The organism is Vibrio wakamikoensis, assembly GCF_050337275.1.
Taxonomy (GTDB): Bacteria; Pseudomonadota; Gammaproteobacteria; order Enterobacterales; family Vibrionaceae; genus Vibrio; species Vibrio chaetopteri.
This window is the reverse complement of record NZ_JAKJST010000029.1, coordinates 1-57,671: the sequence shown is the minus strand read 5'-3', so window position 1 is coordinate 57,671 and position 57,671 is coordinate 1. Positions and strand designations below refer to the sequence as shown.

Annotated in this window: 51 protein-coding genes (1 of these 51 running past the window's edge); 27 read left to right on the top strand and 24 right to left on the bottom strand. The window is 46.2% G+C overall.

Annotation, left to right across the window (positions count from 1 at the left end):
* Positions 1-542 carry the 3' end of a conjugal transfer protein TraF gene (locus L4C42_RS17525; protein WP_418642576.1) on the top strand. 622 nt of this gene lie to the left of the window's left edge, so only the last 542 of its 1,164 coding nucleotides appear in the window; its start codon lies off the left edge, out of view; it ends in the stop codon at positions 540-542.
* A gap of 79 nt (positions 543-621) precedes the next feature.
* Here L4C42_RS17525 and L4C42_RS17520 read toward each other — a convergent pair whose 3' ends face one another.
* Entirely contained in the window at positions 622-1,719 is a 1,098-nt protein-coding gene (locus tag L4C42_RS17520; protein ID WP_418642577.1) for a carbohydrate porin, read from the bottom strand.
* Positions 1,720-2,340: 621 nt separating this feature from the next.
* Between L4C42_RS17520 and L4C42_RS17515 the strand changes: the two genes are divergently transcribed.
* On the top strand, positions 2,341-2,520 hold the full coding sequence (locus tag L4C42_RS17515) for a hypothetical protein (protein WP_353498836.1): 180 nt from the start codon (positions 2,341-2,343) through the stop codon (positions 2,518-2,520).
* A gap of 81 nt (positions 2,521-2,601) precedes the next feature.
* Here the strand turns inward: L4C42_RS17515 and L4C42_RS17510 are convergent, their stop codons facing one another.
* The 4 genes from L4C42_RS17510 to L4C42_RS17495 all read right to left on the bottom strand — a co-directional run bounded on the left by L4C42_RS17510 (position 2,602) and on the right by L4C42_RS17495 (position 7,397).
* Positions 2,602-4,029, bottom strand: coding sequence for a sucrose-6-phosphate hydrolase (locus L4C42_RS17510; RefSeq protein WP_418642578.1), 1,428 nt, complete (start codon positions 4,027-4,029; stop codon positions 2,602-2,604).
* A gap of 79 nt (positions 4,030-4,108) precedes the next feature.
* Positions 4,109-5,470 carry a PTS transporter subunit EIIC gene (locus L4C42_RS17505; RefSeq protein ID WP_418642579.1) on the bottom strand — a complete coding sequence of 454 codons (1,362 nt, stop codon included), beginning with the start codon at positions 5,468-5,470 and terminating at the stop codon, positions 4,109-4,111.
* Between the two features lie 196 nt (positions 5,471-5,666).
* A complete protein-coding gene (locus L4C42_RS17500; protein WP_418642580.1) occupies positions 5,667-6,383 on the bottom strand; it encodes a GntR family transcriptional regulator in 717 nt (238 codons plus the stop codon).
* A gap of 6 nt (positions 6,384-6,389) precedes the next feature.
* Complete coding sequence (locus L4C42_RS17495) at positions 6,390-7,397, bottom strand: substrate-binding domain-containing protein (protein ID WP_429761468.1); 1,008 nt, start codon at positions 7,395-7,397, stop codon at positions 6,390-6,392.
* Between the two features lie 182 nt (positions 7,398-7,579).
* On the opposite strand from L4C42_RS17495, the gene cscK reads away from it, so the two are divergent.
* The 6 genes from cscK (at position 7,580) to L4C42_RS17465 (ending at position 13,324) form a co-directional block, all read left to right on the top strand.
* Positions 7,580-8,500, top strand: a complete 921-nt coding sequence (gene cscK / locus L4C42_RS17490; RefSeq protein ID WP_418642582.1) for a fructokinase — start codon at positions 7,580-7,582, stop codon at positions 8,498-8,500.
* Between the two features lie 156 nt (positions 8,501-8,656).
* Positions 8,657-9,259: a 2OG-Fe(II) oxygenase gene (locus tag L4C42_RS17485; RefSeq protein ID WP_353498830.1), complete on the top strand. Its 603-nt coding sequence runs from the start codon at positions 8,657-8,659 to the stop codon at positions 9,257-9,259.
* Positions 9,260-9,496: 237 nt separating this feature from the next.
* Positions 9,497-10,141, top strand: a complete 645-nt coding sequence (locus L4C42_RS17480; protein WP_429761465.1) for a Crp/Fnr family transcriptional regulator — start codon at positions 9,497-9,499, stop codon at positions 10,139-10,141.
* Positions 10,142-10,224: 83 nt separating this feature from the next.
* Positions 10,225-10,593, top strand: a complete 369-nt coding sequence (locus L4C42_RS17475) for a hypothetical protein (RefSeq protein WP_353498828.1) — start codon at positions 10,225-10,227, stop codon at positions 10,591-10,593.
* 13 nt (positions 10,594-10,606) lie between these two features.
* Positions 10,607-11,368: a hypothetical protein gene (locus tag L4C42_RS17470; protein ID WP_429761463.1), complete on the top strand. Its 762-nt coding sequence runs from the start codon at positions 10,607-10,609 to the stop codon at positions 11,366-11,368.
* Positions 11,369-11,743: 375 nt separating this feature from the next.
* A complete protein-coding gene (locus L4C42_RS17465; RefSeq protein ID WP_353498826.1) occupies positions 11,744-13,324 on the top strand; it encodes a S8 family peptidase in 1,581 nt (526 codons plus the stop codon).
* A gap of 65 nt (positions 13,325-13,389) precedes the next feature.
* Here L4C42_RS17465 and napH read toward each other — a convergent pair whose 3' ends face one another.
* The 4 genes from napH to L4C42_RS17445 form a co-directional block, all read right to left on the bottom strand.
* Complete coding sequence (napH, locus tag L4C42_RS17460) at positions 13,390-14,235, bottom strand: quinol dehydrogenase ferredoxin subunit NapH (protein WP_418642587.1); 846 nt, start codon at positions 14,233-14,235, stop codon at positions 13,390-13,392.
* Positions 14,235-15,002, bottom strand: coding sequence for a ferredoxin-type protein NapG (napG, locus tag L4C42_RS17455; protein WP_418642588.1), 768 nt, complete (start codon positions 15,000-15,002; stop codon positions 14,235-14,237). Before napG ends, napH begins: the two co-directional genes overlap by 1 nt.
* Positions 15,003-15,325: 323 nt before the next feature.
* Positions 15,326-15,832, bottom strand: a complete 507-nt coding sequence (locus L4C42_RS17450; protein ID WP_418642589.1) for a bactofilin family protein — start codon at positions 15,830-15,832, stop codon at positions 15,326-15,328.
* Complete coding sequence (locus L4C42_RS17445; protein WP_353498822.1) at positions 15,736-16,689, bottom strand: M23 family metallopeptidase; 954 nt, start codon at positions 16,687-16,689, stop codon at positions 15,736-15,738. Before L4C42_RS17445 ends, L4C42_RS17450 begins: the two co-directional genes overlap by 97 nt.
* Before the next feature lie 472 nt (positions 16,690-17,161).
* Between L4C42_RS17445 and L4C42_RS17440 the strand changes: the two genes are divergently transcribed.
* Genes L4C42_RS17440 through L4C42_RS17425 form a run of 4 tightly spaced genes read left to right on the top strand, consistent with a single transcriptional unit; the run spans position 17,162 to position 21,127 of the window.
* Positions 17,162-18,118, top strand: a complete 957-nt coding sequence (locus L4C42_RS17440; protein WP_418642590.1) for an HlyD family secretion protein — start codon at positions 17,162-17,164, stop codon at positions 18,116-18,118.
* On the top strand, positions 18,119-19,045 hold the full coding sequence (locus L4C42_RS17435; protein ID WP_353498820.1) for an ABC transporter ATP-binding protein: 927 nt from the start codon (positions 18,119-18,121) through the stop codon (positions 19,043-19,045).
* Positions 19,042-20,142 (top strand): ABC transporter permease, encoded by a 1,101-nt coding sequence (locus L4C42_RS17430; RefSeq protein WP_353498819.1) that lies wholly within the window; start codon positions 19,042-19,044, stop codon positions 20,140-20,142. The genes L4C42_RS17435 and L4C42_RS17430 overlap by 4 nt, the downstream gene beginning before the upstream one ends.
* A 55-nt stretch (positions 20,143-20,197) precedes the next feature.
* Entirely contained in the window at positions 20,198-21,127 is a 930-nt protein-coding gene (locus L4C42_RS17425) for a LysR family transcriptional regulator (protein WP_429761458.1), read from the top strand.
* Positions 21,128-21,224: 97 nt separating this feature from the next.
* Here L4C42_RS17425 and L4C42_RS17420 read toward each other — a convergent pair whose 3' ends face one another.
* The 6 genes from L4C42_RS17420 to L4C42_RS17395 all read right to left on the bottom strand — a co-directional run bounded on the left by L4C42_RS17420 (position 21,225) and on the right by L4C42_RS17395 (position 28,508).
* Positions 21,225-21,914 carry an oligogalacturonate-specific porin KdgM family protein gene (locus L4C42_RS17420; protein WP_162631331.1) on the bottom strand — a complete coding sequence of 230 codons (690 nt, stop codon included), beginning with the start codon at positions 21,912-21,914 and terminating at the stop codon, positions 21,225-21,227.
* A 311-nt stretch (positions 21,915-22,225) separates the two neighbouring features.
* Positions 22,226-23,401: a tetratricopeptide repeat protein gene (locus L4C42_RS17415; RefSeq protein ID WP_418642612.1), complete on the bottom strand. Its 1,176-nt coding sequence runs from the start codon at positions 23,399-23,401 to the stop codon at positions 22,226-22,228.
* Positions 23,402-23,522: 121 nt separating this feature from the next.
* Complete coding sequence (locus L4C42_RS17410; protein ID WP_418642613.1) at positions 23,523-24,359, bottom strand: MalM family protein; 837 nt, start codon at positions 24,357-24,359, stop codon at positions 23,523-23,525.
* Between the two features lie 64 nt (positions 24,360-24,423).
* Positions 24,424-25,725 (bottom strand): maltoporin LamB, encoded by a 1,302-nt coding sequence (gene lamB, locus L4C42_RS17405; protein ID WP_353498815.1) that lies wholly within the window; start codon positions 25,723-25,725, stop codon positions 24,424-24,426.
* A gap of 468 nt (positions 25,726-26,193) precedes the next feature.
* Positions 26,194-27,090, bottom strand: coding sequence for a MalM family protein (locus tag L4C42_RS17400; RefSeq protein ID WP_429761454.1), 897 nt, complete (start codon positions 27,088-27,090; stop codon positions 26,194-26,196).
* 80 nt (positions 27,091-27,170) lie between these two features.
* Positions 27,171-28,508: a maltoporin gene (locus L4C42_RS17395; protein WP_429761452.1), complete on the bottom strand. Its 1,338-nt coding sequence runs from the start codon at positions 28,506-28,508 to the stop codon at positions 27,171-27,173.
* A 438-nt stretch (positions 28,509-28,946) separates the two neighbouring features.
* Between L4C42_RS17395 and glgX the strand changes: the two genes are divergently transcribed.
* Positions 28,947-30,908 carry a glycogen debranching protein GlgX gene (glgX, locus tag L4C42_RS17390; RefSeq protein WP_353498812.1) on the top strand — a complete coding sequence of 654 codons (1,962 nt, stop codon included), beginning with the start codon at positions 28,947-28,949 and terminating at the stop codon, positions 30,906-30,908.
* Positions 30,909-31,075: 167 nt separating this feature from the next.
* Positions 31,076-32,866, top strand: coding sequence for a sensor domain-containing diguanylate cyclase (locus L4C42_RS17385; protein WP_429761450.1), 1,791 nt, complete (start codon positions 31,076-31,078; stop codon positions 32,864-32,866).
* Between the two features lie 91 nt (positions 32,867-32,957).
* Here L4C42_RS17385 and L4C42_RS17380 read toward each other — a convergent pair whose 3' ends face one another.
* Together L4C42_RS17380 and L4C42_RS17375 are read right to left on the bottom strand one after the other, a co-directional pair.
* Positions 32,958-33,833, bottom strand: coding sequence for a LysR family transcriptional regulator (locus L4C42_RS17380; RefSeq protein WP_042500572.1), 876 nt, complete (start codon positions 33,831-33,833; stop codon positions 32,958-32,960).
* Positions 33,834-33,981: 148 nt separating this feature from the next.
* Positions 33,982-35,139 carry a BamA/TamA family outer membrane protein gene (locus tag L4C42_RS17375; RefSeq protein ID WP_353498810.1) on the bottom strand — a complete coding sequence of 386 codons (1,158 nt, stop codon included), beginning with the start codon at positions 35,137-35,139 and terminating at the stop codon, positions 33,982-33,984.
* 544 nt (positions 35,140-35,683) lie between these two features.
* Between L4C42_RS17375 and L4C42_RS17370 the strand changes: the two genes are divergently transcribed.
* Complete coding sequence (locus L4C42_RS17370) at positions 35,684-36,379, top strand: DUF2057 family protein (protein WP_429761447.1); 696 nt, start codon at positions 35,684-35,686, stop codon at positions 36,377-36,379.
* A gap of 61 nt (positions 36,380-36,440) precedes the next feature.
* Positions 36,441-37,049 (top strand): GDSL-type esterase/lipase family protein, encoded by a 609-nt coding sequence (locus L4C42_RS17365; RefSeq protein WP_353498808.1) that lies wholly within the window; start codon positions 36,441-36,443, stop codon positions 37,047-37,049.
* Positions 37,050-37,125: 76 nt separating this feature from the next.
* On the opposite strand, the gene L4C42_RS17360 is transcribed toward L4C42_RS17365, so the two are convergent.
* The 3 genes from L4C42_RS17360 to L4C42_RS17350 form a co-directional block, all read right to left on the bottom strand.
* The gene (locus L4C42_RS17360) at positions 37,126-38,514 is read right to left on the bottom strand and encodes an SLC13 family permease (protein WP_353498807.1); all 1,389 of its coding nucleotides are present in this window, start codon (positions 38,512-38,514) and stop codon (positions 37,126-37,128) included.
* Between the two features lie 324 nt (positions 38,515-38,838).
* Positions 38,839-39,687: an alpha/beta hydrolase gene (locus tag L4C42_RS17355; RefSeq protein WP_429761444.1), complete on the bottom strand. Its 849-nt coding sequence runs from the start codon at positions 39,685-39,687 to the stop codon at positions 38,839-38,841.
* 150 nt (positions 39,688-39,837) lie between these two features.
* On the bottom strand, positions 39,838-40,428 hold the full coding sequence (locus tag L4C42_RS17350) for a TetR/AcrR family transcriptional regulator (RefSeq protein WP_353498805.1): 591 nt from the start codon (positions 40,426-40,428) through the stop codon (positions 39,838-39,840).
* Positions 40,429-40,561: 133 nt separating this feature from the next.
* Here L4C42_RS17350 and L4C42_RS17345 point away from each other — a divergent pair, with 133 nt between their 5' ends.
* From L4C42_RS17345 to L4C42_RS17330, 4 genes are all read left to right on the top strand, one after another.
* Positions 40,562-41,518: an AEC family transporter gene (locus L4C42_RS17345; RefSeq protein WP_353498804.1), complete on the top strand. Its 957-nt coding sequence runs from the start codon at positions 40,562-40,564 to the stop codon at positions 41,516-41,518.
* 387 nt (positions 41,519-41,905) lie between these two features.
* Positions 41,906-42,697, top strand: a complete 792-nt coding sequence (gene thiM / locus L4C42_RS17340; protein ID WP_418642623.1) for a hydroxyethylthiazole kinase — start codon at positions 41,906-41,908, stop codon at positions 42,695-42,697.
* Positions 42,698-42,704: 7 nt separating this feature from the next.
* The gene (thiE, locus tag L4C42_RS17335; protein WP_429761441.1) at positions 42,705-43,337 is read left to right on the top strand and encodes a thiamine phosphate synthase; all 633 of its coding nucleotides are present in this window, start codon (positions 42,705-42,707) and stop codon (positions 43,335-43,337) included.
* A gap of 14 nt (positions 43,338-43,351) precedes the next feature.
* Positions 43,352-44,224, top strand: a complete 873-nt coding sequence (locus L4C42_RS17330; RefSeq protein WP_418642625.1) for a glycerol kinase — start codon at positions 43,352-43,354, stop codon at positions 44,222-44,224.
* 14 nt (positions 44,225-44,238) lie between these two features.
* On the opposite strand, the gene L4C42_RS17325 is transcribed toward L4C42_RS17330, so the two are convergent.
* Positions 44,239-44,817: an SPOR domain-containing protein gene (locus L4C42_RS17325; protein ID WP_353498800.1), complete on the bottom strand. Its 579-nt coding sequence runs from the start codon at positions 44,815-44,817 to the stop codon at positions 44,239-44,241.
* Positions 44,818-45,062: 245 nt separating this feature from the next.
* Here L4C42_RS17325 and nhaD point away from each other — a divergent pair, with 245 nt between their 5' ends.
* Positions 45,063-46,505: a sodium:proton antiporter NhaD gene (nhaD, locus tag L4C42_RS17320; RefSeq protein ID WP_353498799.1), complete on the top strand. Its 1,443-nt coding sequence runs from the start codon at positions 45,063-45,065 to the stop codon at positions 46,503-46,505.
* A gap of 57 nt (positions 46,506-46,562) precedes the next feature.
* On the opposite strand, the gene L4C42_RS17315 is transcribed toward nhaD, so the two are convergent.
* Positions 46,563-46,997, bottom strand: a complete 435-nt coding sequence (locus tag L4C42_RS17315) for an Mpo1 family 2-hydroxy fatty acid dioxygenase (protein WP_418642626.1) — start codon at positions 46,995-46,997, stop codon at positions 46,563-46,565.
* 263 nt (positions 46,998-47,260) lie between these two features.
* Between L4C42_RS17315 and L4C42_RS17310 the strand changes: the two genes are divergently transcribed.
* Both L4C42_RS17310 and L4C42_RS17305 read left to right on the top strand, forming a co-directional pair.
* A complete protein-coding gene (locus tag L4C42_RS17310) occupies positions 47,261-48,376 on the top strand; it encodes a DUF1254 domain-containing protein (RefSeq protein WP_429761438.1) in 1,116 nt (371 codons plus the stop codon).
* Between the two features lie 308 nt (positions 48,377-48,684).
* On the top strand, positions 48,685-49,224 hold the full coding sequence (locus tag L4C42_RS17305) for a hydrolase (protein WP_353498795.1): 540 nt from the start codon (positions 48,685-48,687) through the stop codon (positions 49,222-49,224).
* A gap of 43 nt (positions 49,225-49,267) precedes the next feature.
* Here the strand turns inward: L4C42_RS17305 and pdxR are convergent, their stop codons facing one another.
* Entirely contained in the window at positions 49,268-50,716 is a 1,449-nt protein-coding gene (pdxR, locus tag L4C42_RS17300) for a MocR-like pyridoxine biosynthesis transcription factor PdxR (protein ID WP_418642628.1), read from the bottom strand.
* 91 nt (positions 50,717-50,807) lie between these two features.
* On the opposite strand from pdxR, the gene L4C42_RS17295 reads away from it, so the two are divergent.
* From L4C42_RS17295 to L4C42_RS17280, 4 genes are all read left to right on the top strand, one after another.
* Positions 50,808-51,467 carry a pyridoxamine 5'-phosphate oxidase family protein gene (locus L4C42_RS17295; RefSeq protein WP_353498793.1) on the top strand — a complete coding sequence of 220 codons (660 nt, stop codon included), beginning with the start codon at positions 50,808-50,810 and terminating at the stop codon, positions 51,465-51,467.
* Between the two features lie 224 nt (positions 51,468-51,691).
* Entirely contained in the window at positions 51,692-52,771 is a 1,080-nt protein-coding gene (locus L4C42_RS17290) for an acyltransferase (RefSeq protein WP_418642629.1), read from the top strand.
* A 53-nt stretch (positions 52,772-52,824) separates the two neighbouring features.
* Complete coding sequence (locus L4C42_RS17285) at positions 52,825-53,550, top strand: nitroreductase family protein (protein WP_418642630.1); 726 nt, start codon at positions 52,825-52,827, stop codon at positions 53,548-53,550.
* A 184-nt stretch (positions 53,551-53,734) separates the two neighbouring features.
* Positions 53,735-54,208, top strand: a complete 474-nt coding sequence (locus tag L4C42_RS17280) for a Dps family protein (RefSeq protein ID WP_353498790.1) — start codon at positions 53,735-53,737, stop codon at positions 54,206-54,208.
* An 82-nt stretch (positions 54,209-54,290) separates the two neighbouring features.
* Here the strand turns inward: L4C42_RS17280 and L4C42_RS17275 are convergent.
* A partial coding sequence (locus L4C42_RS17275; RefSeq protein WP_429761433.1) for an Ig-like domain-containing protein occupies positions 54,291-57,671 on the bottom strand: 3,381 nt, incomplete at its 5' end.

The window sequence follows — 57,671 nt, the reverse complement described above, 5'->3', positions numbered from 1 at the left end:
CTAAGTTTCAAAAGCTGCGTACGTACGCATTAATCGCAAGCGTGCAAGACTTCGATGCTGACAATGCAGAAGATAGCATGGTTGAAAAGAGCGCTTTTAACTTCGATTTGGGCGCAGCATGGCACTATAACAACTGGCGCCTTGGTCTATCGGTTCGTGACCTCATTCAACAAGAGATTGATGTACAGACCTACGAAGGGACCAAGATTGATACATACAAGCTAAACCCGATGGCAACCATTGGTTCTGCATACAATGGCGAGTTCGTAACCGTTGCGGTCGACATTGAACTTACTAAGCAAGAGCGCTTTGCTAGCCTAAACGATGAAACTCAGTTCCTACGTTTTGGTATCGAGGGTAATGCTTGGGACTGGGCACAGCTTCGCGCAGGTTATGAGATCGACATGCAAGACAACGTCGACAGTGCCATCACTGCAGGTATTGGTTTGAGTCCGTTTGATGTGGTAAGTCTAGATATTGCGGGCAACTACGCTGGTAGCAATCAATTGGGCGCATCTGCGAACTTAGCATTTACGTTTTAATTGCTAAGCAAATAGAAAAAACGGAGCGATGATCGCTCCGTTTATGTATTTGGCAGTTCTGTTCTATACGACTAAGCGCTTAGAAGAAGTACTTGAAGCGTACACGAACACCTTTATCTGTATCTTCCTCAAACACTTTCGCAGTTGTTTGGTCATCAACTTTCGTGTAGTAAGCACCTAGGTAGATTGAGAAATCATCTACTTCTAGCACATCTGCAAACTCGTAAGATGCGTAAACCGTGTCTACTTTCGCTTTACCTTCAGTGTACGTTAGCTTTTTGTTTTCGTACTCGTTGTTCGCATGGATATAACCAAGACCGAAGCCTTTGTATAGCGCGTTCAAACCAACAGTCATGTTGTCTTCGTCAACTGCGTCCATGTATGCAAAGTTTGCAATCAAGTTCCAGTCAGCTGTCGTGTAGTTAGCAGTCACACCGTAACCCATACGGTCAGAGACATCTACACCACTATCAGTAACAACCGCGTCTTTAACTAGGTTCGTTTCTAGAGACGCTGCGATGCCGAAGTTACCCGCTTGGTAGCCAACTACAGGACGAATTAGTACAGAGTCTTTTGTTTTGCTTTGGTCAATGGTTGCACCGTGGTATTTACCGCCAGTAAATAGGTCTGAACGGTCACCAATCATAGAACCTAGCTCAACGTATAGGTTGTTAAAAGACTGGCTGTACATGATTTGGCCGTCAGAACCACGACCACGTGCTTCTTTCATTTGGTATACATATGGTGCTCCATCAGAAACTAGTTCGTTTGAAGTATCACCAGAGTACTCTAGGAACGTATCTTGACCTACAGGGAACATGTCGAATGCTTCAAAACGACCCATACGTAGGTTCCAGCCATCTTGTGCACCAAACGCAAACCATGCATCGTCCAGTGCGACGTCACCGTTGCTTTGCATCAAAGGTTGAACATTTACTTGAAAAACATGGCCGTTGTTTGTGATGCGCTCGCCAGCAAACTCAAGAAGAATACGACCAGATTGGTTGAATTCGTTGTTCTCTTGACCTTCGCGGTCTTGGAAGTTGAAGTCAAATTCAACGTCACCACCGATAGAGAAGTTACCAGTCTCGTTATCTACGATGCTGATACCCGCGTTTGCACCCATAGCAGCAGAAACCAAAACTGCAGCTAGCGATAGCTTAAATGTATTTTTCATTATTAACCCCAGGGATTGTAATTAACTATTTTTTTTATATTTAAAAGCGTTCTGTTTGTAGTGAATGAGAAGGGATAAACCTAGCGCCTCATTCACACGTCACATCAAACAAAAAACTTGAAATCATTTATCGAATGAACGAGGGCAATTTTGGGCAATTTCATTCACACCATCAATCCTAATAAGTTAAAAATGCCTATCTAAATCACGCTTTTAGATAAATACAAAAGACGATAAAAATCAAAAACTTATATATAAATAAATATCCATTTAGCTTTAAAAACATTTATTGACTCAATTTATATGAACTTTAATTGAATTAACGGTCTTACAGTGATGCTTGTCACAATTACAGATTGATAAAAATATTAATTATTTGTTTAAATTGCAGGCTGGGCATGTAACACAAATGTAATTGTTATTTGCGTGTCGACATAACAGCAGTTAACTAACAAGTTGTACAGATGCACCGCGATCAAGGAGAACTCGCTACAACACCTCTTGATGCCAACTTCTCGGTCGTGCCGTGGTCAGACAAGGCACATCGGCCTGCAAATAAACTTGCTATTAGGCGCATATGGTCTAAGTTAACAATATGAAAGTAATTGAGGAGTGAGTCGCATGAATCAAACGTTGGAGCAGGACATTGTTGACGCCATTCATCATTTAGATACTAACCAGCTTAGAGACGTAAAATCGTTTGTTGAACGCATATCGAGCGAGAAGCAGATTAAAGACTTGGTCACTGAAGAAGAGCTGGCCATGATACTCAAAGTCAGTGCAAGTAAGCAGCGCTGTTAAAGCTCGCTCCCCAGAATATAGACAAAACAAAGGCCAGCATTTGCTGGCCTTTGTTATTGATAACGAGAGCGTCAAATATCACTACTGATACTGAAGTCCCTTTAGATAATGAATCTTCCCTTCTGCACCCGTTAGCAGGAGCTGACTAAGCTGCGCTACGAACAGACGTGACGTAAACACCGTTTCCCCGTCATCACAGAAGATTTCAATACTCGAGTTATCGACAAACACTCTGACTCGACTCTGAGTACTCAGGCGCTTAGCAAAACGTACCGTACCAAACTCAGCAGCGTGTACTTCTGTCACACCGGTTCGATCCAGAATCCACTCTTCTTTATTGCCCGAGAACACCATTTTGTCGCCATTGTCATTGGCAAGTTCAAGGCAGAAACTGCTTTCAACGGATAGCTCTAGCTCAAATGCAGCACTACTCAATGTGTTGCTCGTCGTTAACGGTTGAGTGGTGTGTCTTAGTGCTTTAAGCTCTTCTAGCGGTTGCTGAATCAGTTTATTACCGCGAATCGTCACTTCTCTTGGCAGCGTGAGCATGTGAGCCCAATAGTTTTTATCGGTTGGGTATTCACTTTTAGAATTGCCAAGCCAGCCAATAAGAATTCGCCTGCCTTTCGGGTCTAAGTAGGTTTGAGGGGCATAGAAATCAAACCCCTTATCCAGTTCAAAGTAGCCTTGGTTTTCAAACACACGCTTCTCGGTATCGATAGGTTTGCCCACGATATAGACCACAGAAAAGACGTTCTTTAAGTCGTACTTACTCTCAGACGTCACGCCTTGAGGCGAGAAGATAAACACTCCCTTATCATCTTGCTCATAATAATTTGGACATTCCCACATGAAACCAAAGTTATCGAGGCCAATATCGACATTACCAAGGTATTGATAGCTATCGAGAGCTGAGCCTCCATAGATTGCCAGCTTTCCCTCATGCTGATGGCTTTCAGCGCCAATCAACATGTAATAATCATCACCACGCCGAATCGTGACAGGGTCACGCATATTATGCGTGTAGTGCTCTGAGTTGAAATCGACCACTACCCCTTTTTTCTCGACGTTGCCTTCTTTATCCATGACCGCCAATACCTGTGTCGGATGACCTGTGTCTGGCTCAGGTACAAAGTGCCCGGTATAAAGAAGGTTCATTCGATCATTTTCAACGACCGCTATTCCAGTGTGACAACCATGTTGGTCATAATCTTGATCTGGATAGAGCGCGACACCTCGGTCAGTAAAGTGCACAAAATCTTTCGTCGACACGTGGTACCAATGCTTTAAACCATGCACCGGACCAAGCGGGAACCACTGATAAAAGATATGGTGCTCGCCGTTAAAGTAGCAAAGACCATTCGGGTCATTGACCAACCCATGCTTTGGCGCAATGTGATAGCTTGGATAATAAGGATCCTGTTTGGTGAGCTTCGCAATATGCTGCAAATACTCATCCGAAACTTCGTCTAGCCTAACCATACGGTTTTGACGGTTCGAAAAATCCATAACGACTCTCTTTAAAACTCAAAATAAAAAAATCCCCTCATGTGACTCGCTCATCCATGAGGGAATAAAAATCAATGTGTTAGTTTGTTTCTTTGTAGAACAGTTTGGTCATTGCGAAGGCAACCAACGCAGCAACCAGCATAACAACAACATACATGCCTAGACCGCCGCCCAAGTAAAGCAACATGCCCGGAAGCATTGTAGCGCCCGTACCTGCTGAGCCAATACCCGCAATCGCACCGATACAGCCACCAATCGCACCACCCACACAGCCGTACAAGAATGGCTTAACACGAGGTAAGGTCACGGCAAACATCGCAGGTTCAGTGATACCAAATAGTGCTGGCAGCGCCGCGCCAAACATGCCTGACTTTTTCACCTTGCTGGTTTGCATGGTCATCACTGCCATCGCCGCGCCAAATTGGCCAGCAATCGCCGCCGTACCGAGCGGGTTGATGTAATCGAAACCTGTCTCAGTCACCATCGCGATCGTAATTGGAACAATCGTATGGTGCATGCCTGTCACAGCCATAAACTGAATGGCGCCGCCGTAGATGAGACCACCTATGCCGTATGGGATTTGCAGGAAGTAAACCACAATATCAGTAATGAACTTCTCAATACCTAATAGCAACGGGCCGACAAAAACCAACCCTGCAATCAGTGATACAAGAAGCGTGATGAACGGGGTAAGGATCAGATCCAATACCTCTGGCACATATTTACGAGACGTCTTTTCAACCATAGCGGCGAACCAGCCCATAAATACAGCAGGTAGAATGGAGCTTTGCAGACCTGTCACCGCAATTTCGAAGCCCATAAATGGAATCATTAGCGCTTCAGCGTTACCAAAGGCGACATCCCATTTGTTCGCCAGCTGCGGTGCCACCAGCATCAATCCGAGCACAATACCCAATACCGGGTTGCCACCAAAGACGCGCATCGCTGACCAAGTGACCAAAACAGGGATAAAGATAAAGGCGGTGTCGGTCAATACCTGAGAAAGAGTCGTCAGTTGCGGCGAAAGTTCAACGCCAAACCCGCTGACGATCAGTCCACGCAGTCCCATGAGCAATCCCGTTGCAACGAGTGCAGGGATAATCGCAACGAAGATGTCTGAGAAAGTTCGAGTAACGCGCTGAAACGTGCTACCCGATGCTTCCTTCTTAGGTGCTGCACTTGTGTCTACTTCACCATTGCCAGTGAGCTCAGCAAACACTTTACCCACAAAGCCGGTACCTAGAATGACCTGATGTTGGCCATTCTTAAAGAAGTAACCGTGAACTCCCTCTGTTTCGCCTAGCTTTTCAGCGTTAACTTTTAAGTCGTCCTTGGTGACGACGCGAAGACGCGTTGCGCAGTGCGTCAACTGTTCGATGTTGCCTTCACCACCGAGCAAGTCCATAACTTGCGATGCGACAACTTTTGCATTTCTTGCCATGGTTCCGTTCTCTCCTAAGAGCACAAAATAGTAACCTGTATTCAACGTGTATTAATGTAATACAGGTAAAATACAGGATAAACCTTTTTGTTGTATTGAACGTGAGAAACGTGCTTGTCATCACAATCAATAATAGATAGAGGGCATATAAAAAAACCACCTTATCAAAAGGTGGTTTTATTGATCTTGGTAGAAACTAGAGCCTCGCTACTATCTCAAAGTCATAGACACTCGACTTATAATAGACAATGGAGTACTCATACGGCTCAGTCTCACTGCGATAGTTAATCGATTCGTTGATCAAGATCGGCTCAAGCGCTTCAACTGATAACTTATCTTGTACGAACTCACTCGGCAATGACGGCTTGATCTTTTGATGCGTTTTTACCATCTCGATGCCTTGCTCTTTTAAATAAGCAAACTTAGATCCAGACAACACCTCTTTATTGAGGTCAGGCAGCAGTGCAACCGGAATGTAGAAATCTTCATAAGACACGACATCGCCATTGACCACACGCAAACGCCCGCAGCGATACAGTTCAGAATCCCGCTCAACCAACAGTTTTTCGGCCAAGGCTTCATCGGCCACGGTCTTTTCGAAATGAACAACTTGGTTGCTCGCTTCTAAGCCTGCACCTTGCAATTCCTGCGCAAAGCCCGCCATACCCAAAAAGTCATGTTTGAGTTTTTGAACCGCAACATAAGTCCCCTTCCCTTTTTCAGAAACGGTATAGCCGATATACGCCAACTGACCAAGTGCTTTGCGCACTGTAACGCGGCTAACACCCAAGCTGTCTACTAACTGACTCTCAGAGGGCAACTTGGAACCTTGTGGGTATAGCCCATCATCAATACGTTGTTTGAGCGTATCGGCGATCTGTATATAGAGAGGTTGTAGTAATTTCGAGTCCATGTGGTGCTAGCGTCTCCGATTATGAATGTGAGCAGGGATGCTCATCTTGCTTTTATAGTCCTTATTAGACAGCGTCTTTTGCAAACAATCAAACGTCTTCACCGCCAACTGTTGGCAATCTTGCTCGATAGAGTCGATTTGCAGTGGCAAACAATCGAGCACGGAATAGTTATCAAAGGTAGCTATGCGCATCGGTTGCTGGGCGGCATCTGCCATTAGGTTGTGCTCATTTAGATACCTGAGCACCCCCTCTAATAGTGAGTAGGATCCAGTAAATAGTGCAGCAGGGAGCCGACCGAGATTCTCAACACAGCTTTGCATCATCTCATAACCACTTTGAGGCTGATAATCTTGGTTAAAGACAAGTTCAGGTTGCAGCGACCGTGCCCCCTCTTGAACAGCATCGACGAAGCCTTGATAACGCTCTCGGCTAGGAGATAAAGAGAGTTGTCCGCCGATAAACGCACATTCAGACACATCTTTTACCAGTGCAGATACAATAGTTTTCGTGGAATCATACGCATCCGTCGTTATCTCACTATAGCGCTCGGACTCCACCTCTCGGTCAAAAAACACTACTGGAATATCTTTGATATGACTTTGATAATAGTCATCGCTATCTAAGCATGAGGCCACCATCATGCCATCAACTTGGCGTTCAATAAGGTTCGCCACCGCTTTTTGCTCTTGCGAGGGATCGTCATCGGTAGAAGCAATTAAAAGCTGATAACCCGCGTTTAAGCACAACTGTTCCAGTACTTTCGCAATCGTAGCGAAACCCATATTGGTAAGGTCTGGGATCACCAAGCCAAAAGTTTGAGTCTTTTTCGACTTGAGCGCTCTGGCATAAACACTGGGCGAATAGTTATGCTCCTCAACGACACGCAGCACGCGTGCCACCGTCTCTTTATTAATGCGGTGTTTTTCTGCATGTCCATTCAGCACAAAACTGACGGTCGATTTAGAGACCGCAGCTAATTGTGCGATATCGGCCAATTTTAGCTTTTTGCTCATCGCGTTCTACTTATGCTTCCTGCTTGTTGCGTCTTATATAGAGAAGATCTTCACTGCGGATCGTGATCGTGCTTCAGATCACAATTTTTAGCGCCGCTATCATAGTGTCTATTAAAACACATTTTCTTTGCTAAATCGATTTAGTAAACTCAAAACAAATCGATTAGTACAGGAAATTTGTTATGAGTAAGGTTTGGGTAACTGGCGATGCCGTTGTAGATTTGATTCCTGATACGGACACGACGTATCTAAAATGTCCCGGCGGCGCTCCTGCAAACGTCGCTGTTGCGATCGCTCGACTCGGTGGTGAGACCGGCTTTTTTGGTCGTGTTGGCCAAGATCCACTTGGTCGCTTCATGAAGCAAACACTTGGTGCAGAAAAAGTGAATACTGACTTTATGCTATTGGATGATGCCCAGCGCACGTCAACGGTTATCGTTGATCTTGATGAATCAGGCGAGCGCAGCTTCACCTTTATGGTTAAGCCAAGTGCCGATCAATTTATGCAAGTAAGCGACATTCCTGAGTTTAGCGCAGGCGAGTGGCTGCACGTTTGCTCTATCGCTCTTGCTAATGAGCCAAGCCGCAGCGCGACGCTGGAAGCGATGAAACGCATTAAACAAGCTGGCGGCTTTGTCAGTTTCGACCCAAATCTTCGCGACGAAGTGTGGGGTGACCAAAGCCTCATCAAGCCTGTGTGCCAGCAAGCCATTTCTCTGGCCGATGTGGTTAAGTTCTCAGACGATGAACTGATGCTCCTAACTGAAACCGACAACCTTGACGCCGGTATCGCAGCGCTCGGTGAATACAACAATACACTTGTGCTCATTACTCAAGGCGCAAAAGGCGCATTGGTTATTCGCGACAATGAGCAACAACTCATTGCGGGCACACCAGTCAAACCCGTTGATACCACAGGCGCAGGCGATGCGTTCGTTGGCGGCCTACTGACTCGCTTATCTAAAACAGCAGATTGGATCAATGATGAAACAATCGTAGATGCGGTTCGCTGGGCAAACGGCTGCGGCGCTTTGGCGACAACACAAAAAGGCGCAATGACCGCGCTACCAAGTGAGCAAGCCCTTATCGATTACATCAAGTAGTCTTGTGCCCCTTGCTGCGGTAAGGGGCGACTTCTTCCCTGTTATACCTCGCCTTTTTTTCTCAAGCGTTATCGTCACGATAAACAACCTAAATTGAAGCACACTGTCTATTTCTTTATAAAGCGCCCTCCCAGTTTCTAACAACGATGGTGCATCATGCAAACACTGATCGACAACCTGACCCAACATGGCTATTTCGTTTGGGATGACTTTCTCTCAACCGAGCAGGTTTCAGCTCTCAAAGAGTGCTTACCTGAAGAGTGGAACAAAGCGCGTATTGGTCGTAATGATGATGTGGCGCGTGAAAGTACCATTCGCAGTGACAAGATCTGTTGGCTTTCACCCGATCTTGGCGATCCGGTAGGGCAATTTCTTAGCAAGATGGAAATCATTCGCCAAACTGCAAACCAACACTTTTTCTTGGGGCTATTTGAATATGAAGCGCACTTCGCCAAATATGAGAAAGGCGATTTCTATCAAAAGCATCTTGATTGCTTCCGTGGCAACGAGAACCGCCGCCTGACGACCGTGTTTTACATGAATGATGAGTGGACAGACGAAGACGGCGGCGACTTAGTGGTTTACGATCTTGATGACAATGAAATCACTCGCATCAAGCCTAAGTCCGGCCGTTTGTTTGTGTTCTTCTCAGAAATGTTCCCTCACGAAGTTCTGCCTACACAACGCGAGCGCTTTAGTATCGCTGGTTGGTTTCGAATTAATGGCGTGAAAGACAACGTTCTTGATATCGCTCGTTAAGCCTCCTCCTACTCTATCCATCTAACACACTAGCAAGTTCTTTATCAAGAATTTGCTAGAAGTGTCCGCTAGCGGATACTCTTCTCCCTCCCCATCTCTTACACTCTCTCACATCAACAAGAAACACCCGCTATTAGCCTCTATAATTTTTTTAGACGACATCAAAAAGGGGCAGCGATGACAAAGACAGTCTGCAGTAAACAAATTCGATGGACGACCTCCTTATCAAGTGAGCTATTGAGTGACCTTGAGTTCATCGCTGAGCGCACAATGCTGTCTAATCAGAGCATTGCTGGCGCAAGCTTGATTAATAAAGGCGTTAACTTTGTTGAAAAAGGGACACTGGCGATTTGCATTCAAACGCCAAACTTGAAAACAGCAAACTGTTTACTGGTGGGTGAAGGAGGTTGGTTTGGCAACTATATTGATGATGCTCATTCCTTGTCCTCATTTATCATGATTGAGATCGAACCTTGCAGCATCGTTCATTTTAGCAATCAAAAACTGACGCCAATTACTCGCAAGAACAATGAGATTTTCAAATGGTTCTACTCACTCACATTCGAATCTCGAGAAAAATGGCTACAAAGCCAAATAGTCAACAATGCCAATATTACTGAACGGATCGTCTATCAGTTGATTGAAATCTTAGCTCATATTAGTAGTAAAAGCATGCCTATGGAAATAGCAATTTCCCAACAACAATTAAGTGATATGACAGGTATTGCAAGACAAAGAGTTAATGAAGTGATGAAAGAGCTAGAAAGAAACCAAATGGTTTCACTGCACCGCGCTAAAATTATTATTAACTCAATTGAAAAACTAGCTCGTTATTTAGACGATATGGATCTCAGCATTCGAGATCCACGAAATATTATTTAATACCTAGTACCATCGGCCTTTTGGCCGCGTTTACCACCAAACAATCAGGGTCTCCTGAGGACTCACTTTATCTGAAGGTTACTATGCCATTTATCTACGCTATAGCAGTTAATACCGATACAAAAGACGATGTAAACAAAAAGCTCCGGGTCAATGGCCTTGAGGGTGAAGTCGTCGTAGATAACGGTGGCAATGTTTATATTTGCCCACAAATAAGCACAACTAAGTGGATGTATTATCCAAAATCAGAACAGCGAAATCATCGTAAAGATACACGCTGGGACTCGATTTTAGAAACAACATTACTGTTCATGGAAAAGCACTACATTATCTCAGTGGATGATAGGCACCCTACATGGTTAGATATCGACAGTCTATTCCGCTGTCCGAAGATGGAATTATATATTGAAAGCTTAGATTTAATATCTAGCCGTCATAGCTACCACAATTAATCGAGATTTTACTATGAAATTATTCAACTACATTCCACACTCATTATTTATCTTTGCCCTTGGTTCACTTTATGGCTGCGGCAATTCGACACCTCAAATTAATGAGCCTGAGATCATGACAACCTCATCCATGAAAATTCGTACATTCGATCTCATTCAGAATCACTCCGGCTTCGCAATTCATGATGTTGTTGCTCAAACTCACTCTCAGCATAAGTACCACTTGCTGAAAGATCATGTCCTAAGTCATTCAAGTCTTCTGACCACCGTTCACTTTAGCGAACCGATTGACTCGCTCCACCCGTTTACCATCAGTTTATTGGATAGAAACCTACAAATTAAACGCGCAAGCACCCAAATAGACATCGTTGATGACGCTTTTTACTGGGTATTTGCTATTGGTGATGTCAGTGCAAGTCAGTATTCACTCTACGCAATGACCAGGCCTGATATCACACCTGTTGACGATAGTGTTCCACTGTTTATTGTTGATACAACCTTACCTCAACACAGCATGGCACAACTTAAGGTGACTGATAGTGATTTGTCACTGCAAACGTTGTTACTCGACTCGCCAACACAAATTAACTTACCAAAGGATATTGGCGACTTTTCCATCGAAATAAAACACAGCGAATCCAATACGATTCTCTGTGAGAATCTACTCTCTAAATATACCCACCTATATAGAGAGGAGGTGATTCACTGGCAAGATGGACAATGGTTAGTGGTTGTATCCGGTAATGAGCAGTGCTCTCTTCATCTTATCTATTAGACTATAGTGTCGCGTATGGGTCTTGTAGTGAGCACTGACCCATATACTGCCTATTCATTCAATAAAACTGCAAGAATAGTAGTTTAAAATATTAATAAACATCCTTTATAAACAATAACTTAATCAATAAACACCCAGTAGCACATAAATTTCATCACTGCAGAATAAAGCTGTTTTTTATGATACCTATCGCAGCCATTGGTACAAACCCCATGAAATGCACTTGAGTGCATATATTCTTCACACGTTTCTCATCGGTTTTGACTAGCTTGAATTTCGTACGCGAGCTGCACAGCTGTTTCAAGCACTCGCACTGTCAGTTATCTCAACGCTGACTTTATTCAATAATTCGATAACTTTTGAATGGAACACAATATGTTAAAGACATTTTTGACCTTTTCTATCGCATCGGTTTTTGCGATCAACTCTAGCTACACCCTAGCTGAACAAAACCTTGCAACTCCAGAGTTACAACAAAATGAGGTATTAGCACCGCTAGTCACAGCATCAGCAGACACTGCGCTTAGCGATCAATACATCGTGGTACTCAAGCAACCTATGACGCTAAGTAACGATCCTATTGCGTTACAACAGTTCACAGAGCAGACCGTTTCCGGTCTGGCTACCCAGCATTCATTTGAGATAGAAAAAGTCTTCAATCGCTCGCTAAGTGGCTTCGTTGCCACACTTACCGCCGAGCAATTGTTAGAATTGCGTGGCGATCAGCAAGTCGAGTTCATCGAGCAGAACCAGGTCATTACACTGGATCCGATATTCTCAACCAACGCCAATCAAAGCAACGCTATTTGGGGACTGGATCGTATTGATCAGCGCGATCGCCCACTAAACAGTAACTACAGCTACAACTATGATGGCAGCGGTGTGACCGCATACGTTATCGATACGGGTGTCACCAACACTCACCCTGAGTTTGGTGGCCGCTCGCGCTCTGGTTACGATTTTGTCGACAATGACAGTGATGCCACCGACTGTAACGGCCATGGTACTCACGTCGCTGGCACCATTGGCGGGGCGCAATATGGTGTCGCAAAAAACGTTAATATCGTCGGTGTCCGCGTGCTTAGCTGTACCGGTTCTGGTACCACTGCTGGCGTTATCAGTGGTGTAGACTGGGTGGCGGCAAACGCATCTGGGCCTTCGGTTGCCAACATGAGTTTAGGAGGTGGCGTATCTACGGCACTTGATCGCGCTGTTGCTAGTGCCGTGCAATCAGGGGTGAGCTTTATGCTCGCTGCCGGCAATGATAATGCCAATGCTTGTAACTCCTCCCCTGCTCGAGAATCCAGTGGCGTCACCGTGGGCTCCACCACCAGTAATGATGCACGTTCAAGCTTCTCTAACTGGGGCAGTTGTGTCGATGTCTTTGCGCCGGGCTCAAGCATTAAGTCTGCTTGGTATGACGACAGCTACAAGACCATTAGTGGCACTTCGATGGCAACGCCGCATGTCGCTGGTGTCGCAGCACTGTATTTGCAAGAAAACGGGTCACTCTCACCCGCTCAAGTGGCCGCTAAAATCAGTGAGCGTGCGAGCATCAACAAGATAAGCGATACCAATGGCACCGTGAACAAACTGGTTTACAGCCTCACCGATAGCGGTTGCGGCAACGATTGTGGCGGCCAGACACCAGATGGTGAACTCAAGAACGCGACACCCGTGAGCAACATTTCTGGCGGTCGCGGCGAGCAAAAGCAGTATTACATTGATGTCACTGCTGGACAGCGTTTGAGCGTCACGATTTCAGGTGGCTCTGGCGATGCCGATTTGTACTTGCGCTATGGCTCGGCCCCAACGCTCAGCAGTTGGGAATGTCGACCTTATCGCTACGGTAACCAAGAAACCTGTACCGTAACGAGTACAAAAAACGGCCGCTACCACATCATGCTTAACGGCTACACCAGCTTTAGTGGCGTAACGCTAGAAGCGCGTTATTAACTCAGCTTTTTCATCTAACCAATGAGTTATGAAAAACGCCAGCCTTCAAGGCTGGCGCTATTGTATTAGTCCGCGTTAGGCCGAACTTTAAACTCAAGGACTTTCGGCACACAAACATCAATGCAGCGTCCGCAACTGATGCAGTCCTGACTCATTACCCGCTTGTCACCCGCTTTTAGTGGCTGTCTAAGTACATCCGGCTCTGGGCAAACATTATAGCAGTCCATACACTTAGTACACGCTTCGCGGTGAGTGGCTTTTATACGTATTGGACTCTTACGACCAATCACACCATAAGTTGCTCCAAGCGGGCACAGATGCCCACACCAACCGTGTTCGACCAGCACCAAATCCAACAAGAACACCAACGCAATAAGGATCCAACCTGCGCCCATCCCAAATACCAACCCACGATGCAGTGTCGCGACAGGATCCACCCACGCCCAGAGCAGCGATCCCGATACCGCACTGCCAAGTAAGATCACGGGGATCAACCAGTAACGTATTGTTGGAGACCACTTGAAACTGGTTTTGAGATTCAGCTTACGGCGCAGCCATGCCGCCATATCCGTAACGATATTTAGGGGACACACCCAAGCGCAAAACGCGCGAGGAGCTAGCAACGCATAAAAAACCACAACGACAGTGACACCAATTAGTGCATTCACCTCTGGCCAATGTCCGGTAACTAATGTTTGCAGAACCAATAAAGGATCACTCAGCGGAACTGTACCTAGCAGCATGCTAGACGACAAATTGCCCTGTAAAATACCCCACGTAGGCCCCATCATAAATAAGCCAATTATCGAGAACTGACACAACCTACGTAGAATCAGAAATCGATGAGCGCGCCACCAGCCAAGTTCACGGATAGCATCATTACCAGCATCTTTAGCGAGATTCTTAGCCATTATTTTCTCCCGTCATTGATGCGAATATGCTCAGTTGGTGCAATTTCCGGCGTTTCAGGGAAGGTACCATCTCGCAGCTCAACCTGTTCTTCCCAGCCAAGCTGATAATGATCCCCCATGTAACCCTTAGCGAGTTCAATCGGAACCACTTTGATAACAGGTACCTCAGTCACGCAGGCTTGCTCACATTTACCACAGCCCGTGCAAGCATCGGAATGAACGGTAGGGATGAACATCGCATGATAACCAGTTCGCTGGTTACGAATCGGCTCAAGCGTGATTGCTTTATCTATAAGAGGACAGACGCGATAACACACATCGCATCGAAGCCCTTGCCAGTTGAGGCACTCCTCATGATCAATCAGCACCGCGAGCCCCATCCGCGAGTCATCAATGTTAGTCAGCGCATGGTCTAGAGCACCGCTTGGGCAGGCTACGACACAGGGAATGTCTTCACACATCTCGCAAGGAATATCGCGCGCGGTAAAATATGGCGTTCCAGAAGCAACGGGAGAGAGCAATGTGGCGAGTTTCAGTGTGTCATAAGGACAGGCTTGAACACAAAGACCGCATCGTAAACACGCTTGGTCAAAGTGATTGCCTTCCAATGCGCCGGGCGGACGAATAGGCACGCCACCACTGGTTCTGGCTTGTCCTTGCTTGGATTGAAGTCCTAATACGGTCGCGGCTGCGCCGACACCGACCGCGGTTCGAGCGGCGTCGCGAAGAAATCGACGTCGACTCTGTGAAGTTTTCTCTGGTGACATATACTCCGCCTTATCAGTGATGAATAAATGGCATAAGGCTATCCCATAAAATTAATGGGAAATCTGTCATTTGGAATAGTGCTTTATGGTTATACCTAACCTCGCTTGATTTCGGTCAAGAAAGGCTGGTTACTTAGATCACATTACGACATTTTGGGTATGCCAAACGTTCCAGCCCACAATAGGTGACAACGTCACTAGGATAGGTTAGCACTGACATCCCAATACAAAGTATAGCGTATTGAACGTCGCGAAAAGGACATGTCAATCGAAGAGGAAAGGCGCCTCAATAGAGGCTTGAGGCGCGATAAAATTGTTTTGAGCTATGCCGTTTTCACCGCTTTAGCCGCTGGCTTAGCTGCCGGTTTCACTTGATTTGCACCTGATGCCGATGCAGATTGCGGTGAACTTTTGGACGCTGGAGATGGTGTACTGGCCTCTTTCTTAGCTTGGCTAGTTATAGTCACCACTTCTTTCTCAGGCAGTTCAGCGGTTTCACCAAAGAACTTGCCACCCGGTTCAATGCTTAAATTGTTGCTCCACACTTTGCCTTTGACACGGCCATTTGCCAGAATCTGGATCTGCTCCGCGTGGCAATCGCCTTCCAGTATGCCATTGACAATCAATTGCTTAGCATAAACTTCGCCTTTTACTCGACCAGATTCAGCCACCACCATCACACCTTCAATGTGCAACTGACCCTCAACGATACCATCGACTTGTATGTCGTTTTCTAGTTTGAGTTTTCCGCTAATAACACAGCCTTTGGCGATGAGAGTTGAAGCTGCTGAGCGACTCTTTGTTCCACTGTTTTTACTAAAGATTCCCATCGTATTGCTCGCTCCTTTTTAAAGATATCTTCGAAATCGTTTACGCCCCACTCCACGAACGGCTTAGGGTCAAGTGCTCGCCCAACAAAGCGAACTTCATAATGCAAATGTGGACCCGATGACAGGCCACTGTTACCAGAAATGGCAATGAGCTCTCCCTTACGGACGAACTGTCCCGGGCGAACTTTAAAGCCCTTTAAGTGAGAGTATGAACTGGAGAAACCGAACGAATGCTGCAACCTAAGAAAGTTACCCGACCCTTTCTTACTGCGTCTTGTCACTTCAACCACGCCATCCGCTGGCGCGTAAATTTTTGTGCCAGTATTGACCGCAAAGTCCATACCTCGGTGCATTTTTAGTTTGCCCGTCACCGGGTGCTTTCGCTTACCAAACTGTGACGAGATGCGCTCTTTACCCACCGGTGAACCACTTGGGATCTGGTTGAGCATCGTCATACGCACGTTAGAGTGAATCGCCGCTACATCAAGTCTTGAATCTAAGTCGATATTCTCTGGTGAGTCGGCTACGCCCAATACCTTTTCCAAATCTGCTAGGCGCTCTGACACTAGGCTAATTCGCTCTTCACGCTCAGAGAGATCTTGTTGCAATGTCTGCTTAAGATCTTGCAGGTTGGCCAACTCGTCCCCAAGCGTTTGTGATTCACTGGCAAGCTCCGCCTGCTTTAACTCCGCGTAATCCACCACCTGATACAAGTGCTGAATAAGTAGCACGGCCCCTAGCACTAACACCAGCCCGATCCCCGCCAAGCTCTTTAAGCTGCGACGCATCGATTTACTTAGCTGCCAGTGGGAGGAGCCATTAATCGTTGAAATTGAGATTGTGAGTTGATCTTTCATGATAGTGCAGTGTTCCATAACGCGGTGGCAGCCTTTGCCGTGTTCCTAATTGATAATCTACGAAATCCCTATATCAGGTACTAGTCAGAAGCGGCAAAAGAGTGTCAATACGTGATGTGGTTTCAGACAATTTAGAAAAAACTATATTACGTTTAACAACCAGTTAAAAACATCCGCAACAAATTCTTCTGCCTATGTCGTAGTAAAATTCACAATCGCTGGCGTTGTGATCATAATGGCAGTGTAGATTATCGAAAATACAATCAATATTCTGGACTCACGATATAGACACTGTTAACACGCTCGCTCTGCAGTATCGCATAGCAAGATAAGTACAAAATTAATCGAAAGAAATCTATCCAGTCACCGAATCGCTAAAAAGCGACTTGACTTCATAACTTGATGAAATTCAGCTAGAAAATAGCCAACACCCTTCTAATATTGATAGTAGATCTCCATAGAAGGGTTGGGTATGAAACGTTCACTGCTAATCATTATTCCACTAGTCTTAGCTCTCCTTGGCTGCCAAAACGATGACAACGGCAAGGCATTAGGCACACTGGAAAGAGATCGTATTTCTTTTTCTTCCACAGCTAATGAGATCATTCGTGAGCTCCCCGTAAGAGAGGGAACCCGTGTCAAAACTGGTGATGTACTTGTCCGCCTTGATACTAAACGCCAAGAAGCCGTGCTAGCGCATGCCATCGCCGAAGAGGCTAAAGCTAGCGCTTACTTACTGCGTCTAACCAATGGTGAAAGACCGGAAGACATTGCTGCCGCCAAAGCGCAAGTCGATATGGCAGAAGCAAAACTCACCGAAGCTCAGAAAAACTATTCCCGCGCCTCTGAGCTAGTGCGAAAAAAACTCGCCAGCCAATCGCAAAAAGACCAAGCGGTCGCCAGCCGTGATACCGCCAGAGCCGAGTTAAACTCTGCCAATGAGGAATTTTCCAAACTCACCGCAGGCTCTAGACCCGAAGATATTACTCAAGCAGAAGCCGCGCTTGCCGCCGCTAAAGCCGATGTTGCTTTACAAACTCAACAGCTTGATGAGTTAACTATTACTGCCACTCGAGATGGCATCTTAGATAGCCTGCCGTATAACCTAGGCGAACGTGTTTCCGTTGGGGCGTTTGTTGCAGTGGTGCTCGCAGATCGTATCCCTTATGCCCGAGTCTATGTTCCTTCTTCTGTGCGCGTAAAGTTCGTTCCTGGACTGCAAGTTGATGTACACGTTGACGGTCTCGATGAGGTGTTAACTGGCAGCGTGCGCTGGGTGGCTGCCGACCCTTCGTTCACGCCTTACTATGCCCTCACAGAAGACGAACGCTCTCGACTTATGTATTTGGCCGAAATTGACCTTCCTGCAAGTGCAGAAAGCCTGCCGACTGGCGTCCCTGCTCAAGTCGACTTGCAAGGACTCAAATAGATGACAGACATTGCAGTAACAGCGACCAACTTGGTCAAAAAGTTTGGTGACTTTACCGCCATCAACGGAATTAACCTCTCTGTGCCTAAAGGCAGTATCTACGGGTTTTTAGGGCCAAACGGATGCGGTAAATCCACGACAATTCGCATGCTCACAGGTTTGCTAAAACCCACCGAAGGTGAGGTCAATGTGCTCGGCTTACAGATCCCCGAACAATCTGAAGCACTCAGGCTTAAAATTGGCTACATGACGCAAAAATTCTCTCTCTATGATGATTTGACCGTTCTTGAAAACCTTCAGTTCATAGGCCAGATATTTGGCTTAGATAGGGCTTTGCTGAAACAGCGAATCGCCGAGCAGATGACCATCTATGGGCTCACTAACCTCCAAAAGCAGCGAGTCGGCGGCATGAGCGGAGGACAAAAGCAGCGACTTTCTCTCGCTTGTGCCACCATGCATCGCCCCGAGTTGTTGTTTTTAGATGAGCCCACATCCGCCGTTGATCCTGAGAATCGTCGCGACTTTTGGGAACAGCTGTTTGATCTAAGTGATCAAGGCACCACGATACTGGTCACCACTCACTACATGGATGAAGCCGAGCGCTGTCATCGCTTAGCCATTATGGAATCCGGTGAGATGCGCGCCGATGGCGAACCAGAAACCCTAATGAACAACATGGGTGTCAACATCATTGAAGTAAAAGCCTCGAATCTTAGAGCGTTAAAAGAACGCCTCATTGCATGCCCAGAAGTACGCTCTGCCGCTCAGCTTGGTATTCGACTGCGTGTACTCATCTACCAGCAAGTTACCGATCCCATTAAGTGGCTCATTAACACATTTCCCGAGCTAGAAAATTGCGAACTCACACCAGCAAGACCTAGCCTCGAAGATGTCTTTGTCTCTGTCACAGGAGAAGGCCGACAATGAAAAGTTTCACTCGTATGAGCGCCATTATGGTGAAAGAGATCCGCCAGCTTTCACGCGATCGCATCACCTTTGGCATGGTGATTATGATCCCACTCATTCAGCTTATTCTGTTTGGCTTTGCCATGAACACGGACGTCCGCAATATACCGGTTGCTATCGTGGATAAAAGTGAGTCAGCGCCTGGTCGGGTGATTGTAGAAGCCGTCAAAGTCACTCAAGTGGTGAATGTCAAAGCTCAATACGCCACCGTAAAGGAAGCAGAAACGGCGATTAGAGAAGGCGTCGTGCGCGCCGCATTAATATTACCAACCAACCTAACCCAGCGTATCACGCACCAAGAAACACTTGGGCAGTGGCTTGTGGATGGTTCTGATACCATGGTAAGTGCAGCCTTACTCTCACTGCAAACTATGCCGATAGCGGAGTTTGCTATCGCAGGGTATCAGCCCAACCAAACCAAAACTTTTGAAGCAACCTTGCTATATAATCCCAGCCAGCGCTCTGCGGTCAACATCGTGCCTGGTCTGCTTGGGGTGATATTGACCATGACCATGATCCTGTTTACCAGCGCGGCCATCGTGCGCGAACGAGAGCGGGGCAACTTAGAGCTACTTATCACCACGCCGATCCATTCGCTTGAATTGATGATTGGCAAAATCGTGCCCTATATCTTCATCGGTCTTATCCAAATTTTCATTATTTTAGGCTTGGGCTACCTCATTTTCAGCGTTCCCATTAATGGGCAAATCAGCCAGATACTACTCGGTAGCTTACTGTTTATTGCCGCTAGCCTCACCTTAGGGCTGGTGATTTCAACCATCGCTCAGACCCAGCTACAAGCGATGCAAATGACCGTGTTTATTCTGCTTCCCTCCATTCTACTCTCTGGCTTTATGTTCCCCTACGAAGCCATGCCCACTGCCGCTCAGTGGATTGCAGAAGCTTTACCGGCCACTCACTTTATGCGCATGATTCGAGGAATTATTTTACGCGGTGCTGATTTAGCAGACGTATGGCGAGATACACTTTGGCTGGCTGGATTTACCTTCATCGGTATTGTTGTAGCTGCGCTAAGATTTAAGAAGAACTTGGACTAACCGAGCCATTCATATCGGCTATCCAACCATTACAACAAATTGACAAGGAAGCACTATGGTTTCGAATAAACAAAATAGCAAGAAGTTCGATCTCAACTTGTTGCGAGTGTTTGTCTCGACCTATGAAACACAGTCTGTCACTAAATCAGCTGAAGAATTGGATTTAACACAATCGTCAGTCAGTAACGCACTGTCAAGACTAAAAGGCGCACTTGGCAGTGAACTGTTTACCCGAACAGGACGAGGCATTAAACCGACAAGGTTTGCGGTCGACTTGTACGAGCACATACATGAACACTTGTTGGGTATCGATAAGGTAATGGAAGGGTTGGACAGCTTCGACCCACTCACTAGCCGGCGAAGCTTTGTAATCTATTGCCATGAAGCGGCTCTACTGCGGCTTCAAAAACAGCTCCATGTTCTTGACAAGTACCCAGGCATCTCTTTAATCCTAAAAGAGCTACCTCCCAATGATGCACGTATTTATGAGGACTTAAGGCTCGAAAAAGTCGATCTTGTCATTGACGTAGCCCCACCTGACGGTCGCGTTTTTCAGTCACAGCTTTTGCACAGCGACGGTCTAGTCTGCATTGCAAGTCAGCATCATCCTCGACTCAAGAATGGCCAAATGACCAAACAAGTCTACATGGAGGAAAGCCATGCGCTGCTAAACATTCGTCGCGATAATCTCACTTTTGTTGAATGGTTAGTCAGCGATGTTTTGCCTCCTAGGCGTACCCACAGCCAACATTCATCACTACTAGGCATGTTGCCTTCTATTTCTCAATCCCAGGCAATTGCAACCGTCCCTGAGACGTTATTTGAGGAGTATGGTGAGATGTTCCACTTACAGTCACTACCGTTCCCTTTTGAGACTAAAACCTTTGACACTTATATGGTTTGGCCGAGCAAAATGGCACGTAATTCAGCATTAACTTGGATACAGCGTCTAGTGAAGTCGCTATTGGAAAAGCGTCATGTATAGCAAACTGATTAGTTTTACTGAACCAAAAATACAGAAACGCCGCTCAATGCATGTGCGGCGTTTCGATATTCAATTCGTTATCTCTGACTAAATCAGATTAGAAGTTGAACGTTACACCCACACGAACGCGGTTTTCAGTTTTCACTTCAGCGTTTTGACTTACGTAAGTCTTGTCTAGGATTTGGTAATCTAGGTAAGGTGCCCACGTGTCGAAACCAGTGTATTTAACTTGGAACGTGTGTTCCCATTTGCTGTCTGCACGAGAAAGATCGCTGTTGATCTTACCGCCGTTGTTTTGTGCGATGTAAGCTGGGTTATATTCTAGGTTGAAGTCTGAAACGTTGTAACCTACCCATGCGTCAACTTGGTTTGTGTTCTCAACACCGTCAGTTGCCGCTTGGAAACGGTAACGTGCAGCCGTGTAGAAGTTACCTGTTGCGTAAGTCGCTTTTAGGTAAGGACGGTATTCTGAGTGGCTAGTACCGTTCCAGTAAACGAAACCCGGAGTTAGAGTTACGTTGTCGTTGATTGCGTAGTTGTAGTTTAGCTCGGTCTCGAACGCTGCTACTTTGTGGTCGTCTTGGCTAAACGCGCTATCGCCGTGGCCTTGAGTACCTTCTAGGTGAATTTCCCAATCTTCAGCAAAGCCCATGCCTGTGCGAACACGGCTTTCATAAGTTTTTGCTTCTGTGTTGTAAGCGCCACGAACGTCAACGTAGTTTGCGCTTGCTGGAAGTGCTACTGCAGCAACGAGTGCCGCTGCTAATGTCATTTTAAAAGTTTTCATTAAAGAGCTCCGTATAGAACAGGAATGCCAAAAATGGCACGGATTTAATGTGCGAACGACAAGGCCACTGCCAAGCATCCTTGAAGGTCACACCGAAACTGAGCTCAGAATATTTTTTTGAACATTGTTTTTGTCATGGAAGTGTCAAAGACAAACATTGAGTGATATCGATCACACCAAAGTAGTCCATAAAACAACTCAAATGAACATTAAGGAAAGGTAAAAATAACAATAGTGAAACAGAAATTCACATGTGATTCATTAAGGTCATATGTGATAAGTCGAAAGACCAAATTTGAGTAAAGACTACTTTATTGTGAATAGTGAGTATCATAACTGGAGTAGCTGTATGAGCTTGCCGTGTCCTCGGTAGCGTCCTCAATATTTGAAGAGATAGTGCTCTCAGCCTCGCTAGGCTTGGCCTCTGGCGACACTTCGTTTTGAGTTGTAGAGGCCGGTTCCTGCTCTCCATCCTGTACTAACCCAAATAAAGGTAACTCCCGTTTGTAGAGTTTGTTTAGGGCACGAATCAACGAGTGTTTGACGACGGGACCAAACTGCAGTTTTTTCAAAACAGGCTTAGCCAATGACTGCAGTCCAACCACTGAATCAACGCCCAACGTGCTGCCCACTGCATCACGAGCCGATTTAGCGGGCTCATAGCCCATGTACGCAGACATAAATAGCCAAATATAAGCGATAGCTGCGCCATTCGGTTTTACATCACGCCACGCTTCACCGGCAAAATACATCGCTTCGACGTTGCCCTTTTCGGCCGCACGTTCAAGCCAGTAACATGCGCGCTGACCGTCTTGCTCCACGCCAACGCCATTTAAGAAGTTGAGGCCAAGCTTGGTCATTCCTTCTTCGCTTTGTTTGTCCGCGGCTTTTTCAAACCACTGGGTGGACTGCTTTGGTGACGGTACAGGGTTCTCGGGAGAAATGCTCCAATCTCCCATAAACAGAATCGCTTCAAGGTTGCCTTCTTCAGCGACCTCTTGAATTTTAGCGACGCCTCTTGGGATATTGCGCTCAACACCTTGACCAAATATTTGCGCTTTCGCAGCTTCAAACTTAGCGTGAACGTCACCTTCTGCACCCGCTATACATAATCGCCAATAATTGGCTTGTTCGCGAAGAACGAGGTCTTCGCGCTTTTTGTCGCTAAGGCGAACAATGCCGTACATTGAGGTAATATTGTCGAGCTCTGCGCCTTTGTGATACCAATATAGCGCTTCGTTAGGTTTGCTTCTCTCTGCTTCTTTGGCGAGATAGAGAATGGTTGGTACATGACCGGTCTCGGCTTTGAAGACGCGATCTTGCCTCTCTTGCTGACGCGCTTTTTCCATCGCTCGACGATAGGCGGCCTCTCGCGCAAGACGCTCTTCCTCCATACGCTTCTTGCGCAGTGAGAGCGAGAACATCCAGACGAACACCAGCAACAGTGACAAGCTGGTAGCGCCAATAGCAATGGTAAGTGTCGACATAATTGAGTGGCTTTTGTGGTAACGGTTACTCTCTATAGTAACGGCTGATTGCGCCAACAATTAAGTGCGATTGTCGATCAACACCACGCTTTTACACTAATCGGTCAATTATTCTTCCGTTTTACTGCGAAGCAGCAGCATTCACCGCTTTGTTGAACGCCTCGCGCGCACCCTCCACGCCAAGTGACTCAGCCTCTTCGAGTAAACTCACTGCTTTTTTTAACTGGTTGTTATCAACTGCATGGGTGATCGCTTGACGATAAAACTCACTCGATTCTTGAGTCGCTTTTGCCGCAATGACCTTGCTCTGAGTGACTTGTTCATCACTTGGGGTTGGATTGGCCTGTGACTTGCGGCCATCAATGGCAATAATAACCTCACCTTGATCACTAAAAGGTACCTGAATATCTTTCACCTCAGGCAAATAGTTCCCGCGAGCTTTAGCATCAAGTTTTGCTGGATGAGTTACCGTCACGCTGCGAGTCGCGGCTTCCGGTTTGGTGTACACCACCAGCATGAGCTTTGAGTTTGCACTTGGCGCAACAAACGTGAAGTTAAGAGCTAATCGATTTCCCAAGTGAAAACGTGCAGGCAGATACTCAAACTCATTCAAATCATATTGCTCAACCACGCTACCATCATCACGGATAACTGCCACATAAGGAGCAAAGGCAGAAGAAGATATCAGGCTAGTGATTGTAATATCGAGCGCACCTGAAGTTAGGGGTAGTGAGACGACTGCAACTGGACTCTCAACACCGTCTATGACATAGCGCTGGCTATTCTCATCAATTCGAAATGTCTGTTCACTCGGTGCTTTCATAGCCAGCATGTTAAGGCTAGCGGGATCGAAAATCGTTGCCTGAGAGCGAAGCGGCGCTTGCTCGACAACTTCAGTGCTTTGACATCCAGCGAGTAACAAGCAGCTACTAATCAGGGTCGTCGATAGTTTGATCATGTTCGTCTCCAAAAAAGGGCGAAGTCACCTTCGCCCTTCGTCTATTAAATTAATGAGTAAAACGTTAGAACCACGCTTCTACTTGTACGCCTACAAGGAACTCGTTTTTCTTTGATTTGTCTGCAAGCTGTGCGCTGTCCGAACGATCATTTAGATAAGTGCCATATACGCGAATTTCAGGACGAGCAAAGAAGCCTTCACCCATAGAAAAAGCCTGCGCAACCGTCAACTTGCTGCCTTTTTTATTACCGTAATTGCTGTAGTTTTCAACGTAAGTACCCGCTTCAAATACCGTACGCACTGTGTCAGTCCATTGGTACATTGGGCGAATTACCGCAGAGAACAAATCATGGTCAGTCTTAGCACGGTTCGTCGCTGAAATTGCCGCGTCTGTCGATCGTGCAGCAAGGAATTGGTGACCCATTTCCCACTTCTCACCTAGGCTAATCACACCCCAGTTCAATAGTCGAACACCTTGTGCATCGTTGTTCGCACCGTCGCGGCGATCGAAATTACCACCGTTACCAAGGTCGGCCATTTGTGCGCCGTACGCGCTGTTACCGTATTGCACAACCGTTTGGTTAAAGCCGGCTTCCATATTTTGGTGAAGAATAGCGGTAACCAATGCGCCATCATCGGCTTGTACGTTGGTATTACCTGAGGCAGTACCCGTTGAGAAGTTGTACGCACCTGCAACCTCTAGTGTTGCATCTTCCCAAAGGTTAATGTTCGCTAGACGTACGTCAGCGATGTAACCTTTGACTTCATCTTCTTTGTATTTATCTTGCTGCTCCCAGCTACCTTCAACACCAGGGTTAGTACCAGGCTTTTGTACCCACTGTTTGCCATCAAGCGTTTTTTGCTTTGAGCTACTGTCTTCAACAAGCGCAAGCGACAGTTTTTGATTACCTACAGAGATGTTCTCGATACCACCACCAGTACCAGATGTGTTTAAGAAGTAGAAGTCCGTGATGTGTACGTCACGACGTTGGTAGTAACGCTTACCAGCCCATACGGTCGCTTCTTTGTCTGAACTGAACAGACCCGTCGCTTGAACGTTATACTGTGCGACGTTGAAGTCACCATCTTGCCAGCCATTTGTGCCGCTGTTGCCAGAAGCAATCATCGATTCCACGCGCCACGTTTGCTCACCCGTTTTTAGATCTTTACCAAAACCGAACTCTGAGTAGTTGTCGTTCTCGTTACCTAGACGACCCACTTTTTGCTTCTCGTAGTTGGCATCGCCAGTTCCGTTTGAACTAAGCGCAGTGCCCGCACGAAAATAACCAAAATAATCCACAGCGAAAGACGGCGCAGCAACAAGTGCAGTAGAAACAGCTGCAGCGACTAAACATAATTTTTTCATTATTAACTCCGATTTTTATCGTTATATTTCTCAATCGACATTCAAAAAGGCAGCAGAATGTAAGATGTGGTGAGAAAGTTGTCGGAGAGGAGAATAATGATGTGTATTTTGATGGAATAGGGGCTGTTATTGATAATAGTGGCAGTACTTCTAAGCACCTCCCCTTATTCATCAATAGTACTTGGCTACGGTTTTGGAACTTTCATTTTCATTACGGAATGAAATTTGACGTTGAGCACGGAAAAACCAGAATGATGCCAGTAAAAAACGGCTTGAGTCACACTTTCTAGGTGAAACAGCTCTTGAGTAACAAATGTCAGCTATTTGAACAATGTCACTTTTTGAGGTTAATTGGATGTGAACCTGAGAGCGGTATGGTTGCGGAGAAAAATATAAACCCCGAAAACATTGAGAGATAAATTATCTCAAATCATTTTCAGGGCTAATAATAACTATTTTATGAATGTGCTATTTTGCATTTATCGCTTTAACGAAGATCTCTTGAGCACCTTCAATATTCAGTGCTTTGGCTTCTTCAAGTAATGCAAGTGCTTTTGGAATATCATCTGCTTTCACTGCCGCTTCTATTGAAGTGAAGTAATAATTCGACGTTTCCGGCTGAGCAGTCACACTGCTTACTGCGGCTGCTGTACCAGCTGCAGCTGCTGTTGCAGTAGTTGCATTTAACTTCGGATCAATTGCTTCGGCTGGTGTTGCTGGTGCTTTGTTTGAACTTGGCAGCAGCGAGAATGAACTTGGAGTCGATAGTTTAACATTCACTAAGCCGCTCTGACTGTGGCTGACTACTGGGTCGGCAATCATCGGCGGCTCATTGCGCTTCGCAATCGCCATCGCTTTAGCAGGATGGATAACAGTCGTTGTCTTGGCAGTATCCGCGTCTGTTGTGAAAATAATAGCGTTTACACGCGTAGTAGAAAGTGGCAACGTGACAGAGACTTCTCCGGCTAAAGCTTCGCCGGTAATAAAGTCATTTCTATCATAATCAAACGCTTTAGAGTTAAACACTTTCAGTAAGTTGTAATCTTGATCGTACAATGCAAGGCTTGGCGCGAATACTTCAAGATTCTTCATTGGCGCAGTAAGCGCTATGCTAACGGTTTGTCCAACTGGCTCGAACGAAAAGCCTGCTATACGACTACTAATTTCACCGTTGCTAAGTCTTTGCGTTTGTTCATTGAACTCAAAGGTAAATGCAGATGGAACAGATACATTATTCCACTGTACTGAGCTCGTTGCAGAAATAGCCGACAACTCGACTGAGCTCGCTTGGTTTGATACATCGACAGCACTTGAACACCCTAACAGTGCCATCAGCCCAAGAGAAGAAATTAACATCCGTTTCATAGAATCACCTTAAAGAGAAATAGCCAGCTTTTACACTGGCTATGTTTTTACACAGTATGTAAAGATACTAGGTTGCTAGATTACCACCAGGCTTCAACCTGAGCACCAAACATTAGATCATTTTTCTCAACGGCTAAGTCACCGCTGTATTTACTTGCGAATACGCGAATTGCAGGACGAGCCCAGAAGTTGTCACCCGCTTGCCATTGTTGTGCGATAGTGATTTTGTTCAGGTCTTGCTTCTCTGCACCCCAGTCAGCACCGAAGTCTTGCTGGAAGTAACCAACTTCTAAGATAGTGCTCATAGTCTCAGACCACTTGTAGCCTGGACGAGCTACGATGCTCATAGCCGTTGCATCGTCACCATCTGTGCCTTTATCAAGTTGAGCATATACGAACGAGTAGCCTAGGTTCCACTTCTCACCTTCTACCACACCCCAATCGATGAAGCGGTAAGATTTGCGACCTTCTTGACCCGTTTCCATGTTGTAAGAATCACCTAGGTGGTTACCTACGAAACCAGCCCATGCGTAGCCTTCAGTAGAGATTTGAACAGCTGCTTTGTTGAAACCAAGGCTGTGACCTTGCGTATGTTCAGCAGTGAATGAGACACCAAACTTGTCTAGACCGTAGTCACCAAAATTGCCGTCTGGGTTGTTCTCTTGGTCTTTTTGTGCATCTGTGTGAGATGGCTGAGCACCAAGAAGAATGAACTCCATGCTACCGCCTTCGTTGGTCTCAATACCAGTTAAACGAAGGTCAAATGTGTTGGCCGTTGAATAAACCTGTGTACCTTCTACTGGAACTAGTTCGCCACCAACATCTTTCATCACAGGCGCTTTCCACTTGTGCTGCACTGCAGCCGCGTGGAACTTAGCAAAACCAAGATCGATGTTCTCGATACCAACACCGTTACCTGAGTTGTTTACGTAGTACATATCTAGGATATGAATGTCTTTACGACCGTAGTAACGGTTACCCGCCCAAAGCTTCATGCCGTTAGCCATGCTGTAGTCAGCCCAAGCTTCACGGAAAGACGCACGTTGACCGCTCCACGGGTCAGCTGGATCGCGACCGATAGATTGGAATGAGTTGCCACGGTAGTCAAGGCCACCATCTTCGTATGTGCCGAATGCAAGCAAAGTATGTAGGTTGAAAGTGCCACCATCTTGCGCAGTCCACGCTTCATTTACGTTAAGAGCTAACTCACCGTACACATCACACTCATCACCTAGACGACCAACAGCGTGACCAAAAGTTGTTGGGCCGCCATTACCGTAACAGTATTGAGATCCACCATCAGCGTTTGCGCCGAAACCTGCACGGAAATAACCGTGATAATCCACTTGTGCAGCTGATACAGTACCAGCAGCCAATACACCTACCACCGCAGCAGCAATTACACTTACTTTTTTCATTTAGAAAACTCCGTTTAACTTATTGTTATATTCAATTTCTTTGTTTCTAAAACGCTTCAGAGGCAGTACCGAAGTGTCTCAGACTTGAAATATCGGTTAGGGTCCCGAGTTGATTGAACAATTGCAGATTAACGAAGTCGTGTAATGGAAGCGTCCTCCACCCTATAGATAGTTAAGGGGGATGAGAAAGGAGTAGAAAAATAACCGTATGGCGTTTTTTTAGGGCAGATCACAATTCAAGGGGGGAGTAGCATAGATGGGAGTAATGTTTTGACGCGCACAATATGCTTTACATCACTATTTTTAACTTTTAGGTAAGAAAACTGAAATTAAATTACATTTAAATTTCTGTGATCTTCGCTTGACCTAAAGTTTACAAAGCTATTAACTAGTGAAAGTAAGATTAATGTCATTCACGAACAAATAGAAAAAATCTCTATGACGCAACATCAATCTAGCCCTTATCCGCTGGGTGCAACACTGGATGAAGCCGGTTGTAACTTTGCTATTCATGCACCCGATTGTGAGGCTATTTATCTCGCTCTCTATGATGACAACGACAAACAAGAGTTGTTCCCACTTTTTAACAATTATGCCGGAATCAAGCATATTCACCTTAGCGGCATAAAAGCCGGGCAACGTTATGGTTTTGTCATAGAATCGTGCGAAGAACGTCAGTACATAGCCGATCCCTACGCAAAAGCATTAGACAAAGCACTGCATTATGTTCCACCATTTTCAGCTGAAAAAAGCTTTAAACTGCCGACTTGCGTGGTCGTTGATGATGCCTTTGACTGGCAACAAGTAAGATCACCCAACATTCCTCGTGAAGAGATGGTGTTATTTGAAACTCATGTAAAAGGGGTTTCTAAACTCAACCCGCAAGTGCCTACTTCAGAGCGTGGCACCTATCTTGGATTGGTCAGTGATGCCATGCTCACATTCTACAAAGAGCAGAACATCAATACCCTTCAGCTACTTCCAATTGCTGCTTGTATGCACGAGCCTCATCTTCTACAAATGGATAAGGTGAACTACTGGGGCTACAACCCTTATGTGTTTATGGCTCCCGATCCACGCTATGCCCACCAAGATGCGGTGGAAGAGCTCAAAACCACCATTCGTGAACTGCATAGAGCAGGTATCGAAGTGATTCTTGATGTGGTCTACAACCACACTGCTGAAGGTGGCGATCAAGGTCCGGTCTTTAACTTAAAAGCTTTAGATTCTAAATTCTACCTTCGCCATGGCGAGTACTTCGCGAACTACACCGGTTGTGGCAACACCGTCGATCTCAATTATCAGCCAGCGCTCAACTTAGTCATGGACACGCTGCGTTACTGGGTACAAGAGTTTAAAGTCGATGGATTCCGCTTCGATTTGGCGGCAACACTGGGTCGTAACGGTGATCACTTTAATCGTGAAGCGGCCTTTTTCCGCGCGGTCGCTCAGGATCCTATTCTCAAGATGACCAAATTGATTGCCGAGCCTTGGGATATCGGGCCAAACGGGTATCAAGTCGGAAACTTCCCATTTGGCTGGAATGAATGTAATGACCGTTTGCGTGATATCACACGTAGCTTCTGGCGTGGCGATCAAGGTTACTTGAAAGAGTTTGCGACGCGTATAATGGGCTCCCGCGATTTGTATAGCGCTGCCAATTGGCCGTATAAGTCGACCGTCAACTACATCACTTATCACGATGGCTTCACCATGCAAGATCTTGTCTCGTACAAGCATAAGCACAACGAAGCCAATGGTGAAAACAACCGAGACGGCCACGGAGACAATCGCTCAAACAACTATGGCGTAGAAGGCGCAACGGACAACCCTGTTGTCCTCGCTACCCGTGAGAAGCAAAAACGCAATTTCATGGCTACTTTGCTGTTCTCGTTTGGTATCCCACACATCCTTACTGCAGATGTGCTATCGCATACCCAGCAAGGCAACAACAACGCCTACTGCCAAGACAACGAAATAAGTTGGCTCAATTGGGAAACCAGTGAAGCTAAACAGCATTTCAAACAGTGGCTTTCGGAAATGCTGGCTGCACGCCAAGAGTATATGGTACCGTTCATCCGCGCCTTTAGCGGTGAAAAACGCAACGACAACCGCATTTTTTGGAGTCGCGTCGACGGCAAATTAATGAGCATGGAAGATTGGAACCGACTAAGCAGTGTCGCTCTGCACATCGGCATTGGTGAAGAGGGTGACGAACTGGTCTATCTCATCAACCAAACCAAAGCTCCGGCTCGTTTCTCTTTGCCGAATGACCGCAATCAAGTTTGGAAAACCATCTGCGATACCCATATCTCAGATGCTGAAGTCGGTCATGCTGAAGGGGAAATCTTGCAAGCGCCTATGTCGATGGCCATTTTGCATTATTCCGCTCAGTCTTAACTGACAACATTGCCACTAGATTGGTCGTTAATCACCCACAAAGAGCTCACTTGTTGAGCTCTTTTTTATTTGAATTGATCTGAGTTATTAATAAACCAATTAAGTCTTTAAAAGCACTCCATAATCAGTGATAGTAATGACGTAGTGTTCAATTTGTTTTATATGTTATGTCGTTACCTAAGCTGTTGCTCCGCCTGTTTAAACCGCTCACTTTTGTGTTGATTGCGGTGCTCATTTATCTCTCCTATCAGCACTATCTGCACTCTCAGTCACTGGCGAAATCTCAATCTCAAGATAATGTAAAGGTGGCGACAGCCTTAATCTGGTCGCAAATCGAAGCGACTTTTGCAAAGGTAGATCTGTTACAAGAGCAAGTCGGTACAACTAACTTTGCGCCTCTTGCCAACCAAATACTTGCCAACAGTTATTTGTACAAAAGCGTTGCGGTTTATGATCGACGAGCAGATCAATACGCAAACTTTAACGATGACCGGCTCACTACAAACAGCAAACGCAATATTGAGTGGCATACCTTTGATGGGTTTACCAGACAATACGCCGTCTCAACTTTATATCAAAAATCCGATGGGATTTGGGTGTTTGCCATCAAGCAGGTTCAGTATCACAGCCCAATCGAAGTGTGGTTTGAAGTGGATGTTCAGCACACCACGCAATATCTATCGAACCTAAAAACACTGAATAACGGTTATGTCTTTGTCATTGACAGTATGACGGGGAAATTGGTATTTCATCCCAATCCAAACCGCATTGGTACCTCTTCGATTAGCTATCAAGGTGGGCTGAAGGAGCAGGTTGACGCAGGGAGAACACGTGGCAGCTATGACTACTTTTACAATGGCGAACTAAAGAAAAGCATTTTCGATGCTCGAAACCCAATTGGCTGGGTCGTCGTGTCCGGTACCAGTCAAACTGATATCCTGTTTACGTCTTACCAGATTTCTTTAACGGCCATCGTCGTATTCGCGCTGCTGTTTTTAATTATATCGGTCAACTACATCACCTTTCAGTTGAACCTAGGGCTGTCTCAACTGACTTTAGCGACAAACATGGCAGCCTTTAAGCAAGACTTGAAACATATCTTTGATCGCTTTACCTACCACGGTGGGGTTCAGTTTTGCCTATATGATGAAAAGGCAAACCAGTTCAATACTATCGATTATCACGGCAATACCAAAGCCAGCTACCAACTCGACAAGTTGCCAGCGTATTTTAAATCCCGTGGCATTAACTACCTTTACAGCAACGAGTACGATCCCCTTGCAAAGCAACTGCAGATAAACGGACGACACTACGCCCTTCCCCTCTATCACCACGATAGCTTGATAGGGGTTATTTATGTCAACAGTGTTTTCTACGCCTTCGAAGGACTCATGCGCGCAATACGTGACTTTTCTGAAGTGGCGTTGGCGAACCTATTGTTAAGCAAACAAGTGGCAATGAACGATCCTCTCACTGGTCTAGAAAACGAGCATCATTTGCGCCAAGAACTGACGAAAGCGAGTGATAGTGAATCACTATTTTATGCAGTGGTCGATGTGTGTGGCTTAACTACGATCAATGACCGTTATGGTAGCGATATTGGTGATAAAGCGATCAAGCAAGTTGCTAACGTTATAAAAAGAAGTTTTCCGAAACCTCAATCGCGCTGCCTGGCACGCACCAACAATGGTCATTTTGGTTTGCTGTTTAGCGCCAATAACTCTATCGATGCGCAAAAGCAACTCGAATGGTTAAGACAGCTTGTCGAAAAAAGCCCATTAGCCATTGATCAGGATGTTATTGGCCAAGCTGACATTGTCAGTACCGTCTCCATAGGGGCGACACCAATAGAGGGATCGGCTGACGGCACACTCAGCCTTGGTCTGAAAAACCTTCAGCAAGCAAAACTTCAAGGGCGAAACTTAGTGTATCTGTCTCCAAGCGAACTTAGAGCCTAAGTCGACCAAACACAAAAAAACCTCGCTGTTGAACGCGAGGTTTCTAATGCTGATGTGTCACTGGCTTAAACTGATTATTTGCGCTTTCTGCTTAAAAGACGCCCAGCATTTCACAAAGATATTTAGCCGCAGGACCTAGGCGTGTATTGGACTTCCAAAGGACATCTGCAGAGTTGAGCATTTCATAACGCTGGAACTCAGGTCTAAAGTCAATCAAGGTGCCCATGGCTTGCTTTTCGACGATGTAGTCTCTCGGTACGATTGCCCAACCAATTCCCTGCTCCACCAGCTTAATCACATCTTCTTGATCATCGGCTTGCCAGATATCTTGTGAGAATGCGCCTTGAGCCTTGAGTACTTTGTTCAGCATCATGCTGCGACAAACGATCTGTCTTTCACCAATCAAGGTTTCATTGCTGACTTGCTGCATATCAGCAAAGATGGAATCTGGGCTGCAAATACACACCCACTCAATGTTGGCAATAGAGATAAAGTCAACGCCTTCAGGTACCGCATCCGCCGCCAAGTTGAAGCCAAGTTCCACATCATCATTAATAATGGCACTCGTCAGATGGTGGGCACTCAAACGTGATACATCCACTTGAGTAAATGGAAAACGCTGCGACATTTTCTCAATCGCCGAATCCAGCAACGAGAATGGCAACAGAGGGTCAATGGCAATTTTCAGCGTATCTTCGACGCTGTCCACACTGGCTTTGGAGTAATTACGGATCCGCTCAGCTTGGCGCAACAACACTTTCGCTTGTGCCAGCATGCGCTCACCTTGCGGGGTAAGCTTAGGATATTTTGTGCTTCTATCGAAAAGCGTAATGCCTAAATCGAGCTCAAGGTTATTCACTCCGATACTTACAGAGCTTTGACTCTTACCAAGATGCCTCGCGGCCGCAGAAAATGAACCTTGCTCTGCCGCAGCGACGAATGCCACTAGCTGTTCAATATTCAGCATACTCAACCCTTTGATTAATTAATTAACAGGCGTACCATCGTAAAACAATAGCACATAAATTGCACCTAAATATAAGCACCACAAATGCTCACAACCCACTCATTCACAATGATTATTTGCAAGTATCAGGATGGCGATTAGTACGCAGTTAGAACGCTTCTCCAAATCGAATATAGAAGCTAGTGTTACCCATTTTCGATACCGCAGCATCGACACCTACAGTAAATCGCTCTTTGGCATTAAGTAAATACCTGACACCAATACCTGCTGACGGGATCACTTCTGACTTGACTGAGTTTGCAAATTGGCGGTCTTCATTGCGTACCACAGCGGCTCCAGCAAAGGCGACGCCGCTCCACAAAGTAGAAAACTTGTGGCGATATTCCACTTCAGCTTGATATACTGAGCTGCCTCGATACTTGTTCCAGTCCGCACCGCGTAAATCAGGCGTCACAAACTCATACTCCGGTGCGTCACCCAGCATTTCCTTACCAATCACTCGATATGCTAAGACATCATCACCAATTGGAAAATACTGACTAACCTCAGCATCTAAACGATGAAATGGCTTTCCTGTTCGTTTATCTTTGGAGTAATGAAGTGTGCTCAGATCAACATTGAGACCTTTTGTCGCCCCCATCATGTTATCTCTTGAGTCATAGGTCATAAGAAAGCCAATAGCGTGGTTACTGCCACTCATTTCTTGTTCAAACGCTTTCTTTATCGCTGGATCGGTTTTTTCATTGAGCTCAGCATTGCCGCCGCTCCACAGCCCTTGAACACCAAAATACAGATCATCGACAATTTGCTTACGAACTTCACCGTAGACAAAGTTGGAATAAGACGCGTATTGGGCGGCTTTCGGAAGCTGAGCACCGATACGACCTGTGTACTTAAGGTTTAGACTGAAGTGTCCAGCATAGAATCCTGCACGCCAAGCATCATGGGCGAACACGTGCTCGTGGCCAATGATGGCCATACCGCTGTCTGAATCTGTATATTGACCATAGAACATACTGGTCGATGGATTGGTTGCACCTTCTTCACGATCGTGAATGTACATCGCGTTTACACCTAGGCCTACGCCCAGCGCATCATCGGTAATTGGAACAGGGAAAGCCGCAAACTTTCTATCTGGGAGCGCTTCTGATTCCTCTTCAGCCTTGGTAGATTCTTCAGGCTTGACTAGGGTTGTTTCCGCCTGAGGCTTCTGCTTTTCAGTGGCTGTTGAGTCTTGTGCCATGGCAGGAGACGCCGAACACAGCGCGGCCAAGATCAAGGACAAAGGACGTTTTGACATCTTCAAATGAAATCTCTTTAAGTACAATAGGATTGACTACAATCGCACTGAGATTCCATTCATTTAACCCATCTGCTGTCTTGGGCCATTCAGTGCTCGTTAAACGATTCTCGCTTGGGGGGCGATGCTACTAGATTCAATTTTCATCGCCAAGCCAACCTATTCGATTTGCATATAGAAACCATTAGCAGCCAAGCGATTTAAATTTACGTGGTATTGTCCGGTTTCGTTAGCAATTTTCATCGCCTCACAACTAAGTCACCTGTTGCATTTGAGAGGATATTGGTTGCCTTAACTTAGTTAAATTGCTTTATATTCACAACATAAACAGCGAATTAGCAATTTTTATAAACTAAAAGCACAATAAAGCACCGAGTAATCCACGCCAATGTCAGTTTTTAAAGAAATTCAACCAACCCGTGCATCACAAGATTGCAAAGTGTCGCTAACCTAGGCAAGCTAGAAACCGAAAACTGAGCTAACCTCAACGTAAACATCTTTAGTTCACTTGAACACACCATGATTCACATATTCTGCTAGGGAAATAATAATGAAAGCATCCAATCTGATTGCTGCTGCGCTACTCGTCGGTTGTAGTAGCCTTGCGATGGCTGACGTGACCATCAAAATACCTGACAATGTTGATCTTCTTTCTGTCAATGCAGGCGACCCAACCACAGACTCAAGCGGTTTTTTCTCATCCGGTGAAACAGCCACGCTACCAGATGGCGTCAATCAAATCGTGTTTAAATATGAACCTTTCTTCGATGTGAATCGCGATGAAAGAAAAGTGATTTCTAGCAAAGCCATCATCGCCCGCTTTGAAGCAACAGATGCTGAATTGACCCTGAATGTCCCAACGTATCGAGACGCTCGCCAAGCGCAGAAAAACATTGATAACTTAGAGTGGTCGCTGACTGATAAGAACGAACAAGTTGTCCCTGTGGTTGAAGACAAACTTATCAAAGATGGTATGCAAATCGGTCGCGACTATAACCGTGAAGCTGATGACTACAACCGCAAAGGCGGTGTAGCAGCACTTACTGTTGCTACAACAGCAGCTGTCGTGACAACAACCGCAGCAGCCACAACAGCGGCGGCTACTACCGCGGCACAGCCAACTACGCTGCCGGCAACCGCTCCAGCCGCTGGTGACAACACAGCGGAAGAAATGCTGATGTTCTGGTACAACAAAGCGGACGCAGAAACCAAAGCGCGCTTTAAAGAATACGTTAGCAAGAACTGATCGCTCAAAAATTACCAAGCCGCTCCTATAGAGCGGCTTTTTCGATCTTAAGAGAACAACTATGAAAAACATCGTATTGCTCGGTGATAGCCTCACGGCTGGCTGGGGTCTTGCTAAAGGTGAAAACTGGTCATGTCAATTGATTAGCGAGTACCCCAACGTTTCATTTACCAACTGTGGTGTACCTGGCGACACGACAACGGGAATGCTGTCTCGATTCAAATCACAGGTACTAGAAGCAAAACCTGACGTTGTTGTGTTATTTGGCGGATTGAACGATCTCAACTGGGGCATCGACATTGGCGTTGTAGCCAGTAACCTAAATAGCATGATTGCTCAGGCTCAGCACCACGGTATTAAGCCGATCCTTGTTGTGACCAGTGCCATTGACCCTGTTGGCGCGCTTCCGATGTTTGGCAACGAGCCAAGCACCGTCGAACGTTTGAGACAGTCAGTAGAGACATTGAGTAGCGTGCACAGCAAAAAGCTTAAAATGATGTACGGTCATGGGGAGACGGGCATTGAAATCGTCGACGCCTACCAAGCGTTTGAAGCACACGCCCAGAAATATGGGTACAGCGACTTGTATCAAAACGACGGGATCCATCTCTCCAAATTGGGTGCAGAGATCATCTTTGATAAGCTCAATTGCCTAATCACAAAAATTTAGTGATTCAAACTAACAACAACGCCCCTACTCCATCGGAATAGGGGCGTTTTCATTGTAAGTCTTCAACTAACGTTAACTATGCCCAGAACGTCACTGCAATTAGGGTCAAGGCACCAATACAAGCAATGTTGAGCAAGATACCTATTCGCATCATCTCTTGCTGCTTAATATAACCTGAAGCGAACACTATTGCGTTTGGTGGTGTAGCAACAGGCAACATAAACGCACATGACGCGGCAACAGCGATCAGCACCGACAAGATCACTGGCGACATACCAAAGGCTTCGGCAACACTGGCGAAGACAGGAATCAGCAGCGCAGCACTGGCTGTATTACTCGCAAACTCTGTTAGGAATACCACGAAAGCAGCAATCACCAAGATAATGAACAGCATACTAAACTGAGAAATCAGTTCGCTAAGCTCATTCGCCAAGAACACGCTAGTCCCTGTCGCTTTCAACACATTACTTAAACAGATACCGCCACCAAACAGCAATAGCACACCCCAGTCAGCGGTTTTCTCAATGTCCTTCCAGTGAACTACACGGGCAAAGTTAACGGCGACAATCGCACCCAATGCCACAATAGTATCGAACTTAGCATAGCCACCTAACATAGCGTTGATTGGCTTACTAAAGATCCAGAAAAACACGGTTAAAGCGAAAATCAGTAAAGTAACGATTTTACCTTTGTCCCAATTTACAGGCTCATGGCTAATCTCAAATTCTCCATCGAGTTTTGGCTTAAGCACAAAAAACAGCACAGCCAACGCTATCGGCAACAGGATAAACGCAGTCGGTAAACCAAATGCCATCCAATCCGTGAATGTCATTCCAATCTCAGCCGCGGCAATCGCGTTGGGAGGGCTACCGACCATAGTCGCGATACCACCTATACTGGCGCTGTAGGCAATACCAAGTAACACAAACACATAAGTGTTGTGACCACTTTCTTCATTCACTTTACTGAGTACACCAAGCACGAGAGGTAACATCATAGCTGCGGTTGCGGTATTACTGATCCACATCGACAGCAATGCAGTCACGCCGAAAAGCATAAACACGGCGACACTCATACGTCCTTTTGCCAAGACCAGCACTTTGTCGGCGACCACCTTGTCTAACCCTTGTCTATGCATAGCGGCAGCTAAAGCAAACCCACCAAGGAACAAGAAAATTATCGAGTTAGCAAAATTATTCAGCGCCGTCTGAGTATCAAAAACATTGAACAATACCGCGATCACAGGCACCAGAACTGCCGTGACCGTCACGTGTAAGGCTTCTGTAAGCCAAAGCACAGCGATAAACGTCAATATGCTGATACCAAGTACGACATTGGGTTCAAAAGGTAGGGTCGAGTAGAGGACGTAAAACAGAACAATATCAGCAAGAATGATTAAACTATTGCGGTTAAAAAACCACTCTCGAGTATTGGAGGGTAAGGGGACACTATCATTTCTATTCATTATTATGGCTTCCTTTAGTCAATAGGCGGATGCTCCCTTGAGGGGCTATCTCAAGGTGAACGCCCTAGAAACCACAAACATCACTAAGCTATCGATCACTAAACTAATGATGACTAAGCTACTGAAAGTAGGGAAACTACCGTGAGTTTTAACTCGATGTTGTAATTGTGTTTTGAGATGAAAACCCAACACTCAGCAAAGATGTAAGTGGAACCAGGCCATGATCCCACATACCAAACCATTTACATAATACAAACCTATCAATTCGTTAACCACATCAACATTGTGGATACATAAGCGTAACCTTGATCAAATCGCTGAGGATTATGACGTTAGCCTGTCAAATGCGGCTTTCGCCTCATCACTATGCATAACTCGACCATGTCCCTGACCCTGCGTTGTGATCAGGGTGACCAACGACATTTCTTCAGCCGCTTTTTGAGACACTGAGTAATTAGTAAATCGGTCTTTTTCATCATGTACGATGATTGTTGGTGTGCTGCGGCGACCTAGCTTGTTGTATGGGTCAATCGAGGTGATCGGGTAGTGATATTGCGATTGAATATCATCAACAACCGCCTCAAAAAGTCGCATTGAATACCCGGAACGCGCCACGCTGCCAAACAGGTTATCGAGATAATCAAGCACAGGTGCGATAAGTAGCAAGGGCTTATCTTGGAGCTTGGCATGCTTACATTCAATCGCCGCTGCCGTACCCATACTATGCCCGACTAAACCCGCCACTTCCTTTTCACTATCGAGCAAGCCTTCCAAACCACCTACAAAGGCGGGGATGTGCCCGTAAGCGCCTTCGCTTTGTCCGTGAGCTGGATGGTCATACGCAAGAGCGGTATAGCCTTTACTCGCAATATGCTCCATAAGTGGAAAGAATTGGCTCGCAGTACCAGACCAACCGTGTGTGAGTAACCAAACGGGTCCAGTTCCCAAACGATACGTCTTCAGCACACCTTCAGAGGTCGTCACGTCCGAAATGCTTAAGCCTTCCGGCTGAGCATTCTTTGGCGTTGAACGCACTGGCGTCAGAAGCAATTTCTTAGCAGTACTTTTAGCATGATTAGGTGCGAGTTTATGGTGAGCTCGAGTGGTCAAGTTGACCATTTTCTTCTTGAAGCTGAATTTTTTTGATGTATTGAAGTAGATTTTATCACTCATGACTGACTGTCCTTTTTATCCTCGTCATCCTCGGATAGTTTTGTTGTTGAGCATCTATTTAGAACGACCGTGCTTTTTTAAGTTAGCGTTTTACTCGGTCTCTCAATCTAAATTACCGCTCCATTTAAATAGTTGTTCAGATGTAAATCGTTATTCAGGAATCGACCAAGACTTTATAGAGGTGTCAACACTGTTCCAAAATCGCTGACTGCTCTCCTGCTCACCCACCAGCGAGTAGAATACATGTGCACTTAGGTAGTGCCCATAGAGCTCAAACGCGGCTTGTTGCGGATCGAGTGTCGGCTTAAATTCACCACTGTCGACCCCTTTTTGTATTTGGATTGTCAAATAGTGGATCCAGCGATGGATTGCTTTTCTGAGCGCTTGCTGTAGTTCGTCCTGCTGACTGTCTCGCCACGCATCAATAAACATGCAACTCCCTTGAAATGAATGGTTCCAGCTCATCCAATTGTCGATAAGATGCTTAAGCTTTTTCGTTACCATCTCATGCTCGAATTCACGAGCAGGAGAAATCACTCTAGTTTGAAACGTGGCATCCGCATGTTGAACTACGGCAACTTGCAGGTTGACCTTAGAGTTAAAGTGAGCAAACAGACCACTCTTCGACATGTTGCATTGCTTGGCCAGCTCACCGATCGTTAGACTTTCCAGTCCATCTCTGCTCGCAATCTCGAATGCCTTCATCAAAATATGATCTTTTGTTAGCCGACCTTTACTCATAATCACCATCATCAATTCTTCTGCATAGTTTCAATTTAGCACGGTCGTACTATTTTTCAATCTACATTTATTTGTATGACAAGCTATGAAATAATCACTTGGACATCATCCCCTAACAATATGGAAGTAAATCATGGATCTATTGATAGAACAGTTGCTGTTTTCGATTTCAATCACCGGTCCTATTTGCTTACTCATTATTCTTGGTGTTGTCTTCAAACGCATCGGACTTATCAACGATAATTTCATTGAAGTTGCTTCTAAACTCGTCTTTAAAGTTACGCTACCAACTATGCTGTTTCTGAGCATAGTGACGTCAGAACACGATTTCGCCTCAGCTAAGCAATTTCTTACCTTTGGCGTTATCGCTAGCGTCACTTTCTTCCTATTTAGCTACTTCTCCGTGGGCACATTGTTCAAGAAGTCGGCTGATAGAGGCGTGATTATACAAGGGTCGTTCAGAGCCAATACTGGTATCATTGGTATCGCCTATGTCGCCAATGCTTATGGTGAGCGCGGCATTGCTCTAGCCGCATTGTACGTTGCGATTACTACCTTTATCTATAATGTGCAGGCGGTGATTTGCTTAACTCCGAAAGGGGCTGATTCAGGAACATCTGCAGGCAAAATCATGCTCACCACACTCACTAAAAACCCACTCATTATTGCCATCTTGCTGGGTTTGCTGGTGTATCTGCTATCGATTCCAGTCCCAACTATCGTAGTGGACGCGGGAAACTACTTTGCCACCATGACGTTGCCACTTGCGTTGCTGTGCACAGGCGGCTCACTTGATCTTAGCTCAATGAAGAAAGAGCAAGCCCCAACTTGGATCGCCAGTGGCTACAAGTTGGTATTGGCACCGCTTGCCGTTACGCTCGCCGCCTATTTAGCCGGATTTCGTGGTCTCGAGCTAGGGATTCTGTTCTTTATGAATGCCTCGCCTGTTGCTGCTGCTAGCTATGTGATGGCACGCTCAATGGGCGGCAACTCGATCCTTGCTGCTAACATCATCGCACTGACTACCGTACTTTCTACCATCACTTGCACCCTAGGCATTCTGGTCCTTTCTTTGTATGGACTGATCTAGTCTCTGCTCAGACTCTTATATAAAACCATCATAGACCAGTGCTAGCCTAACCACGGCTAGCACTATTTTTATATCCCAGTACAATGAATATACCCAAGTGACCTCAAGATGACGGATTCAGAGCGTTAGACAAAGCTTATATCAAGGAAAATATCTGAAATAATGGCGATCCATTTCGAAGATATTTGACGCGGAGATAAGCTTTGTCTAACGCTCCCTTCGGGCGTGTTTGCTTGGTTCGGATTCATTGTTGGCGGTTTTCAGCATAGAACCACCATGCTTTCAAACCGCCGCCGCGACTCCAAACCAAGCAAATCTCGCTGAACCATCATCTTGAGGTTACTTGGGTATATATGAAAAAGCTCGAATGAGCCTTTGGAGAATAGAATGAATAAACAACAAATCGTCAGTGCCCTAAACAAAGTCCGCGAACAAAAACCGCTGGTAGTGAATATCACCAACTTCGTGGTCATGAACAACACCGCCAACGCATTATTGGCCGTTGGTGCCTCACCAATCATGTCTCACTCAAAACAAGAAATGACTGAGATGATGTCGTTCGCTGGAGCTCTAGTCATTAACATTGGTACGCTAGACAGTGTATGGCGCCCGGGTATGTTCTTCGCTGTTGAGCAGGCTAATGAAAACAACAAACCTGTGATTCTTGACCCTGTGGGCTGCGGCGCAACGAAACTGCGTACCTCTACGGCTCGTCAATTAGCGGAACTTGCCGACAACTTGATTATTCGCGGCAATGCTTCTGAAATCATCGCAATGGCGGGTGAGAAGTCGCAAAATAAAGGCGTGGACGCCCTCGATGCCAGTGAAGCCGCTCTATCAGCCGCTCGCTCATTGGTAGAAAGCTACGCATGCAGCGTCGTTGTGTCTGGAGAAACGGACTACATCGTGACCAAAGAGCGCACCATTGCACTAAGCAATGGTCATGAGATGATGCCATATGTGACTGGTATGGGCTGCTCACTATCAGCTGTAACTGGCGCGTTTGCTGCCGTTGGTGAAACCAGTGGTGTCGCTGCTGCAGCGATCTTCGCGATTGCCGGTGAAATAGCTGCCGAGAACTCTCAAGGTCCTGGCTCGTTGCAAGTCAATCTACTCGATAGCTTGTATCAGCTAAGTGCGGATGACATCGAGTCTCGCCTTAAATTTCGCGAGTGCTAAACATTCCATGGCAAATAATCCGTACCGCTCATATCTAGTCACCGACGAAAACCAAGACTTGCCCACATTAGTTAGCGTTGTCCGCGAGGCCATCGCGGGCGGGGTTACCATGGTTCAGCTTCGTGAAAAACATCATGATGTGCGTGCTTTCATTGAGAAGGCGAAAGCCGTCAGAGAAGTACTAAATGGTACTGGCGTCCCTCTTATCATCAACGACCGTGTTGATGTTGCTCTTGCTGTTGATGCCGATGGTGTGCACCTTGGGCAAACAGATATGCCTGCACATCTCGCTCGAAAACTGATTGGTTCACAAGGTATTTTAGGCTTGTCGATTGAAAGCGAAGCTCAACTAGCAGAGGCTCAATCACTTCCCATCGACTATATCGGCCTGAGCGCGATTTTCGCCACCCCAACCAAAACAAACACCAAGACCCATTGGGGTCTGGAAGGGCTACGCAACACGCTAAGTAAAACGACACTTCCTGTCGTCGCTATTGGGGGCATCAACGACACCAACCTCAAAGACGTTGCAGCGACTGGTACACACGGTGTTGCGTTGGTTTCGGCCATTTGTCATGCGGAAAGCCCCAAGCAAGCGGCTACAGACCTACTTGCCTTAATGGATAGTTCATCGAATTAGGAGAGATAAATAAGGTGACCAGCCACAACAAACTTTCAACATCAGCGCTGGCGAAACAGCGCCAAGTCGAGCCAAAATCTCTATTTAACGAGTTAAAGCAGCTTGGCTACATTACCTGGCATGACGAACAGTGGATGCTCACCGATGTCGGCGCTCGATTTGGTGGTGACTACGTTGAAAGTGAAAAGTATGGTCGCTTTATTGTCTGGCCAACAAATTTAGTGTTAGATGACACACTCCGCAGCGACAAGCACCTAACCGCAACACAACTTGGTGAACGTCTAGGTCTAGCGGCCAAGAAAATCAATCTTCTACTCAGTGAGCTTGGCTGGTTGCAACGTCAAGACACTGAATGGATAGCCACGCTACAAGGTGTACGTGCTGGCGCCCAAGCTCGCACCGATAAAGCCAACCATAATAAGTTTGTAGTCTGGCACCCAAGTGTGCTGAGAAACCACAGACTTAAGCAGAGTGTTTTAGAGTTTAAAGGCGCAGATGCAGAAGCCCATTCAACCGAAAAGTCGTTTTCAAGCTTCCGCCAAAAGTTTACAGCAAAGCATCGCACGCTCGATGGCCACTATGTCCAGTCTAAAGGCGAGTTACTGATCGATAACTGGTTGTACATGGCAGGGGTCGTTCACGCTTACCAGAGGCAATTGCCCATTGAGCAAGACGTGGTCAGCGATTTCTATCTACCCACAGGTAAAGTGTATCTTCAATATTGGGGCTCAGATTCAGGGCCAATTGAGAGTAAAATGGTAGAGGTAACTCGCACTTTATATCAGCAGCATGATTTACCACTGATTGAAGTCTTTCCGGAAGAGATTGAGCAACTGGACAGCATTTTGCCAAAAAAACTCAAACCCTTTGGAATTAAAGCCTATTAGTCACCGCTTTATTGTCAGAAGAGGCACAAACAGTCTTGGTGTCCATGTTTACCAGCAATCATATATGGTGTGATCGCCACTGCGGCCACTTCGCTCACAACTTGTTGTGACGAGTGTGAGTCCTGACGCTGGGGTGGCTGTTTTTTCGCCACCATTTGTGGGACTGTCGTGGTCAGCTTCTGCGTAGTCGAGCGAATAAACGCATCGCGATAACTAGGTAGTAGACGCAGAGCAAGGAGATCTTGTTTGGCGTTTTCGAATGACTGATATGGCCCGACCAAACAGCGATCACCGCCCACATCAGGCTTCAACCAAATAGGCTGGTTGACAGTGTCTTGTAATTGACTAGGCGCCGTGCGTAAGCTGCCAGGTTTAACAAAGCCACACTGTATCCAAAATGACTGCTCTTCATGCGATGGGGCTTTTTTTCCCCACACACCTTTACCGATTGGGCATTCACTCTCCAAAATAGGTAACGTTGACTCAGAGCGACTGCCACTGTCACACACCATTGCCGCGTGAACAGGCAAAACCACCAACATATGTAAACCCGATAACAACATAGTCACCATCATTGCGAACCCTGTTTTCATGCTCCCTCCTGACGTCCTGTCAATCACTCAGCTTGATATCTGCTCACTATTTAGCCTAGGCGTTAATTAACTTAAGTCAAAACTTGGCGTTATGAAGAAAATTCAGCGAAGCGACGCACAAAAAAATGGCCACATCAGTTGAGCAGATCTGCGTCAGCTCACAACGCAATTGTTGAAAAACCATTAAAATACCGTATCGCATTTGTTAGCGCCTGATTTCATCTAAGCTTTTGAAGGATCAAAACATGAAGAAAATAAGTCGGTGGCCAACCTTTTTACTCCCCCTTTTATTTGCCACCTCTAGTTTCGCTTCTCCCAGTGCATCGTCTGATGCGTTTAATTTCACTCAATCTACCGTCGGTTATGCATCGTTATTGATTTTTGGCATCGCCTACACCTTAGTGATGATGGAGGAATACCTAAAACTGAGAAAATCCAAGCCTGTCCTGCTCGCCGCAGGTTTGATTTGGATACTCATTGGCTTCGTCTACAAAGACATTGGCCAGCTCGAAATCGCCAAATCCGCTCTGGAGCACAACCTGCTGGAATACGCTGAGTTGCTACTGTTTCTGCTTGTCGCCATGACCTATATATCGGCGATGGAAGAGCGGCGTCTGTTCGATGCGTTGCAGTCTTGGATGGTGGGCAAAGGGTTTGATTTTCGCACGCTATTTTGGCTAACCGGTATTCTGTCTTTCTTCATTTCGCCGATTGCCGACAACCTCACCACCGCACTTTTGATGTGCGCTGTGGTACTTAAAGTGGGCGGCAGCAACCTTAAGTTTGTCAACATTGCCTGTATTAACATCGTTATGGCAGCGAACGCCGGCGGGGCATTCAGTCCTTTCGGTGACATCACCACTTTAATGGTCTGGCAAGCGGGTCATGTGTCATTCTCTGAGTTCATGCCACTGTTTGTGCCTTCCGTGGTGAACTACATTGTGCCTGCGCTAATCATGTCGCTGTTTGTCCCTAAAACCCAACCCGATGCCGTACATGCTCATGTCGAGCTCAAGCGCGGCGCGTTTCGGATTGTTGGTCTGTTTATCCTAACCATTGCAACCGCTGTAGCGTTCCACGCAGTCTTCCACTTCCCTCCCGTGATGGGGATGATGATGGGGCTTGCCTATTTGCAATTCTTTGGTTTCTTCCTTCGCAAAACGCTTCCTCGCTCTATCGCGAAGAAAAAAGCTGTCGCTATTGCCAATAACGACGAAACGGCGCTTAAACGCCTCGGCTCAATCGTGCCATTCGACGTATTTAGGCGTGTCTCCCACGCAGAATGGGATACTTTACTGTTCTTCTACGGGGTAGTGATGTGTGTAGGCGGCCTAAGCCTACTGGGCTATTTAAGCGTCGTCTCGGAGATCATGTACACCCAATGGGATCCTATTTGGGCCAATGTGATGGTGGGTATTTTGTCTGCTATCGTCGACAACATCCCAGTGATGTTTGCCGTACTTACCATGAATCCAGAACTCTCTATGGGTAACTGGTTATTGGTCACGCTTACCGCAGGTGTTGGGGGCAGTTTGCTGTCTGTTGGTTCAGCCGCAGGTGTGGCACTTATGGGGGCTGCGCATGGTAAATACACCTTCTTCGGCCATCTCAAATGGATGCCGGTGATCGCCATTGGTTATGCCGCTAGTATCTTTGTCCACCTTTCAATGAATGGCAGCTTATTCTAGCCACCATTCGTGAATAAGATGTCTAATAACAACACTTAAGCCCCTAACTGAAGGGGCTTATTTTTGCCTGAAGACCCAAATAGGGCCAATGAGAAGGAATTGGATGTCATCGAAAAAAGAAGGCTTTTTTCCCTCAATTTTGTGCCCAACGAATTGCATGATCCACAGCACCACAAACAAGCCTATCGACAAGCTGAGAATCGATACGCCAAACATATCGGCAAATGTGATTACGGCTAAGCAAGCTAGAGTAAACAGCAGCATTTGAATAAACACCGAGCGCGACAACCTAAAGTAAAAAAACATCACTGGAAGCATCACGAGCCAAACCCAGTTAATGGAAACACTACCTAGGGATAAATGAGGAATGCACCATATGAGTCCAACGATAGATAAATAGATACCGGGTACGGCAACTTTATGTATTTTTCTGTTGGTACTGTTCTGATGACTTTCTCCGTATGCATCTAACCATTGCTGTAACGACTTCATTTTACTTCCTTGTTGTGTATGACCGTTGATTTCGATTGGTGTTAAAACTCTAGACCAAAATCTGCAACTCTTCCTCCCTTCCTCAGGCTCTTAACATTACTCACTAGACGGCCTCCTGGTATTCATCTAACGCATATCAGTAATAACAATTCATGATTTCAAAATATAATAACGACGTCCTACTATAGCCACAGACCCAAGGAATGAAGTCGACACCCTGCTTGAGCTGCAAGCACTTCAAACTTGAATTAAGGCTATCTGAGATGAAAAAACTTACTATTTTGGCAACGATTACTGCTTCTCTATTTGCAACAACAACCTTGGCACATGATCTTGGTGATCACTTGCCTAAGAAAGGGCAACCAACCGCACTTCAAATCGAGAATGGCGGCAACACAAATGTCACCAAAGACAATTTCATTGCCGCGGAGTCAGACAAATATTTCTTCGAACAGCAAGCGAAGTCTGGTATCAACCACTTCACGCATGATCGACAACTTCTGACAATGGAGACACAAACGGTAGTTAGACAAAACCGCGACACTCTCTATTCAAAGTCAATATGGGACACCAAAGGCGGCGTAACGTTCGAGCTGCCTATTCTAGACAGTTATCAGGCGCTCCAAGTCATTGATGAACAGCACCGAACCGTAGCGGTACTATACGCTGCCAAAGGTCAAAACAAGGTGACCATTACTCCTGACATGCTCTCTTCAGGTCAGCACGTTTGGGTTATTGCACGCACTCAAGTCGGATCCAACGCACCCGCCGACATTCAAGAAGGCAATCGCAAGCAAGATATGCTCAAAGGCACAGCTTCTTCTTCTGAGCAGTACATACCAAAAGGCTTCGATCAGTTTGATCGAGAGAAGGTACGCTTAGCGCTTGAAGCAAACGTGCTGCAACTAGACTTTACCAAAGCAATGGGCGCACCCGATGGCAAAACGCTAAAACGCGAGCAACACCTTGAGCCACGTAAGGTCGAGCAGTTCCATGCTCTCGGTTTGACTTCAATGGGTTTTGGCGGATTACCGAGTGAACATGCCTACTACAAAGTTCTATTAGCACAGGACCGCTCTGGCGAGTGTCAAACTATGAACTTTGACGCACCACCACTGGGTAAAAATGGGTTCTTCTCTATCACAACCTATGGTTCTGATGCGTATGTGCACACTGAAGAGTTTGCTTTATCGAGCCGAAAAGATGAGCTCAAGGCGAATAAAGATGGCACTTATACGGTGAACTTTAATTGTGGTGAACAAGCGATCAACAATATCGATGTGGAAAAAGGCTGGACCGGTATCCTGCGCATGTACAAGCCGAATTCAGACAAACAAATCGTCAACTATGCGAAAGAAGTTGAGCAGCCACACGGCTAATCACTAGCTCCATACCAACGCAGTTCGACAGATGTTGAACTGCATTGATTTACAATGTAAACACTTGATACCGCAACATCAAAGAATAGCTACACTTTCCAAAATTTAACCTATCATTCAATAAACTATGTTTGGCGGTTTACCCACCGAAGCGCTCGTAACCTTTTATCGACCATGGTCTAGTTACTAAGCTAAACGTGGGTCGCTATGATGGTTCGTTAGTATGGCCCGTCGATTTATCGTGGCGCAGTGGGCTTGGCACCGCAGGCACTTGGTTTATCGAACAAATATTAGATCAGGAGGACTAAATGCTAGACCAGAATAACACCCAGCTAATGATCATCGACGTGCAAGGAAAGCTGGCTCAGTTAATGCACGACAAAGAGACACTATTTAGTAACCTCAACACGCTAACCAAGGCGGCTAAGCTCATGGAGCTGCCAATCGTGTGGGTTGAACAAATTCCGGATAAGCTCGGTGCGACGATTGACGAAATCAGCCTAGAGCTTACGCACCAGCGACCAATTGCAAAAGAGGTATTCAGTGCTTGGGGAGAAGAAGCCGTGCGCACTGCCACCGAGAATCACAACCGAAAACAAGTGCTATTGGTCGGCATCGAAGCCCATATTTGTGTGCATCAAACCGCCTGTGAACTGATTGAAGCGGGCTATGAAGTACATCTTGTTACTGATGCTGTCTCCTCCAGAACGCCTGCGAACAAAAAACTTGCCCTCAAGCGCTTAACTCAAGAGGGTGCAATTCTCACCTCGACAGAGATGGCACTGTTTGAACTACAAAGAGTCGCGCGGGGTGACCAGTTTAAATCCCTTCTTAAACTCATCAAGTAGTCTTGAGCTCATACCGCAGTTTGGTTGAGTAACCACAAGCCCGTTACTCAACCAAGGAATAGTAGAGCTCAGCTAACACCTTCACTTTATCTGGTATCGCCTCTATTGGGGCGTTACCAAAACCGAGAACAATGGAGCCATAATTACGCGGCTTCGCTAACGGTTGATAAAACTGCATAGGTCTCACCACCATACCCACCTCTTGTGCCATTTCAGACAGTGTTATTTCATCAACAGAACTTTGCCATTGAATAGTGGCGTGCAGCCCTGCCCCTTGTGAAACCAATCGCCAGTCTTGGCCAAATGCATCTTGTATACACTGCTTCATGACTCGGTACTTTTGCTCATAGAGTCGACGCATCTTGCGGATATGTCTAAGTAGCCCGCCTTCATCAATAAAGTCAGCCAACGCCGCTTGCACCAGTGCGGGTGTGTCGCCTGATAATGCATCTTTAATTTCTAAACAAAGCGGTACTAGATGAGGAGGAACGACCATGTAACCTATCCGCAAAGAGTTAAACATCACCTTACTCATCGAACCAATGTAGATCATTTTATCCGCGTTACCGCTCTCTGCAGCTAGGCCTTGCATACTACGGAACGGGCGACTATCAAACTGAAACTCACTGTCATAATCATCTTCAATGATCCATGACTGATTCTGCTGAGCCCACTCAATCAATTGCAAACGTTGCTCAGTTTGAATCGAGCAACCCATGGGATATTGATTGCTCGGCGTAAGATAAATGCCGCTCGATTCACTGTTCACTATGCGCTGAATGTCCACCCCTGTTCTAGCATCTACATCGACAAAATCGTAATCCACTGCAAAGGTATCCAGCACTTTCACCACTTGACGGTAACCAGGAAGCTCCACCAAAAAACGTTGATGAGGTTTGAGCTTCTGAGTGGCGAGCAACGCGATAGCAATCGACTGTTGAGCACCTGAGGTCACTATGATCTGATCCGGATTACAAACCACGCTACGACTACTCGTAAGGTATCGATGAAGTGCCTCTCGCAAGCTCACCAATCCCTGTAAATCTTGGTTCCCAAGCAATGTACTACGGTTACTGTGACGCTGCAGTAATCGACTCCAAGCCGTCATAGGAAAGGCTGAAAACTCAGCAACACCTGGGGCAAACAATCCATTATTTGGCGTATCATCCGTTCCACGTTCTGCTGTCACCTGCACCTGATCTGATGCCATGTATTGCTCCGGCAATGACAGTGCCACATAGAATCCACTGTTTGCTTTGGCATTCAAGTAACCCTCAGCAACCAGCTGCTCATAAGTCTGTATCACTGTATTTCGACTGATCTTAAGCTGAGATGCCAGCAATCGCGTGGAAGGGAGCTTGGCACTCGATGGCCAAAATCCTTTAAGAATGCGCGTACGGATCTGCTGAAACAGAACCTGCTGCAAAGTCACTTTGCCAGATGCTATAGCTTCAAGGTCAATAGAGAGGTCACTCGAATCGATTACGCTCAAACTGGATCCACCATTTTTAATATTTTGGATCTAAACAGAGTACCAAAACTTTCCTAATCTAGCTGCAACAGATGAATAAGGAGGTCATGCCATGCTGTCACAAACAGAGCGAACACAAATCAAAAAAGGGACTCACAAGGCCGTATTAGAGACCCAAGCACTTTACGATATTATCGACGAAGCACTCATCGCACATATCGCTATAAACGATACCAATGGGCCAATCATCATTCCCATGCTGGCTTGGCGAGTCGAGAACAAGGTGTATATACACGGTGCTAAGAACAGCCGCCTGTTACGAGTGCTAAAGTCAGGACAGAAGACCTGCCTTACTTTTACACTGTTTGATGGATGGGTATTAGCACGTTCCGCTTTTCATCACAGTGCTCACTATCGAAGTGCCGTCGTGTTCGGTGAATTTGTCACCGTCGATAACAATCAAGACAAAGATCGGCTTTTGAATCACTTTATCGAGCATATTGCCCCAGGAAGAACCGAGCAAATCCGGCTGAGCAATCACAAAGAGTTGGCAGCGACCGAACTGCTGGCTATCGAACTCAATGAGGCATCAGTCAAAGTCGGCTGCCATGGTGTCAATGACGACAAAGCCGACCTAGATATCCCAGTTTGGGCTGGCGTGCTTCCGTACCGGACTGTCGTCGGTCCGCTTGAACCATGCGACGATCTTGCTGAGTGTATCGACACACCAGACTACTCATCTGCTTATGGAAATCGTTGGCATAGCTCTTAACTGGTGAGTTCAATCATAGCAGTGGCATGAGGGAGCTGTAAGAAAACGCCAAACAACGTTAAACGGAGCAAAAGCAAAAGGGTGTAAAAATTACGATCAACCACAAATTGTTGCAAAATACTTGCACCCATACAGCAAATTATTGATGCCAAACACGCCAGTTAAACCAATAAATGCTAGTGTGAAGAGGTTTCGTTTCTAGTGAGAAAACATCTCTTCATACTATGCAGCAAGTTACTAATAAATCAGAAAAAATTACCAGCTTTGAGTTTGCTAGGGTCATCGCGCTACTGGCCGTTATTTCCATTCATGGTCAATTATTCATGGACTATGGCTATATCGGTGAAGAGCCTTGGCTTAACTTCATCACCAACCAAGCCGCTCGATTTGCCGTACCGTTGTTTTTTGTTATCGCCGGCTATCTTATCTACCCAAAACTCAACGCAAGTCCCTACACAACAGCGAAAAACTACAGCACGCCATTGATGATTATCTGGTTTATATGGAGCCTCATTTGTCTTGCGCTACCTTTTAACTTAGGTGTCGTAGCGGAGCACGGTTACTTAGCAGAGCGCACCGGCTACTGGGGTTACCTTATGCAAGCACCACTCAACTCTCTGTTTGAGGGTGGCTTAGTACACTTATGGTTTATCCCATCACTGGTGATCGCAGTCTTCATGATTGCGTGGTTTGTCGACAACAAGTGCCGTTCGTTAATGCTCCCATTTGCAGTCATTTTCTATATCTACGGCTTAGCAGCGGGTAGTTATAATGTGCTCACCGAGATGGAAACCCCAATTTTTACTCGCAATGGTCCTTTCTTTAGCTTCCTTATGGTTGCTATTGGTTTTGAAGCTCGCCGCCATCAATGGAGAATGAGCGTAGGAAAAGCTCTGCTCCTCGCTGCGGCTGGGATGGCGATACATTTTTCAGAAGCATACTACCTACACGGACATGGCCAAGTATTTAATCTCAATGACTTTTTACTGGGTACCTCAATATGGGGAGCGGGACTGATGTTTTTCTTACTCGCTAAACCGAACTTAGGAAAACACCCTATTTGGCTGTCCCTCGGTAAATGGGTATTGCCGATTTACGTGATACACCTATTGGTCACTATCTACATGACCAACATCGTCGCTATTTTAGGTGTAGAAACGGTTGCCGCAGACGCCATTGTGTTCTTTGGCACTATTATTGGCTCTGTCATCTTGATGTTTATTATTGAGAAAACACCGCTATCGTTTGCTAATCTGCGTCGCATTAAGTTCGGTAAAAACAAAGCAGCTTGTCGTGAGGCGTAATACCTGTTAGAAAGGTGCCGATCACAGGCACCTCAAACGTACCAGGTATTCCCATGAAACACGTCTCCGAACTGGAACAACTTCTTCATTCACGTCGCTCAGTACGCAAATACAATGCTGAAGCGGCGTTTGACCATAACGCGGTTCAACGCGCTCTCGAACACGCAACTCTCAGCCCAAACAGCAGCAACATGCAAATGTGGGCATTCCATCGAGTCATCAGCGATGAAAAACGCCAGCAACTTGCAGAGATCTGCATGGGGCAAAATGCGGCTAAAACGGCCAATGAACTGGTTGTCGTCACGGTAACTCCGAACAAATGGAAACAGCGCGCGGCAATGAATGCAGATATCGTGCGCGCTAATTTTGCGGGCCGCGAAGACGAGACCTCAGAGCGTGCATTTAAATACTACGACAAGCTCATTCCTATGGTGTACAACAATGACGCTTTAGGCCTGCGTGGGTTAATGCGTAAGATCTACAGCTTCTGGCTGGGGCGCAATAAGCCGATGGTAAGAGAAGTCAGCAAACAAGATGTTCGTGTGTGCCTTCACAAAAGTGCTTCACTCGCTTCAATGACGTTCATGCTATCGATGCGCGAGCAAGGATACGACACCTGCCCAATGGAAGGCTTTGATTCTGTACGTACCAAAGCATTGTTAGGTCTGGCTGATAACGATGAAATCACGATGATCATCAGTTGCGGTGTTCGTACTGAAGAAGGTATCTACGGCGAGCGCCATCGCGTACCTAATGAACAAGTGATTATCTCTCACTAAGCGAGCAGTCAGCATTGAAAAACGCCATTCCTACTAAGGCTGGAATGGCGAACTATTAAGACGATAAAATAGTAATAGCAAACACCTATCAATACTATCACTACAATCGATTATTCCTTTTTAACTCCCCACCATATACTGACTTCAACAAAACAAGATTCCACTCTTCCCAGAGGACAGTATTATGACAACCACTAACCTTATCGGTCTAGACAAAGACGCATCACAAGCAGTTGCAGCTGAACTTAACCAATTGCTCGCTAACTACCAAGTATTGTACATGAACACCCGTGGTTACCACTGGAACATCAAAGGTGAGCAGTTTTTTGAACTTCACGTCAAGTTTGAGGAAATCTACACCGATCTACAGACTAAAATCGATGAATTGGCAGAGCGAATTCTAACCATTGGTCATACGCCAGATCACTCGTTTAGTCGCTACCTTGAACAGAGTCAGATCGAAGAACATCAAAACGCTTATCGTGGCAAAGAATGTGTTACTGGTCTTGTGAATGGCTTCTCGGTTTTGATTCATCGTCAACGTGAGATCTTAGAGCAAGCATCACAAACCAATGATGAAGGTACTGCAGCATTAATGGGTGATTACATTCGAGAGCAAGAGAAGTTGCTGTGGATGTTAAATGCCTATCTAAACTAAAACGAACAATCGCCATAGGGCACTCACTCACCCTATGGCTTCTAACAGACAACTTTATGGTTGAGACCAGCTAGTCGTCTATTTATTGGTTACCAAACTGGTATTCGACGACCGCACTGTAGGTTGTCACATCATTAAGGCGAATAAAGTAACGAGACACTTTTGCACCAATCATAATGTTTGAAGATAGCTTCCCCTTAAGGGCAAATGCGATGTAAGGGTCGATACCGTCTTCCGTCGACTCAATTTTTTGCCCTTGATACTCACTCTCAAATTCCGTTCGCCAAGCTAGTGCTCCGGCGATACCATTGAGCGACACCTTGTCGTTTTCCCACAAAGTATAATCAACATCCAATCCAATACCCTGCCCAAGCGCTGGCGTCACTTTAGCAACCGTGCGGTGATAATCCTCGGGAGATTGACCAACATCAGCTTCTAACTCGGCACTCCCTTTGCCAAGGTTTATATAGTAAACTGACATCGCCCAATCTTGGTTATATCGATATCCTACCCCAAGTAACCAAGCTGTATCACGATCTTCGACACTCAGCACCTGTGGATTATTGTCATAGTTTCTATCATCCGCTCTCGCCTGACCGATGTCCGCCTTAAGAAACCAATCAGCGTTGACGTTAAATGCCGTTAGCAAGCCTAACAACACGGTACTTACACGTACTTTTCCAGCACGAATTGCACCGAATACCGCCAGTATCATCACAAGCCACCCTCCTATTGAGCCACCGCTTGAGCTATTTCTCACCACATCGTTGCTAGCAAGATTCACGTTTACCGAGACATTTGAGAATGCCGTACCACCATTACCATCAGAGATGCCATAGCTCAGCGTATCGACACCAAAGAAGTCTGCGGGCGCTTGATAGACTAGCTGGTTATTCTCAATCGATACGCTACCAAGCTGACTACTGGCACTCGTCACCTGTAGCGCATCGCCATCACCATCATTGTCGTTTGCTAGTACATTGATCATCACTGTACCACCTTTGACCACGGTGGCTTCATCCGACTCCGCTTGCGGAAGAGTATTCGATGAGGTTGTCGCTACGCCACCAGGGTCAACGATTCTGCCATTTGCTTCACCATCGTCATCATAAATACCACCATCCTTTATGGTTAATTGCACGCACCAGTGGCCTTCTATCAGCTGCCCCTGCTGCCATGAGCTATCACCAGGAGGTGGACAATATCCTTCAAATCCAGGTGCTGATGAGACGTAGTTGTCTGGATCAGTGCCATCATTTGCTAATGTTACCCAACCGTTTGCCTCACTGTATTTCCGATAAACTGCATTTAGAGGGATCGGTCGACTTTGAGGGAGTACCAAAGAATAGCTTTGCCCGGGGATCGGTAGACCAATCGCAACATAGTCAAATACCCCTCCGACATTTGTTGCGTCCTCATCTACAGGCAATTCCTGCTCTAGCAGCAACGCTCCTCCCGTCATTCCATCAGCAACCGTCACACCCTTACGCAAGCACACACCTGGCTCACCTTCTACCAGGTAACTGCTAGACTCCGACGCATAAGACTGAATGACATTACATTCGGCTATCGCATCTTGGAAATCTGGAATACCATCACCATCACTGTCACTATAACCCTCTTGGTTGTCTGGAATGAGATCACCATCAGTATCCTCTTCCCCGAGGGTGGCAAGTTCAGCCACGACTTCTAAGAACACGCTGGTGTTCACCGTTTCATTGCCAGAATCGGTCACTTCAATAGCAAGCTCATAAACACCATCGGTGAGAGCGCTTGGATCAAACTCAAATACTGACTCAGCCTGGCTGATGTTCGCCAGCGCAGAATTATCATTGATCCAACGATACTGGTGGCTATCGCCCGGATTGACGTCGTCAACAACAGCAGTGATGGTCACCATGCCTTGTTGCGGAGAAATGACCGTTCTAGGCTCCTCATTTTGAATGACTTGTAGCGCCACATCAGGTGCAACATTAACCTCATAAACCGTCAGCACATATTGATACTTACTGCCAAGGTTGACGGTATCAGATAAGGTGATGATTAAGGTTTCTTCACTATCTGCCACATCGTCGCTGAAGATCTCAAAATCAATCACCCCCTCAAGCCCTGAAGTAATCACTACTTCCCCTGAAACAAGATCGTGATCTTGAGTATCCATTGTGCCGCCAGCCGTGTATGGGATGACCACAGGGTAACTGCTAGGCTTGCCGTTGAGATAAACCGCAACTTGATGTTCAGTACCTTCAACAGTCTTACCATCTTTCTCTATTGAGATTAATGGGTGAACCGTAATAGTCTGCAATGATTTACCTGTATTGCCGCTTTGATCCGTCGCAGCCCACGAGACTTTGTGAACACCAGGAGTGAAGAACCCGTCGCTGTTTTCAATCACAACAGGAAGTTGCTGACCTGAACTATCAATCGCCGTTGCTACCCCAAGGTCAACTTTAGTAAATAGTGCAGAGGCATTGATCTCAACATCATCGGGGGCGGTGACGGTTGGACCATCACTTGCGACTATTTCTAACACAGCCTCACCAATCACTTCAGCATCGTTACTATCTTTGACACCATACTTTATGGTGACCACCCCTACATCAGCAGTCTGAAGCTCAATACTGTCACCATTAACGGTTAATGTTCCCGAGTCTGCCCTCGCCCAAGAGAGCGTTAATGTGTCATCATCAGGATCCATATCGTTGGCTAGGGGCGCAAAGCTATAAAGGCCTTGCGCTGTCGCAGCAAATGTTAGGATCTCACCAGTAACAACGGGGTCATCATTCACACTGATGACCTGAACATTAATGGTTCTATCTACCGTATAACCGCTTTCATCAGTCAAAGTGATCGTAAAGCTGTCACTGCCGTTGTAGTTGGCGGTTGGCGTGTAGACGATGTCCGTGCCGTTAATAACTATCTGACCATGACTCGGTGCGGATTTCTCCGTTGCTGTCACCGTATCGCCATCCACATCGCTAAAGTTGAAGCTCAACGTTTGGTTGTTGTCTTCATCGGTAGTGAGGGTCGACGCCACCGTGATGCTCGGCTCATCATTCACGCTGGAGACCGTCACGGTGATGGTTTTATCCACAGTGTAGCCGCTGCCATCGGTCAAGGTAATGGTGAAGCTGTCACTCCCGTTGTAGTTGGCGGTTGGCGTGTAGACGATGTCCGTGCCGTTAATAACTATCTGACCATGACTCGGTGCGGATTTCTCGGTTGCTGTGACCGTATCGCCATCCGCATCGCTAAAATTGAAGCTCAACGTTTGGTTGTTGTCTTCGTCTGTGGTCAAGGTCGACGCAATTGTAATGCTCGGCTCATCATTGACGCTGGAGACGGTGACGTTGATGGTTTTGTCTACTGTGTAGCCGTTACCATCGGTCAGTGTAATGGTGAAGCTGTCACTGCCGTTGTAGTTGGCGGTTGGCGTGTAGACGATGTCCGTACCACTGATGGC

What these genes read in the sequence shown, in the direction of transcription:
- L4C42_RS17520 (WP_418642577.1), bottom strand. Translation starts at nt 1,719, where the DNA reads ATGAAAAATACATTTAAGCTATCGCTAGCTGCAGTTTTGGTTTCTGCT.
- L4C42_RS17515 (WP_353498836.1), top strand. Translation starts at nt 2,341, where the DNA reads ATGAATCAAACGTTGGAGCAGGACATTGTTGACGCCATTCATCATTTA.
- L4C42_RS17510 (WP_418642578.1), bottom strand. Translation starts at nt 4,029, where the DNA reads ATGGATTTTTCGAACCGTCAAAACCGTATGGTTAGGCTAGACGAAGTT.
- L4C42_RS17505 (WP_418642579.1), bottom strand. Translation starts at nt 5,470, where the DNA reads ATGGCAAGAAATGCAAAAGTTGTCGCATCGCAAGTTATGGACTTGCTC.
- L4C42_RS17500 (WP_418642580.1), bottom strand. Translation starts at nt 6,383, where the DNA reads ATGGACTCGAAATTACTACAACCTCTCTATATACAGATCGCCGATACG.
- L4C42_RS17495 (WP_429761468.1), bottom strand. Translation starts at nt 7,397, where the DNA reads ATGAGCAAAAAGCTAAAATTGGCCGATATCGCACAATTAGCTGCGGTC.
- cscK (WP_418642582.1), top strand. Translation starts at nt 7,580, where the DNA reads ATGAGTAAGGTTTGGGTAACTGGCGATGCCGTTGTAGATTTGATTCCT.
- L4C42_RS17485 (WP_353498830.1), top strand. Translation starts at nt 8,657, where the DNA reads ATGCAAACACTGATCGACAACCTGACCCAACATGGCTATTTCGTTTGG.
- L4C42_RS17475 (WP_353498828.1), top strand. Translation starts at nt 10,225, where the DNA reads ATGCCATTTATCTACGCTATAGCAGTTAATACCGATACAAAAGACGAT.
- L4C42_RS17470 (WP_429761463.1), top strand. Translation starts at nt 10,607, where the DNA reads ATGAAATTATTCAACTACATTCCACACTCATTATTTATCTTTGCCCTT.
- L4C42_RS17465 (WP_353498826.1), top strand. Translation starts at nt 11,744, where the DNA reads ATGTTAAAGACATTTTTGACCTTTTCTATCGCATCGGTTTTTGCGATC.
- napH (WP_418642587.1), bottom strand. Translation starts at nt 14,235, where the DNA reads ATGGCTAAGAATCTCGCTAAAGATGCTGGTAATGATGCTATCCGTGAA.
- napG (WP_418642588.1), bottom strand. Translation starts at nt 15,002, where the DNA reads ATGTCACCAGAGAAAACTTCACAGAGTCGACGTCGATTTCTTCGCGAC.
- L4C42_RS17450 (WP_418642589.1), bottom strand. Translation starts at nt 15,832, where the DNA reads ATGGGAATCTTTAGTAAAAACAGTGGAACAAAGAGTCGCTCAGCAGCT.
- L4C42_RS17445 (WP_353498822.1), bottom strand. Translation starts at nt 16,689, where the DNA reads ATGAAAGATCAACTCACAATCTCAATTTCAACGATTAATGGCTCCTCC.
- L4C42_RS17440 (WP_418642590.1), top strand. Translation starts at nt 17,162, where the DNA reads ATGAAACGTTCACTGCTAATCATTATTCCACTAGTCTTAGCTCTCCTT.
- L4C42_RS17435 (WP_353498820.1), top strand. Translation starts at nt 18,119, where the DNA reads ATGACAGACATTGCAGTAACAGCGACCAACTTGGTCAAAAAGTTTGGT.
- L4C42_RS17430 (WP_353498819.1), top strand. Translation starts at nt 19,042, where the DNA reads ATGAAAAGTTTCACTCGTATGAGCGCCATTATGGTGAAAGAGATCCGC.
- L4C42_RS17425 (WP_429761458.1), top strand. Translation starts at nt 20,198, where the DNA reads ATGGTTTCGAATAAACAAAATAGCAAGAAGTTCGATCTCAACTTGTTG.
- L4C42_RS17420 (WP_162631331.1), bottom strand. Translation starts at nt 21,914, where the DNA reads ATGAAAACTTTTAAAATGACATTAGCAGCGGCACTCGTTGCTGCAGTA.
- L4C42_RS17415 (WP_418642612.1), bottom strand. Translation starts at nt 23,401, where the DNA reads ATGTCGACACTTACCATTGCTATTGGCGCTACCAGCTTGTCACTGTTG.
- L4C42_RS17410 (WP_418642613.1), bottom strand. Translation starts at nt 24,359, where the DNA reads ATGATCAAACTATCGACGACCCTGATTAGTAGCTGCTTGTTACTCGCT.
- lamB (WP_353498815.1), bottom strand. Translation starts at nt 25,725, where the DNA reads ATGAAAAAATTATGTTTAGTCGCTGCAGCTGTTTCTACTGCACTTGTT.
- L4C42_RS17400 (WP_429761454.1), bottom strand. Translation starts at nt 27,090, where the DNA reads ATGAAACGGATGTTAATTTCTTCTCTTGGGCTGATGGCACTGTTAGGG.
- L4C42_RS17395 (WP_429761452.1), bottom strand. Translation starts at nt 28,508, where the DNA reads ATGAAAAAAGTAAGTGTAATTGCTGCTGCGGTGGTAGGTGTATTGGCT.
- glgX (WP_353498812.1), top strand. Translation starts at nt 28,947, where the DNA reads ATGACGCAACATCAATCTAGCCCTTATCCGCTGGGTGCAACACTGGAT.
- L4C42_RS17385 (WP_429761450.1), top strand. Translation starts at nt 31,076, where the DNA reads ATGTCGTTACCTAAGCTGTTGCTCCGCCTGTTTAAACCGCTCACTTTT.
- L4C42_RS17380 (WP_042500572.1), bottom strand. Translation starts at nt 33,833, where the DNA reads ATGCTGAATATTGAACAGCTAGTGGCATTCGTCGCTGCGGCAGAGCAA.
- L4C42_RS17370 (WP_429761447.1), top strand. Translation starts at nt 35,684, where the DNA reads ATGAAAGCATCCAATCTGATTGCTGCTGCGCTACTCGTCGGTTGTAGT.
- L4C42_RS17365 (WP_353498808.1), top strand. Translation starts at nt 36,441, where the DNA reads ATGAAAAACATCGTATTGCTCGGTGATAGCCTCACGGCTGGCTGGGGT.
- L4C42_RS17360 (WP_353498807.1), bottom strand. Translation starts at nt 38,514, where the DNA reads ATGAATAGAAATGATAGTGTCCCCTTACCCTCCAATACTCGAGAGTGG.
- L4C42_RS17355 (WP_429761444.1), bottom strand. Translation starts at nt 39,687, where the DNA reads ATGAGTGATAAAATCTACTTCAATACATCAAAAAAATTCAGCTTCAAG.
- L4C42_RS17350 (WP_353498805.1), bottom strand. Translation starts at nt 40,428, where the DNA reads ATGAGTAAAGGTCGGCTAACAAAAGATCATATTTTGATGAAGGCATTC.
- L4C42_RS17345 (WP_353498804.1), top strand. Translation starts at nt 40,562, where the DNA reads ATGGATCTATTGATAGAACAGTTGCTGTTTTCGATTTCAATCACCGGT.
- thiM (WP_418642623.1), top strand. Translation starts at nt 41,906, where the DNA reads ATGAATAAACAACAAATCGTCAGTGCCCTAAACAAAGTCCGCGAACAA.
- thiE (WP_429761441.1), top strand. Translation starts at nt 42,705, where the DNA reads ATGGCAAATAATCCGTACCGCTCATATCTAGTCACCGACGAAAACCAA.
- L4C42_RS17325 (WP_353498800.1), bottom strand. Translation starts at nt 44,817, where the DNA reads ATGAAAACAGGGTTCGCAATGATGGTGACTATGTTGTTATCGGGTTTA.
- nhaD (WP_353498799.1), top strand. Translation starts at nt 45,063, where the DNA reads ATGAAGAAAATAAGTCGGTGGCCAACCTTTTTACTCCCCCTTTTATTT.
- L4C42_RS17315 (WP_418642626.1), bottom strand. Translation starts at nt 46,997, where the DNA reads ATGAAGTCGTTACAGCAATGGTTAGATGCATACGGAGAAAGTCATCAG.
- L4C42_RS17310 (WP_429761438.1), top strand. Translation starts at nt 47,261, where the DNA reads ATGAAAAAACTTACTATTTTGGCAACGATTACTGCTTCTCTATTTGCA.
- L4C42_RS17305 (WP_353498795.1), top strand. Translation starts at nt 48,685, where the DNA reads ATGCTAGACCAGAATAACACCCAGCTAATGATCATCGACGTGCAAGGA.
- L4C42_RS17295 (WP_353498793.1), top strand. Translation starts at nt 50,808, where the DNA reads ATGCTGTCACAAACAGAGCGAACACAAATCAAAAAAGGGACTCACAAG.
- L4C42_RS17290 (WP_418642629.1), top strand. Translation starts at nt 51,692, where the DNA reads ATGCAGCAAGTTACTAATAAATCAGAAAAAATTACCAGCTTTGAGTTT.
- L4C42_RS17285 (WP_418642630.1), top strand. Translation starts at nt 52,825, where the DNA reads ATGAAACACGTCTCCGAACTGGAACAACTTCTTCATTCACGTCGCTCA.
- L4C42_RS17280 (WP_353498790.1), top strand. Translation starts at nt 53,735, where the DNA reads ATGACAACCACTAACCTTATCGGTCTAGACAAAGACGCATCACAAGCA.